This is a genomic window from Dactylosporangium sp. NPDC049140, assembly GCF_040648435.1.
In genome coordinates, this window is the sequence record NZ_JBEZDS010000033.1 from 55,816 (window position 1) to 111,877 (window position 56,062).

Genomic DNA, 56,062 nt, shown 5'->3' on the forward strand with positions numbered 1-56,062 from the left:
AGCACGGCGCCCTTGCGCCGGACCCCACGCTCCTCACGGTCCGCGGGAGCAACGCTCAGCCACGCCACACCGGCCATTGTCCGCCCCGCCCGCCCAACCTGAACAGGGCCGGACGACCGGGGGCCGCCCGCCTCGTCGCGCCGCGCGGTGTGTCAGGGCTGTTCGCGCGGGCACCACCACGTCGTGCGGCCACCCACCGTCGCTCGCTGCATCGGGGTTCCGCAGCGCGGGCACGCGCCGCCCCCGTGCCGGGCCGATACGACCGAGAGCGTGTGCACGCCGCCCTCCGCGACGGCCGACTCCACGGCCTTGCGCAGGGCGCGGTGCAGCCGGTCCAGGTCGGGCCGGGTCAGCTCGTCCACCGGCCGCGACGGGTTCACCTTGGCCAGCCAGAGGATCTGGTCGGCGAGCAGGTTGCCGACGCCGGCCAGTGCCTCCTGGTCGAGCAGCCGCGCCTTCACCGGGGCCGTTCCGCGGGCCAGGGCCGAGCGGAACTGCGACGGCGTGATGTCGCGCGCGTCCGGGCCGAGGTGCTCCACCGGCGGGTCGAGGCGGACGCGGCCGAGGCGGCGCGGGTCGACCAGCAGCAGGCGGGTGCCGTCGGCGAAGGAGAGCGAGAAGCGCGCGAACCGATGGTCGCCCGGGGCGCGGCCGCGCTGCCAGTAGTCGCCGCCGTCGGTCTCGCCGCCCGACTCGTCGATGGCCACGATCTTGCCCGACATGCCGAGGTGGATGCCCAGGACCGGGCCGGTGGAGTCGAGCCACATGCTCTTGCCGCGGCGGTTGGCGGCGGTCAGCGAGACGCCGAGCAGCGCGTCGCGGATCGCGCCGGGCGCGTGGGGGCGGCAGACCCACGTGTCGGTGTCGTCGACGTCGGTGATGGGGCGGTTCAGGGCGTGCCGCTGCAGGACGGCGCGCGCGGACTCGACCTCTGGCAGCTCGGGCACTCCGGCGACGGTACAAGATGAGCGTCGTGGAATCCCTGCCGGTCACCCGTGTGCTGGATCAAGTCGTCGCCCAGGTGCGGCGGGGGCCCACCGTGCTCGTGGCGCCGCCCGGGACCGGGAAGACGACGCTGGTGCCGCTCGCCTTCGAGGGCCGGGTGCTCGTCGCCGAGCCGCGGCGCATCGCGGCCCGCGCGGCCGCGCAGCGCATGGCCCAGCTGCGCGGGGAGCGGGTGGGGCAGAGCGTCGGGTACTCGGTGCGCGGCGACCGCCGGGTCAGCCGCGAGACGCGGATCGAGGTGGTCACGACCGGGCTGCTCGTCCAGCGGCTGCTCGCCGACCCCGAGCTGCCCGGCGTCGACGTGGTGATGCTCGACGAGTGCCACGAGCGGCACCTGGACACCGACCTCGCGACCGCGTTCCTGATCGAGGCGCGCGACACGATCCGGCCCGACCTCGGGCTGCTCGCCGCGACGGCGACCCCCGGCAAGACCCTTCCCGGCGCCGGGGTCATCGACGTCGAGAGCCCGCTCTTCCCGATCGAGATCCGGTGGGTACCGCCGAAGCGCCGGCCCCTCACGATGGACCACGTCGCGCAGGTGGTGCGGCAGGCCTGGCACGAGACCGGGCACGACATCCTCGTGTTCGTCCCCGGGGTCGCCGAGATCGAGCGGGTGCGCCGGGGGCTGGCCGGGATCCCGAGCGTGCCCCTGCACGGCCGGCTGCCCGCGGCCGAGCAGGACCGGGCGCTGCGGCGCGCGGAGCGGCGCGTGATCGTGGCGACCGCGGTGGCCGAGAGCAGCCTGACCGTGCCCGGCGTGCGGGTCGTCGTCGACTCGGGGCTCGCGCGCGTGCCGCGGATCGACCTGGCCCGCGGGCTGGGCGCGCTCGTGACCGTCCGGGCCGCCAAGGCCAGCACCGTCCAGCGGGCCGGGCGCGCCGCGCGGGAGGGGGCCGGCGTGGTGTACAAGTGCTGGTCCGAGGCCGACGACGAGCGGCTCCCGGCCCACCCCGAGCCGGAGGTGCGCACCGCCGAGCTCACCGGCTTCGCCCTCGCGCTCGCGTGCTGGGGCAGCCCCGGCGGGCGCGGGCTGGCGCTGCCCGACGAGCCGCCCGCGGCCGCGATGAGCGTGGCGACCCAGACGCTGCACGCCCTCGGGGCGATCGACGGGGACGGGCGCGCGACCGGGCGCGGGCGGCGCATCGCGCGGGTGGGCGCGCACCCGCGGCTGGCCCGGGCGCTGCTGGACGGGGCGCCGATCGTGGGCGCCCGCAACGCGGCCGAGGTGGTGGCGGTGCTCGCCGAGGACTCCAACCCGTCCGATGACGTGGCGGCGGTACGGCGGACGACTGATCGCTGGCGGCACGAGGCCTCGCTGTTGTACCGCATGATCGAGAACCCGGTCGAGCGCGCCACGGCTGCCGACCGCGCCGCGGGCGTCATCGCGGGCCTGGCGTACCCGGAGCGCATCGCCCGGCGCCGCCGCGACGCCTACCTCATGGCCAGCGGGACCGAGGCCGAGCTCGCGCCCGGGTCGCCGCTGCAGGGCCACCCGTGGCTGGCCATCGCCGCCGCCGACCGCCCGTCCGGACGGGTCAACGCGCGCATCCGGCTCGCCGCCGCGATCGACGAGGACATCGCCCGCGAGGTCGCGGCCGCGCTGCTGGTCACCGCGGACGAGGCGAGCGCGGCGGGCGTGAAGCGGGTCGAGCGGCTCGGCGCGATCGTGCTGTCGGAGAAGACGATCGGCGCGGCCCCGGCCGAGCTGGCCGCGGCCGCGCGGCGGGAGCGGCTGCGGCGCGAGGGCGTGCCGTGGACGCCGCTGCGGCACCGGCTCGCGTTCCTGCACCGCGCGGCCGGGGCGCCGTGGCCCGACGTGAGCGACGAGGCGCTCATCGAGGCGATGGCGGACGGCACCGACGTGCACACGGCGCTGCAGGCCCGGCTGCCGTGGCCGCAGGCGAAGGACCTCGACCGGCTCGCTCCCGAGCGGCTCACGGTGCCGAGCGGGTCGGCGGTGCGGCTGGACTACGGCGACCCCGAGGGGCCGGTGCTGGCGGTCAAGGTACAAGAGATGTTCGGGCTCGAAACAACCCCGGAGGTGCAGCACCGGCCCGTGCTGCTGCACCTGCTCTCGCCCGCGGGGCGCCCGCTGGCCGTGACCCGCGACCTCGCCTCGTTCTGGCGCAACGCCTATCCACAGGTACGCGGGGAAATGCGCGGCCGATACCCGCGCCACCCCTGGCCCGAGGATCCGACAACGGCCCCGCCGACGCGCCGGGCGAACCCGCGCCGCTGACTCACCCCGCGCGGACGCGCGGCGCCCGGGCGCGCCGGGCGAACCCCCGTCGCTGACTCACCCCCGCCCTCACCCGGCGCGGGCGCCCGGGCACCGGACGCTGGATGCAGGACGAGGGAGGCTGCGTATGAGAGACGACCTGCCCACGCTGGCCGCCGAGGCGTACGGCTACGGCTACCCCCTGCTCCAGGACCTGCGCGCCGTCGGCGCCGCGACCACCTTCAACGCGTTCGAACACCAGCGCACCGTGCCCGCCGAACCCAACGCCAATCCCGACCTGCTCAGCTCCACCGCCCAGCTCGACCTGTCCGGCGGCCCCCTGTGGCTGCGCGTGCCGGCGACCGGCGGCCGCTACCACGTGGTGCAGTTCGTCGACGCGTGGACCGACAACTTCGCGTACGTCGGCAGCCGCACCACCCCCGACGAGCCGCGCGAGTACCTGCTCGTGCCGCCCGGCTGGGCCGGCCGGGAGGCGCCCGCGGCCGAGGTGATCCGGGTGCCCACGATGATCGCGACGCTCATCGCCCGGTTCGCCGCGGGGCCGGGCGTCCACGAGCTGCAGGACGGGCTCTCGATCCAGCGGATGTACCCGCAGGTGCCCCTCGACGGCCTGCCCTCCCCCCAGCCCGGGGTGCCCGGCGACCTCCTCTTCCTCGAGGCGCTGCGCCGGGGTCTGGCCGCGTTCCCGCCGTCCCCGGCCGAGCGGCGCTACCAGCGGCGCTTCGCCCCGATCGGGCTGTTCGAGGACGGCAACTCGCCGTACCCGACCATCCCGCGGGAACACCGTCTCGCCCTGCGGGAGGGGCTCGACCGCGGCCGCGAGGCCCTGGAGGAGGCGGCCACGACCGAGCATGCCGCGCCGGTCAACGGCTGGACGAACGACCGGCACGCCTTCGACTACAACCTCGACTACTTCGAGGTCGGCACCGTCGACACTCCACAATGGACGCTCGCGGATCGCGAGGCGGCCCACCTCGCGCGCGCGGTCGCGGCCCGCACCCGGCTGTGGGGCAGCCACGCGTACGAGGCCGTCGCCCCCGCGGTGCACAAGGACCGCGAGGGCGCGCGGCTGACGGGCGCCCGGGCCTACGCCCTGAGCCCGCCGGCCGGAACCCTGGCCTCGTACGACGCGGCCGACGCGCGCCTGTTCCACTCGATCCCGACCGCCGGCGACGCGGTGCGCGTCCAGCCCGACCCGCCCGCCGACGGCGCGCCGTGGCTGCCCACCCCGCGGGGCGAATACCACCTGATCCTGCGCGTCTACAACCCCCCGGAGACCCTGCTGCGCGACGAGTTCGAGCTGCCGCCGGTCATTCCCGCGTAGGAAAGTCGCGCACCTTCCCGGCGGAGGTGGCGAGCAGCGGCAGCGGTGTGACGGCGTACAGCGCGGCGAGCACCCACAGGGCGGTGCGGGTGCCGAGGGTGGTCGCGAGGAAGCCGGCGGTCGCCGCGCCGAGCGGGACGCTGCCGAACACGAAGATCCGGGAGGCCGCGGTGACCCGGCCGAGCAGGTGGGCCGGGACGAACGTGCCCCGGAAGGTCATGGTCATCACGCTGGCCATGGTGCCTCCGCCGAGCGTGACGAACGAGCCCGCGGTGAAGAGCACCAGCCCCCAGCCCGGCCCGCCGAACGGGAGCAGGAGCGTGAACGGCGCGGTCGCGACGCTGGCCACGACGTAGGTGCGGGCGCTGCCGAAGCGGGTGGCGACTCGGGTGGCGAGCGCGGCGCCGAGGATGCCGCCGAGACTGCCCAGGCCGATCGCGATGCCGGCGGTACCCGGGGCAAGGCCACCGGTCCGGACGAGGAAGACGACGCGCAGCGCGGTGATGCCCAGCATCGCGAAGTTCGCCGCCGTGGCGACCACCAGCATGGCCTGGAGCAGGCGTCCGCGCACGATGAACCGGATCCCCTCGGCGATCTGGCCCAGCAGGCCGGCGGCGGCCCGCTCCCGGCGCGGTTCGGGGGCGGGCCGCAGGCCGAGCAGGCAGGCCGCCGAGAGCAGGAAGGTGAACGCGTCGATGAGGACACCGCTTACCGCCCCGGCGACCTGGGCCAGCAGCCCGCCCAGGGCCGGCCCGGCGACCAGGGCGACCGAGGCGCTGGTCTGGAGCTTGGCGATGCCCTCCATCAGGTCGCCCGCGGGGACGAGGTGCGGCAGGAACGCGTTGAACGCCACGCTGAAGAAGATGCCGGAGACGCCGGCGAGCAGCGCGGCGGCCAGCAGGATCGGCATGGTCAGCACGCCGGTCCAGGCGGCGACCGGGACCCCGATGAGGACCGTCGCCGACACCAGATCGGCGACCAGCAGGGTGGGCCGGCGCGGCCAACGGTCCACCCACACGCCGACCACGAGCCCGAACAGCAGCCAGGGCAGCCAGGTGAAGACGGTCAGCAGCGCGACCGCGCCCGGGCCGGCGTGCAGCACCGAGACCGCCACCAGCGGAAACGCCACCGACGTAACGGCCGAACCGACCGCGCTCGCGGACTCCCCGATCCACAACAGGGCGAAGTTCCGCGCCCGGAGGAGGCCGCCCGCCTTCGCGCTCATGTGGACCCCTTTACCCGATGGCCGGCCCCGGACGAAGGCCCCGGCTGGAGGGCCCGGAAAAAGGATCAAGCCGAGCGATGAACAGATAGCGTACAAAAGACATGCATTCTCGTCCGGTGCGGCGCGGTACCGCACCATGTGCGGCGTGAGAATCGCGCACTTCTGCGACAGCCACCCGGGCCGCTCCGACGGCGTCGCGACCTCGGTGGCCGCCACGGTGTCCCTGCTGCGCACCGCCGGCCACGAGGTCCAGGTGTACCAGCCCGCCCCCCTGCTGCGCTCCCGGCCGGAGCCGTGCGGGGTGCGGTCGGTGCCGGTGCCGCTGCGCAACATCCGGGTCGGCCTGCCGCACTTCGACGGCATGCGGCCCGTCCCGCGCATCGTGCACGTGCACACCCTGGGGCCGGTGGGCATCGGCGGGCTGCGGTACGCCCGGGCGCACGACCTGCCCGTGGTCATGACGTGGCACACGGACCTGCTCGCGTACTCGGCCCACTTCATGGAGATCCAGTTCGGCGCGGCGCACGCGGCGCAGCGGCTCGAGCTCGGCTGGACCATGCGCGACTACCTGCGCCTCGCGCGCTCCGGCACCGAGCGGCGCGCGCAGCTTGTGCGGCTCGGGCAGGAGTTCATGGACCGCACGTCGGTGGTCATCGCGCCCTCGGCCAAGACGGCGGCGGGGCTGGCCGAGTTCGAGCGGCTCCCCCCGGTGTGGACGGTCCCGACGTCGATCCAGCTCGCCGACTGCCCGCTGGGCCGGGCCGAGCTCCGGCGGTCGCTGCGGATCCCCGAAACCGCGCCGGTGGTACTCGCGGTAGGCCGGGCGACGAAGGAGAAGGACCCGGCGCTCCTGCTGGCCTCGTTCGCGCGGCTGCTCCGCCAGGTGCCCACCGCCAGGCTCGTGATGGTGGGCGTGAAGCAGAACCGGCTCAACGTGCTCCGCCTCGCCCGCCAGGCCGGCCTCGCCCACGCCCTGCGCCTGGTCCGGCCCGTGCCACACAACCGCATGGCCGCGTACTACCGCATGGCCGACGTCCTCGCGTTCGCCTCCACCACCGACACCCAGGGCCTCGTCATGATCGAGGCGGAGACGGCCGGGCTGCCGGTCGTCCTCGCCGACGCCGCCCTCGCCGAGCGCCCCGGCGGCGCCTCGGGCCGGCTGTCCACGGCGCCGGACGCGGACTCGTTCGCGGCCGCGCTCACGAAGATCCTCACCGACCCGGGCCTGCACCGCGAGGTGGCCGAGGCCGGGCGCGCCGCCGCGGACGCCTACTCCGCGGAGCGCTACCTCGGCCACCTCATGGCCGCTTACGAGTACGCCCACGCCCAGGGCACGGCCGCCTCGTCCGGGGCGGCCCGAGCGGGCCGCGCGGCGGGATAGCCACCCGGTCCTCAGGGCGCGGCCAGGGCCTCCGTCGGGGCCAGCCGGGCGGCCCGAATCGCCGGGTAGAGCCCCGCGATCGCCCCGATGACGAGCGTGGCGCCGACCCCACCGGCCGTCGCCCACGCCGGCACCACCGCCGGCCAGTCGCGGGTGGTGGCGTACAGGGCGGTCACCGCGATCCCCGTGGTGACCCCGCCGACGCCCCCGAGCGCGGACAACAGCAGCGACTCGGCGAGGAACTGCACGAGGACCTGCCCGCGGGTGGCGCCCAGGGCGCGCCGCAGCCCGATCTCCGCGCGGCGTTCCAGCACCGAGATGACCATCGTGTTGGCCACCCCGACGCCGCCGACGAGCAGCGCGACCGCGCCCAGGCCGAGCAGCAGGCCGGTGAAGGTCTTGTCGGTGGCCTGCCGGGCGGCGAGCGCGTCGGAGGGGCGCGACACCTTCACCTGGTTGGGCGCCGAGGGGTTGGCGGTGCGGGCGAGCACGCCCTGGACCGCCTCGACCTGGTCGTCCTGCGCCCGGGTGTAGACGGTCGTCGCGTGCCCGTCGAAGCCGGCGTACGTCTTGGCCGCCTCCCAGCCGATGAGCGCCGACGAGTCCAGCTCGGGCGCCAGCGGTACCGCCGCCAGAATCCCGACCACGGTGAACCACCGGGCGTGGATGTAGATCTGGACGCCGTCCCCGACGTCGTAGACGCCCAGCCGCCGGGCCGCCGCCGAGCCGAGGACGACCGTCGGGAACTGCGCGGTGGCCGCGTTCAGCCACGTCCCGGAGGCCAGCGTGGCGCCGACGGTCCGGGGCAGCTCCAGCTGGGCCGCCCGCAGCGTGATCGCGTTGGTCTGCCCGGCGGGGATCTGGTCGGTGCGGTACACGTGCACGTCCGCCACCTTCCCGACCGCCGACACCTCGGTCACCGGCCCGATCCGCCCGATCATCTCCACCGCCTCGTCCGGCAGCGTGGCGTTGTCGCCGAAGATGTCGTTGCCGGGCGCGACGGTGAGCAGGTTGGTCCCGAGCGCGGCGAGCTGCCGGTCGAGCTCGGCCCGGCTGGACGAGGAGATGCCGACGACGGAGACCATCGCGGCGATGCCGATCGCGATGCCCAGCGCCGACAGGAACGCCCGCATCGGCCGGGTCCGCAGGCCGGCCCCGCCGACCCGGACCACGTCAGCGGGCGCCAGCCGCGCCGGCGCCAACGACGTCGTCATCCGAGACCACCTCCCCGTCGCGCATGCTCACCTGGCGCGGCAGGCTCGCCGCGATCTGCTGGTCGTGCGTGATGACGAGGATCGTGGTGCCGGCGTGATGCAGCTCCCCGAGCAGCTGCATCACGCCGGCTCCCGACGCGGAGTCGAGGTTGCCGGTCGGCTCGTCGGCGAGCAGGATCGCCGGCTCGCCGACGACCGCCCGGGCGATCGCGACCCGCTGTTTCTCGCCGCCGGAGAGCTCGTGCGGCAGGTGGTCGAGCCGGTCGCCCAGCCCGACCCGCACGAGCGCCTCCTCGGCCCGGTGGCGCCGCTCGGCCCGCGACGGGCCCGCGTAGAGCAGCCCGTCGGCGACGTTGTCCAGCGCGGGCTGGCCCGGGGCCAGGTGGAACTGCTGGAACACGAAGCCGATGCGCCGCGCCCGCAGCGCGGACAGCTGGCGGTCGCGCAGCCGCGCGACCTCGTGGCCGTCGATGCGCACCGAGCCGGCCGACGGGCGGTCGAGGGTACCGATGAGGTGCAGCATGGTGCTCTTGCCCGAACCGGAGGGGCCCACGATGGCCACGAACTCCCCCGCGACGACGGTGAGACTGACGTCGCGGACGGCGACCACCCCGCCCGGGTACTCCTTGCGCACCGCTTCGAGCTCGACGACCGGGGTCATCCCGGCATCCCGACGACCGTGCCGGCCGAGATCCCGTCGCCGGTCACCTCGACCTTGCCCCCGGCGAACAGGCCGACCTTGACCGCCACGACCTTCGCGGCGCCGTTCTCCACGACCTGCACCCCGTAGCCGCCCTCGGCGAGCGCGAGCAGCGCCTGTACCGGCACGGCGAGCACGTTCTCGCGCTTGCCGGCGGTGAACGTGACAGTGACCGTCATCTGGTCCAGCCCGTCGAAGGCCTTCGTGTCGTCCGGGGTGATCGAGAGCCGGTACTTCGTCTCCGCCGGCGTGTTGCCCTGGGCCGGCTGGATGACCGTCTGCACCACCGCGATCTTCCCGGCGACGCTCTTGCCGTCGGGCAGCTTGACCGTGACCGCGGCGCCCGACTTGGCCAGCCGGTGGTCCTCGGGGTCGAGGTCGACGGACACGACCGGGACCGTGGAGGTGTATGCCAGGATCGCGCCTCCGGCCGGGTCGCCCGCCTCGGCCTTGTGCTCGTCGACGCGGACGGCGCCGGTGGCGTACACGATGCGCGCCGCCTCCACCGTGCCCGTCTTGGTGATGCCGAGGTCGCCCTGCCACTTCTTCACTGCGCTCGCCGTCGACGAGGAGTACTTGTCGTCGACGGTGAAGCCGGTGTACCCGAGCGCGGCGAGGTTCTCCTCGAGCTGCTTGACGTCGGCCCCCTCGTCGCCGACGGTGAGGTTGCGGTACGACGGCATCGAGCCGTACAGCAGAACGACCGGGGTGTTGTCGGCCCGGTAGAGGGCCTGGCCGCGCTGCACGACCGCGCCGACGGCGGGCACCTCGGTCAGCGTGCCCGCGCCGCGGCCGCTGAGGGTCCGGCTGTCGCCGTGGCCGAGCTTGCCGTCGTGGTTCTCGGTGTCGACAAGCGTCTGCTTGCTGACCTGCGCGGTCTTGGCCGGCAGGGTGCTCGTCGGGGTGCCGGCGCCGCTGCCGCGCTCGGGCAGCCCCAGCCCGGCCGCCGCCGCGGCGCCGACCGCGGCCACCGCCGCCACCCCGAAGATCACCCGTCCGGCGCGTCCGCGCCTGCGGCGGTTGCTCATGCCCCGCTCCCTGACTCGTGGTTCTCGGTCGACTTCTCGCCGCCGTCGTCGCCGCCGCCGCCCGCGCCGGTCCTGGGGCCCATGTCGTACTGCTCGCAGGCCTTCTCGGCCGCCTTCATCTGCTCGCCCCGGGGGTCGACGCCGAGCTTGTCGCCGTCGATCTGGAACCCGCCGTCCTCGTTCGGGTCCGGGAAGTTGGTGATCCCCTGGTCGCGCATGCACTGGGCGTACTTGCGCATCCGCTCCTGCTGCTCCGGGCTGAGCTTGGGCGGCTCGCCGCCGTTGGGCATGTACTGCTTGCACTCCGCCTGGGCCGCGTCGACCTTTGACTTGTCGGTGCCCTCCGGGATCATCAGGCTGATGCCGCCGCCGTCGAACTGCGGGTCGTCCATCGGCACGCCGTGGTCGCGCATGCACTGCGCGAACCTGAGGAACGCCTCCTGGTCGGCCTTCGGATCTCGGTTGCCCGTCCCGCTGCTGGCGGTCGCGGTCGGGCTCGCCTTGCCGTCGCCCGCGGTCGCCACGCCGTTGTCGCCGCCGGTGGCCTTGCCGCAACCGGCCGCGGTGAACAGGAGCAGCAGGCCGAGCGCGAGGCCGGTCCTGATGCGCATGGTGCCTCCTCCGTCGAAAAGGTGTAGGTGCACCAGCAGTCAAGGCCCGCGCGCGTCAACCGGCCGTAACCGCAAACGTTGACACCGCGGTGACACCGGGGCGGAGGACGATGGGGTCATGCGGATATTGGTGGTCGAGGACGAGCCGCTGCTGGCCGAGACGGTCGCGCAGGGCCTGCGGCGGGAGACCCACGCCGTCGACGTGGTCCACGACGGCGCGTCCGCGCTGGAGCGGCTCGACGTGAACGACTACGACGTCGTGGTGCTCGACCGTGATCTGCCGGTGCTGCACGGCGACGAGGTCTGCCGCGAGCTGGCCCGGCGCGAGTCGGCGGCGCGGGTGCTCATGCTGACCGCGGCCGCCGACGTCGACGACCGGGTCGCCGGGCTCGCCCTCGGGGCCGACGACTACCTGCCGAAGCCGTTCGCGTTCCGCGAGCTGGCCGCCCGCGTGGCGGCGCTCGGGCGGCGGGCCCGCCCGGCCGCGCCGCCGGTGCTGGAGCGCGCCGGGATCCGCCTCGACCCGCACCGCCGGGAGGTGTACCGCGACGGCCGCTACGTCCCGCTGTCGCGCAAGGAGTTCGCGGTCCTCGCCGAGCTGCTGCGGGCCGCGGGCGCCGCGGTCTCGGCCGAGCAGCTGCTGGAGAAGGCCTGGGACGAGCACGCCGACCCGTTCACGCACACCGTGCGGATGACGATCCTGAAGCTGCGGCGGAAGCTGGGCGAGCCCGCCGTGGTGCTGACCGAGCCGGGAGTGGGGTATCGCATTCCATGAAGAAGATGACCATCCGGACCCGGCTGACCCTGGTCGTCGGCGGGATGCTGCTGGTGGGTGGCCTGGTGCTGCTCGGCATCACCTACCTGCTCGTGTTCCAGCAGCTGGGCGACAAGGCGTACATCTCCAAGAGCTTCGACGGCCCCCCGCCCGGCGTCGCCGGGAACCTGATCACGAACATCCAGGGCGAGTTCCGCTCCGATGCGACCCAGGCGGTGCTCACCCAGGGCTCCATCGCCCTCGCCGTGGTGGTGGTGATCGGGCTCGCGTTCAGCTGGCTCGTCGCCGGCCGGCTGCTGCAGCCGCTGCACCGGGTCACCGAGACGGCGCGGCGCATCGCGGGCGCCCCGGACCGCGGCCTGCACGAGCGGATCGCGCTCACCGGGCCCTACGACGAGGTCAAGGAGCTGGCCGACACGTTCGACCTGATGATCGCCCGGCTCGACAAGTCCTTCGACGTCCAGCGGCGCTTCATCGCCAACGCCTCACACGAGCTGCGCACCCCGCTCACCCTCAACCGCACGCTGCTGGAGGTCTCCACCGACCACCCGGACGCCTCGACGGAGCTGCGCCAGCTGGGCCGCACGCTGCTGGCCGTCAACGACCGGCACGAGCGGCTCATCGACGGGCTGCTGCTGCTCGCCCGCTCCGAGCGCGCGGTCGCCGAGCGGTCCTATGTGGACCTCGCCGACGTCGTCGCCCACGTGGCCGCCCTGCAGCAGGACGAGGACGTGAAGGTGACGGCGGTCGCCGACGAGGCGCCGACGACCGGCAACGCGGTGCTGCTGGAGCGGCTGGTGCACAACCTCGTCGAGAACGGGGTCCGGCACAACGTGCCCGCCGGCGGCTGGGTGCGGGTGGAGAGCGGGACGCGGCCCGACGGGGCCTACGTGACCGTGAGCAACACCGGGCCGATCGTGCCGCGGTACGAGATCCCGAACCTCTTCGAGCCGTTCCGCCGCCTCGGCCCCGACCGGGCGGCGAGCTCCGGCGCGGGCCTCGGGCTCTCGATCGTCCGCGCGGTCGCGACGGCGCACGGCGGCCGGGTCTTCGCCGACCCCCGCGACGGCGGCGGCATGACGGTGACGGTGATCCTTCCCACCGCCGAGAGCAGCGAATATCCGACATGACAATTCGCGGTGATCGGGCACACTCGGGGTCATGTCCGCACCGCCCTCCTCCAACGAAGAGCTGCTCGGCCTGGTCAGGTCCGGGGCCCGCGTCAAGTACCTGTACTTCTGGGGCCACACGCCCCGCCCCGGCGGCGGGCTCGGCCCGAGCTGCCTGAGCCAGTGGTGGCCGGCGCGCTTCGAGGTGGACGGTGTCGGGTTCCCGTCGGCCGAGCACTACATGATGTGGCGCAAGGCCCGGCTCTTCGGCGACGAGCACACCGCGGCCCGGGTGCTGGGCGTGTCGCACCCGAACCAGGCCAAGAGCCTCGGCCGCACTGTGAAGGGCTTCGACGAGCCGACCTGGGAGCGCGAGCGGTTCGCGATCGTCGTGGCGGCCAGCCGGGCCAAGTTCGACGCCGACGACGACCTGCGCGCCTACCTGCTGGGCACCGGCGACCGGGTGCTGGTCGAGGCGAGCCCGCTGGACCGCGTGTGGGGGATCGGCCTGGCCGCCGACGACGAGGCCGCGGCGAACCCGGAGCGGTGGCGGGGGCTGAACCTGCTCGGCTACGCCCTCATGCACGCCCGGCACGAGCTGGCGGGGCGCTCATGACCGGTCCGGAGCGCGGCGGAGGGGCCGGTCATCGGCTGGCACATTTCGACGGTCAGGCCGCGGACGAGCGAAGCGAGGAGGCGGCATGAGCGCGCGCGACGAGGTGCAGCCGCTGCCGGGGTGGCTGGCCTGGCCGATCCGCGTCCTGGCGGTCATCTTCGTGGTGCCGTTCAAGCTGGCCTGGGACGCCTTCGCGTGGGTGATGCGGGTCCTGTGGAAGTACGTCGGGGCGCCGATCGCCGAGTACGTCCTGATCCCGTTCCTGCACTACGTCATCTGGATCCCGCTGCGCTGGATCACGGTGCACATCCTGTGGACCCCGCTGGTCTGGTTCGCCAAGTACGTGCTGGTGCCGGTGGCCCAGGGGATCTGGTGGCTGCTCAAGGCCACGGCCCCCTTCTGGAACCTGCTCGGCCGGGTCCTGCTGGAGGTGGGCCGGGCGGTCGCCTGGGCCATGGGCCTCGTCTACCGCTACCTGCTCACCCCGATCGGCAAGGCGATCGCGTTCGTGTGGCGCTGGGTGGTCGTGCCGATCGGCAAGGCGATCGCGTTCTTGTGGCGCTGGGTGGTCGTCCCGATCGGGATGGCGATCGCCTGGGCCTGGAACCACTCGGTGGTCCTGCTCTGGCGCTACCTGGTCGTCATCCCGCTCCGGTTCGTCTGGCGGTACGTCGTGGTCCCGCCGGCCCGCTGGGTGCACACCTGGGTGCTGCGCCCGGTCGCCGACACCACGCGCCGCGTGCTGGTTACCCTCGGCCTGCGGGAAGCGCCGAGGGTAACCAGGCGGGGCTCAGCCGACCGGCGCCGGCACCGGGGCCGGTGAGGCGGCCGGCCGCTCCACGTCCACGTGCGGCAGGAGCCGGTCCAGCCAGCGCGGCAGCCACCAGTTCGCCCGGCCGAGCAGCGCCATCGTCGCCGGCACCAGCACCAGCCGCACCAGCGTGGCGTCGACGAACACGGCGACCGCCATGCCGACGCCGATCATCTTCACCGTCACGTCGGGGTCGAGCGCGAAGCCGACGAACACCGCGACCATGATGGCGGCCGCGCTGCTGATCACCCGCCCGGTCGCGGACAGGCCGCGGACCACGCTGCCCTTGGCGTCGCCGGTCGCGAGCCAGTCCTCGCGGACCCGGCCGAGCAGGAACACCTCGTAGTCCATGGACAGTCCGAAGAGAACGGTGAACAGCAGGATCGGCACCCAGCTGGAGACCGGCACCGCGTGCGGCAGGCCGACCAGCCGCGCGCCGGCGTCGGTCTGGAAGACCGCGGTCATCACGCCGTAGGCCGCGGCGACCGACAGCAGGTTCATGATCGCCGCCTTCACCGCCACCACCGGCGCCCGGAACAGCACGGTGAGCAGCAGCAGCGACAGCGCCACCACGAACGCGACGACGATCCACAGCCGGTCGGCGAGCCGGTCGGAGATGTCGGCGAACACCGCGACGAGCCCGGTCACCAGCACCCCGGCCGGCAGGACCCCGCCGCGCAGGCGGTCGAGCAGCCGGGTCGTCGCCTCGTCCTGCGGGCCGGTCGTGGGCTCGACCACGATGACGGCCGCGGTGCCGTTGACCGCGGGCGGCGCGACGGCGGCGACGCCGGGCTCGGCGCGCAGCCGCGCCACCAGGCCGTCGACGTCGGGCACCGCGGTGGTGTCGACGGCCAGCAGCAGCGGGCCGTTCGCGCCCGGGCCGAACTCGGCCGAGACCAGGTCGTAGGCGAGCCGGGTGGTGTTCGACGTCGGCTGGCTGCCGGCGTCCTGGGGCCAGGTGCGCATGCCGAGCATGGGCGCGGCCAGCCCGGCGAGCACGACCAGCGAGGCGAGCGCGGCGATGACCGGGCGGCGCCCGACGGCGGCGGCCCAGCGCGCGGTGAGGCTCGTGCCCGGGGTCCGCTCGGGCCGGCCCTTGCGGGCCTTCCGGGGCAGGACACGGTGCCCGGCCAGCCCGCAGAGCGCGGGGACGAGCGTGAGCGCCGCGGCCATCACGGCGACGACGGCGGCGAAGGTGGCGTAGCCGAAGGAGGAGTACACCGGCAGCGTCGCGAGCTTGAGCCCGAACAGGGACACGAGGACGGTGAGCCCGGCCACGACGACCGAGGCGCCCGCGGTGGCGTTGGCCTCGGCGGCCGCCGCCCGCGGGGTGAGGCCGCGCCGGAGGCCCTCGACGTGCCGGGCCACGAGCAGCAGCGCGTAGTCGATGCCGACGCCGAGCCCGACCATGGTGGCGACCGTCGGCGCGGTGTTGCTGATGTCGGTGGCCCGTTCCAGCAGGGCGATGACCGCGGTCGCGATGCCCAGCCCGGCGACGGCCACGACGAGCGGGAGCCCGGCGGCGACGACCGAAGCGAGCGCGAACACCAGGATCAGCAGCGCGGCGACGATGCCGACCGCCTCCGCGGTGCCGCTCGGCGCCGAGATGTTCTCGGCGACCTGGCCGCCGAACTCGACCTGCACACCCTCGCGCTGCAGCGGCGCGGCCGCGGCGCGCAGGGCGTCCATCGCCGAGGTGCCCTGGAAGTCGGTGACCGGGATGTCGTACTGCACCCCGATGAGCGCCGTGTCCCCGTCGGACGAGCGCCGAGCCGGCGCGACGACCCCGGCCGAGGGCATCTTCGCGAGCCGCCCGCGCAGCGCCTCGAGCGCGGCCGGGTCGAGCTCGTGGTCGTCGTGCACGACGACGCGCGCGTCGGCGCCGGACATCTGCGGGAAGTGGGTGCGCAGGAACTCGGTGCCGGCCTGGGACTGGGTGCCGGGAACGTTGTAGTCGTCGTGCGGGGTGCCGCCGAACCCGGCCGACAGGGCGGTGAGGGCGACGAGCGCGATCAGCCACGCGCCGATCGTGCGCCAGGGGTGCGCGGCGGCCGCTCCACCGAGCCGGCCGAGAGAACGGGACAACATGATTCCTCCTCGGGTATGGGATCACCCTGCCGCACCCCGCTTTCAGCCCACTTGGAGCCGACTAAGGACGGCCGGGCCGTCGACTTTCGCAGCTAGGAGCCGCCCCCGGGTCCGGCTGCAGTCGACCAGTCCCTGTTCAACCCGTCATTCGAGGGCCACGCCTTCCAGGCCGTCACCCCGATCCCGGCCCTGGGCCTGTCCGCCGCGAGCACCCTGGCGTTCGTGGCCGGCCACGCGATCTGGAGCATCGCCGTGCCGATCGCCCTGGTGGAGCACCTGACGACCCGGCGCGGACCCTGGCTCGGCCGGCCCGGGCTCGTCGTCACCGCGCTCGTCTACCTCCTCGGGTGCCGGATCATCTACACGGAGATCCGCGACAGCGAGGGCTTCCTCGCGAGCCCGGCCCAGCGGATCGGGGCCGCCGCCGCGGCCCTGGCGCTCATCGGGCTCGCGTTCCTCGCGCGGGGTACCTTCCGGCCGGCCTGGCCGGCGCCGCGGGTCTGGCTCGCCGGGATCCTCGCGTTCGTCGCTGCCACGGTGTTCTTCGCGCGGCCGGAGTCGTGGGCCGGGTTCGCCTTCGGCGTCGCCTGGCTCGCGGCCGGGAGCGTGTGGCTGGCCCGGACCCGCTGGAGCGACAGGCACGTGATGGCGCTCGCGGCCGGGGCCTTGCTGACGTACGCCTGGGGCGGCTTCGCCCTCACCGCGCTGCTGGAGCCGGGCGACCCGGTGCGCTGGTGGGGCAACGCGGGCTTCGCCGCCGGGGCGGTCGCGCTCGTGGTCGCCGGCGCGGTCAGGAGTCCGAGAGCAGCGCCTTCGCCCGCGCCAGCCAGTGCGGGGAGTTCCAGCGGCTAGCCACGTCCGCGGCGAGCTGGAAGGCGGCGGTCGCCTCCTCCGGGCGGTCCTGCAGGCGGTACAGCTCGCCGAGGCTCAGCGCGACCGGCTGCATCGCGAGCGAGGTGCTCGCCACCCCGCCCAGCTGGTCGCGCACCGGCAGCAGGGCCTCGATGACCGGCGGGGCGAGGTCGGCGCGGCCCAGCGCGACGATCGCCTGGGCGCGCACGGTGTAGAAGGCGGAGCCTAAGTAGTCGGGGCGGATCGGGTACTCGGCGATGCGCACCGCCCGCGCCTCGTCGGTCCGCCCGGCCGCGGCCAGGACGAGCGCGTAGGCGTCGAAGCCGACCGCCCCGAGCTCCTGGCAGATCAGCCGGGTCGCGTCGACGAGCTCGGCGAGCCGCCCCTCGCTCTCCATGACGCTGAACGTGCCGATGAAGTGGAAGCTCTCGCCGTGCAGCGAGCCCTGGCGGCGCAACTGCTCGCGGGCCTCGTCGTAGAGGGCGCGCGCGCCGGCCAGGTCGCCCTCGATGTGGGCGAGGGTGGCGCGGGCGGCCAGGTTGATCGCGAGCGGCTCGGCGAGGTGGTAGGCCTCGGCGAGCGTGCCCTGCCGGACCACCGCCGCGCGCACGTCGTCCGGCTCGTTCGCCGCCGCGGCGCAGTTGCCCAGCTGCAGCTCGGCGAGCCACTGATAGGCCACCAGCCCGTGCTCGGCGGCGAGCGCCCGTAGCTCCAGCGCCACCGCGCGGCGGGCCGCCACGTCCCGGTCGAAGGACATGGTCCGGCCCCGCGCGGCCAGCCCGAGCGCGAGCAGCCCCGGGTCGCCGAGGCCGCGGGCGATCTCCAGCGCCGCCCGCCCGGCCGCGGCGCCGCGCTCGTCGATCTCGCCGTCGAGCTCGTTGCTGAGCGCGTCGAGCAGCCGGCAGCGGTCGGCCGGGGTGAGGTCGCCGCGGCGCAGCAGGCCGCTGAGCACGTCGACGATCCGCTCGTCGACCACGCCGTACTCGTGGATCTGCCACGGCGTCGCCACCGTCCACGCGGTGAAGGCCGCGACGAGCAGGTCGTCGCGGTTCGCGGCGGTGGCGACGTCGAGCGCCCGCTGGCGGGTCCGCCGCGCCGCCGCCACCGCGCCCGCGCTGGCCTGAGCCCGCAGCAGCCGCCCGAGCAGGTCGACGAGCAGCGCGTCGCGGTCCCCGGCCACGGTGCCGGCCGCCTCGAGCGCGGCCACCGCGGCGCCGAGCACCTCGGCCGCGGCGTCGTACGCGTAGCGCCGCTCGGCCAGCTCCGCCGCCCGCACCGCGTAGTCGACGGCCGCGGCCGCGGTCTCGGAGGACGCGGCGCGCGCGTAGTGGTAGGCCAGCGCCGGGTAGTCATCGGGCCGCAGCCGCCGGGTGCTGGCCGCGACCCGCCCGTGCATGCGGGCGCGGCGCAGGCGGGACAGGTCGGTGTACATGGTGTCGCGGACCAGCCCGTGCACGAACCGCACGCGTCCGGGCGCCGGCTCGGTGAGCAGGCCGGCGATGAGCCCGGCCTCGAGCGCGTCGAGCACCGTGCCCTCGTCGGCGTCGGCCGCCTCCACGAGCGTCTCGACGTCGGCCTCCCGCCCGACCACGGCGGCGAGGCGCAGCACCGCGACCGCCGCCGGGGGCAGCCGCGACAGCCGCCGCCGCAGCACGTCGCGCACCCCCTCGGGCACCTCGGACGTGGCCACCAGCGCGCCCTCGGAGGCGAGCAGCCGCGCGGACTCGCGCACGTAGAAGGGGTTGCCGCCGGTCCGCTCGGCGAGCGCGGCGAGGGTGCCGGCGTCCACGGCCGTGCCCGCGAACGCCTCGACCAGCCGTGCGACGTCGTCCTGGCCGAGGCCCGGCAGTGGTACCCGCACGGGCGAGCGCCGCGCGAGCGCCGCCATGGTCGCGGCGAGCCGTTCCCGGTTGTCGTTCGGGCGCAGCGCGGCGACGAGCAGCAGCGCCGGCCCGCCCGGCGCGACCAGCTCGGCCGCGCTCTCGAGCAGCATGAGGGTCTCACCGTCGGCCGCGTGCAGGTCGTCGAGGACCACAGCGAGGGGCCGCCCGGCCGCGACCGCGCCGAGCCAGCGCGTGACCGCCCGGTGCAGCCGGAACCGCCCGGCCGCGCCGTCCTCGCCCGGCCCGGCCCCGCCGTCCTCGTCGAGCAGCGGGCGCAGCTCGGGCGCGAGGTCCCCGGGCGGCGCGGTGCCGGCCAGCCCGCGCAGGGCCTCCACCCAGGCCCAGGCCGGCGGCGCGCCCTCGACCTCGGGGCAGCGCCCGACGACCACGAGCCAGCCCTGCCGGGCCAGCTCCTGGCGGTACCGGGCCAGCAGGCTGCTCTTGCCGACCCCCGCCTCCCCGCTGATCAGGACCACGCCCGGGGCGGCGACCGCCCGGAGCGCGGCGAGCTCGTCGGCGCGGCCCACGAACAGGTCATCGGTGTCGGCGGCGGCGCGGTCGGGCGCCGGCGGCGCGGACGGCCCGGCGTTCTCGTACATGCCGCCGGCCAGGATCGCCGTCTCCAGGTCGAGCAGCGCCCGGCCGGGGTCCAGGCCCAGCTCCTCGGCGAGGATCGCGCGCGCCCGGCGCAGGGCGGCCAGCGCGTCGGCCTGCCGCCCGCTGCCCCACAGCGCCAGGGCCAGCAGCCGCCAGCGCTCCTCGCGCAGCGGCGCCTGCCGGGTGAGCAGCTCGGCCTCGGCGACCGCCTCGGCCGCCCCGCCGGCCCGCAGGGTCGCGTCGAGCAGCAGCTCCTGGGCGGCGAGGCGCAGCTCCTCCAGGCGCACCGCCTCCGGCTGGGCCCAGGACTCGGCGGCGAACTCGGCGTAGGCGTCCCCGCGCCACAGCTGCAGCGACGCGCGCAGCAGCAGCCGGGCCCGGTCCGGCTCCGCCGGCAGGGCCGCGCGGGCGTCGGCGAGCAGGCGCTCGAACCGCCAGGCGTCGACGGCCTCCACCGGGAGCCGGATGGCGTAGCCGGGCGGGGCGCTGACCAGCAGACGGGCCGCGGCGCGGCGCTCGCGGTCGGGCTCGAGGAGGCGGCGGAGGTTGGAGACGTACGCCTGCAGCGACGCGATGGCCCGGGGCGGGGCCTCGCCGCGCCAGAGGTCCTCGATCATCCGGTCGACCGAGACGACGTCGCCGCGGGCGGAGAGCAGCAACGCGAGCACGGCGCGCTGACGGGGGCCGCCCAGGTCGGCGGTACCGCCCGCTTCCGTCTCGACCTCGAAGGGTCCCAGTACCCGCAGCAGCATGACGGCCGCCATCGTAATCGCCGCCAAGCGACCTCCAAGACCGCTACAAGACAGTACGGCGACGGTTATGGCCACGAAATCTGAACCGATCGCGGCGCCGGGCCGTCGAGCGGGCGAACCGCAAACGTGAGGAGTCACCCATAATGAGCGCCACCATCGCCACGGCCGAGCGTCCCTGGGTCCAGGAGATGATCGTCGTCCACCGCGTCTTCCGCCGGGAGTCGCAGAACCTGCACGACCTGATCGGCGCCGTCCGCCCGGGCGACACCGCGCGGGCCGCGCGGCTGGCCGGGCTCGCCCGGGAGTACATCGAGGGCCTGCACGGCCACCACACCAGCGAGGACGAGCTGCTCTGGCCCAAGCTGCTGGCCCGCGTCGACCTCGACGCCGAGCTCGTGCTGCGCATGGAGCAGCAGCACCAGACCGTGGACGCCGGGCTGCAAGAGGTCCAGCGCGGGCTCGACGCCTGGGAGCGCAGCCCCGCCGAGCCGGAGCGCGACGCCCTCGTCGCCGCGCTCGCCCGGCACCGCCGCGACCTGCTCCTGCACCTCGACGAGGAGGAGCGGCAGGTCCTGCCGCTCATCCACGAGCACATCACGGCGGCGGAGTGGGCCGAGCTGGGCGAGCACGCGCGCACGAAGACGCCGAAGGACAAGCTGCTGTTCATGCTGGGCGCGCTGCTGGAGGACGCCACGCCGGAGGAGCGCACCCGGTTCCTGGCGCTGCTGCCCCTCCCGGCGCGGGTGCTGTGGAAGCTGATCGGCAAGCGCTCCTACGACAAGCAGATGCGCGAGATCCGCAACCCCTAGTTCGAGGCGTACCCGGGCAGCTCGCCGGTCCCGTCGGCCGACTCCACCCGGTCGACGTGGCCGTCGAAGTCGTCGTCGTGGTAGATCAGGTCGATCTTGCCGTCGTGGTCCTGGTCGTACGCCACCTGGTCGACCAGGCCGTCGTGGCTGGTGTCCCACATCGCCACGTCGGTCCGGCCGTCGCCGTCGGTGTCGGCCAGAAGCATGTCGACCCGGCCGTCGCCGTCGGAGTCGTAGCCGACCGTCTCCGCGTCCCCGCCCATCTCCCCGGCCGACAGCCCGGGGTCGCCGGCGCCGGACCCGGGGTCGGCCGAGGAAAGCCCGGCCGTGCCGTAGGACTCGGCCGTCAGCGGACCGTGGCCGAACACCGCCTCGGGGTCGGCCACGTCGTCCGGGCCGAGGTCCAGGTGGTAGTCATCGGACGACAGGCCCCAATCGGTCATGCCCCCACATTAGGTCGATTCGACCGGGGCCGCCTCGCCGCGCTCCGCCGACAGCTTGGCCCGGCGCATGCCGTAGCCGAAGTACACGACCAGCCCGACCGCCATCCAGATGAGGAACCGCACCCAGGTGACCACGGGCAGGTTCAGCATCAGCCACAGGCTCGCCAGCACGCTGACGATGGGCAGCACCGGCACCAGCGGCGCCTTGAAGCCGCGCGGCAGGTCGGGCCGGGTGCGGCGCAGCACGACCACGCCGATCGACACCACGATGAACGCGAACAGGGTGCCGATGCTGGTCAGCTCGGACAGTTCGGACAGCGGCACGAACGCGGCCAGCACGAGCACGACCGCGCCGGTGATCGCCGACATCACCCACGGGGTACCGAAGCGCGGGTGGACCTTGGCCAGCACCGGCGGCAGCAGGCCGTCGCGGGCCATCGCGAAGGAGACCCGGGCCTGGCCCACCAGCAGGACCAGGATCACCGAGGTGATGCCGCAGACCGCGCCCAGGGAGATCAGGTTGGCCGCCCAGCCCTGCCCGGCCAGGTCGAACGCCTTGGCCAGCGGGGCCGCCGTGTTCAGGTCGCCGTAGTGCGCCATGCCGGTGACCACGAACGACACCGCCATGTAGAGCACCCCACAGATGATCAGCGAGCCGATGATGCCGCGGGGCACGTCGCGCTGCGGGCGGGCGGTCTCCTCGGCGGTCGTCGCCACCACGTCGAAGCCGATGTACGCGAAGAACACGATCGACGCCGCGGCCACGACGCCGAACCAGCCGAAGTGCTGGGGCGTGATCCCGGCGAGCACCTGCAGCAGCGGCGCGTCGCCGCCCGAGGACTTGGCGGAGGGCTCGGCGGCGGGGATGAACGGCTTGTAGTTGGCCGCCTTGATGAAGAACAGGCCCAGGCCGATGACGAAGATGACGACGGCCAGCTTGATGATCACCAGGACGCCGGTGATGCGCCCGGAGAGCTTGGCCCCGACGATCGCCACGATCGAGAGGACCAGCACGATGAACGCGGCGCCGAAGTCGGGGCGGGCCACGTCGCCGGCGAGCCACGAGGGCAGGTCGAAGAGCTCCTGGAGGTACGCCGACCAGCCCCGCGACACCACGGCGGCGCCCAGCGCCAGCTCCAGGCACAGGTCCCAGCCGATCACCCAGGCGACGAACTGGCCCAGGGTGGCGTAGGAGAAGGTGTACGCCGACCCGGCGACCGGCACCGTGGAGGCGAACTCCGCGTAGCAGAGGGCGGCCAGCGCGCACACGATGCCGGCCAGGGCGAACGACAGCACGATCGCGGGCCCGGCGTTGCGGGCCGCCTGCTGTCCGGTCAGCACGAAGATGCCCGTGCCGATGATGACCCCCACGCCGAAGACGGTCAGGTCGAAGGCGGAGAGATTCTTGCGCAGCTTGTGGCCGGGCTCGTCGGTGTCCCGCATCGACTGCTCGATCGACTTGGTGCGAAAGAGGGACGACATGGGACACGACATGCCCGATTGCCGACAGCTCTACACGTCGGGCCTTCGAGGAGTACTATAAAGCCTATCGGTTGAATAGGAATTCACGAGGGGGCGCAATGGGGCGCACGGGCACCACGGTCATCGTGGGCGGCGGCTGTAGCGGCGCGCTGGCGGCGATCCACCTGAGCCGGGACCCGTTCCACCAGGTCGTGATCGTCGATCCGGCGCCGCCGGCCGAGCTCGGGCGCGGGGTGGCGTACCGCACCCGCCACCCGGCTCACCTGCTCAACTCGCGCGCGGCCGCGATGAGTGCCCTCGCCGACCAGCCCGACGACTTCGTGCGCTGGTGCCGCGACCAGGACCTGGGCATCGGCCCGGCCGAGTTCGCCCCGCGGGGGGTGTTCGGCGACTACCTGCACGACCGGCTGCGGGCCGCCACCTTCACGCACGTGCGCGCCACGGCGACCCGGGTGCGCGGCGACGGCACGGTCGAGCTGCGCGGCGGCGGCACTCTGCGCGGCGACCGGGTGCTCCTCGCGCTCGGGCACGGCGCGCCGGCCGTTCCGCCCGGGCTGGCGCGGCTGCGGGAGCACCCGCGGTACGTGGCCAATCCGTGGGATTCGGGGGTCCTGGACGGGATCGCGGGCGATCGGCCGGTCCTGCTGATCGGCACCGGGCTGACGGCCGTGGACGTGGCCGTGGCGCTCGAGGGGCGCGCGCCCGTCGTGGCGGTCTCGCGCCGCGGCCTGCTCCCCCGCACGCACGCGGACGTACTGCCGGCCGATCGCTCGTTCGAGTACCACGGAAGCGACCTGGCCGGTCTGATGCGCGCGGTGCGGAAGTTCGCCGCGACCCAGCCGGACTGGCGCAGCGCCGTCGACGCTCTCCGGCCCCGGACCGACGAGCTGTGGCGGCGGCTCTCCCCCGACGCCCGTCAGCGGTTCCTGCGCCACGTCGCCGTGTGGTGGGAGGTGCACCGCCACCGGATGCCCCCCGCGTCGGCCGCGCGCGTCGACCGGACCCTGCGCGTCGTCCGCGGTCCGGTCGAGGGCGAGTGGACGGCCGTGGTCAACTGCACCGGCCCCCAGGGCATCGCCGCCACCGAGGTCGGGCGCGCGCTGCTGCGCGACGGCCTGGCCCGGCGCGACGACACCGGCCGCGGCCTCGACGTCGACGAGTGCGGCCGGCTCGTCGGACCGTCCGAGCGGCTGTTCACGATCGGCCCGGCCCGCCGGGGCGCCTGGTGGGAGACGACCGCCGTGCCGGAGATCCGCCGGCAGGCCGAGCGGCTAGGCCGCGACCTGCTTGAGCGTCATGACGTGCTCGACCAGCGCGATCAGCACATCCTTGACCGAGCGCCGATCCCGCGCATCGCAGAGCACGACCGGCACGTCCGGGTCGAGGTCCAGCGCCTTGGCGATCTGCGCCGCACTGTGCTTCTGCACGCCGTCGAAGCAGTTCACCGCGACCAGGAACGGGGTGGAGCGGCGCTCGAAGTAGTCCACCGACGGGAAACAGTCGGTCAACCGGCGGGTGTCGGCCAGCACCACCGCCCCGAGCGCGCCCAGCGCCAGCTCGTCCCACAGGAACCAGAACCGGTCCTGGCCCGGCGTGCCGAACAGGTACAGCACGATGTCCTGGTTGATGCTGATCCGGCCGAAGTCCATGGCCACGGTCGTCGTGCGCTTGCCCTCGACGCCGTGCACGTCGTCGATGCCGACGCCGGCGTTGGTGAGCACCTCCTCCGTCTGGAGGGGGCGGATCTCGCTCACCGCGCTGACCAGCGTGGTCTTGCCGACGCCGAACCCACCCGCGATGAGGATCTTCACCGCGAGGGGAACGTGACCGTCAGAGCGCTCGGAGGCCATTGACAACCGCCTTGAGGATGCGATCGTCGGGCCGCTGCGGCCCGACGGACTGGTCGTACTCCGGTTCGTACATCTCGATCAGCTCCTGCTGCAGCAGATCGCCGAGCAGGACGCGCACAACGCCGAGCGCGAGGTCGAGATGGGAGGCGAGCTCGGCGACCGACACCGGCTCACTGGTGCGCGCCAGTATCGCGCGCTGCTCGGGCAGGAGGTTCTGCTCGCCCGAGCCGTCGGCCCGGCTCACCACGAAGGCGACGAGGTCGAAGGCGCCGACCGCCGGACGGGCACGGCCGCCCGTCACGGCGTACGGCCGGACTACCGGGCCGGCGTCGGAGTCCATCCAGGCGTGATCACGCTCACCCCGCGGCATCGTGCGCGGGGCCCGGTCGTGACGGTGCGGTGAGGTACTGCCCGACCCTGGTCACCAGCATCGCCATCTCGTAGGCGATCACGCCGATGTCCGAGTCGGCGGCGCTGAGCACCGCCAGGCAGGCCCCCTGCCCGGCGGCGGTGACGAACAGGAACGAGTTGTCCATCTCCACGATGGTCTGGCGGACCGAGCCGCCGTTGAACTGCCGCCCGGCGCTGCGGGCGAGGCTCTGGAAACCGGACGCGACGGCCGAGAGGTGCTCGGCGTCGTCGCGCCCGAGTCCGCTGGACGCGCCCATGAGCAGCCCGTCGGCGGAGAGCACCACGGCGTGCTGCGCCGACTCGACCCGCTCGACGAGATCGTCGAGGAGCCAGTCGAGCTTGCCGGTGCGGCTCGTCGAGTGCGTCACTTATGCGTCCCTTTCCGGTGCGTTCGGGTCGTCGCCGGGCGGGATCTGCCCGGCGTCGCGGCGGCCCTTGGTGAAGCCGGCCTGCAGCGACGTCATCATCGCGCGGGTCTGCTCGGGCGAGCGCCCGCCGACCGAGGTGGTCGCGAACTGGGCCGCGGGGATGCCGTCGACGGTGCGCTCCTCCTCCGGCCGCTCGCGCAGCTGCGGCGCGAGGCTGGCCTGCCGCCGGCGGCGCGGCAGCCCGTCGTCGGTGAGCTCGGCGTCCTCGGGCTCGGATTCGGGTTCGGGTCGGCGGTTCTCGACGGACACCCGCGGGAGCGGTACCGCCGGCGCCGGTACCGCCGGGGCCGGCGCGGCCGGCGGGGGCACGAAGTACTCGACCGGCTGCTCGGCCGACGGCGCGGAGGCCGACGGCGGGACCAGCTCGATCGTCGGGCGCACCACGTCGGCGGCCTCCAGCTCCAGCACCGCCTCCTCGGCCGCCTGGCGCTCCTCGGCCGGCGTCGGCGCGGTCAGCTCGTGCGTGGCCCCGGTGATCAGGTGCGGCGGGATCAGCACGACCGCGGTGATGCCCCCGTACGCCGAGGCGCGCAGGGTGACCCGCACCCCGTGCCGCGCGGCGAGCAGCGCCACCACGAACAGGCCGAGCCGGGCGGAGTTGCCCGGGTCGAACTCCGGCGGCTGGGCCAGCCGGTGGTTGGCCTCCTCGATCGCCTCCGGCGCCATGCCCAGGCCGCGGTCCTCGACCTCGATCGCGTACCCGTTCGGCACCAGCTGCCCGCTGATCTGCACCCGGGTGTGCGGCGGCGAGTACGCGGTGGCGTTCTCGATCACCTCCGCGAGCAGGTGGATGACGTCGGCGACGGCCCGGCCGACCAGCGACGCCTCCGGCAGGGCCAGGAACCCGACCCGCGCGTAGTCCTCGACCTCGGAGACCGCGCCGCGGATCACGTCGACCATCGGCACCGGGTTGCGCCAGCCGCGGCCGGGCGCGGCGCCGGCCAGGATGACCAGGTCCTCGGCGTGGCGGCGCATGCGGGTGGCGAGGTGGTCGACGCGGAAGAGGTCCTCGAGCTCCTCGGGGTCGGTCGTGCGCCGCTCCATGCGGTCGAGCAGGCCGAGCTGGCGGTGCAGCAGGGTCTGGCTGCGCCGGGCGATGTTGAGGAAGACCTCGTTGAGGCCCTGCCGCACCTGGGCCTCCTGTACCGCGGACTGCACGGCGGTGCGCTGCACGGCGCTGAACGCGTTGCCCACCTTGCCGATCTCGTCGGCGCCGTACTCCAGCGGCGGCGCCGCCGTCACCACGTCGATCTTCTCCCCGCGGCGCAGCTGGGCCACCAGCGCCGGCAGGCGCACGTCGGCGAGGTCCTGAGCGTCCTGGCGCAGGCCGACCAGGCGGCGGATGATCGAGCGGCCGATGCGGATCGACAGCAGGATCGACAGGACGACGGCGAGGAGGCCGAGCACGCCGGCGCCGACGACGCGCAGCAGGATGCCTGTCGCGACCGGGCCGGCGTCGGCCACGATGACGTCGCCGAAGCGCAGGTCGAAGTTGCGCAGCTGGGCGAAGAGCTTGTCGTAGGCGTCCCGCCAGGCGGCGATGTCGATCGGCAGCCCCGCGCCCGGCCGCGCGTCGGACAGGATCTTGTTCTCCAGGTCCTGGACGCGCTTGTAGGAGTCGCTGGTGACGATCGGGTCCCAGATCTCCTGGCCGCTGCTGGGCAGGTCGTAGGTCGCGTCGGCGTAGACGTTGCGCTTGGCCCCGATGGTCGCGATCAGGTCGGAGCTCTCGGTGTTCTGGAACCGCCCGGCCGCGGCCACCCCGTTGATCATCGCGTCCTCGCGGGCGAGCTGCTCGCGGCCGCGGCTGGTGGCGATGACGATGCGGGCGTTGCGGGTGAGCTGGGCGTCGCTGACGCCCGGCAGCGAGTCGTACCAGTGGTAGATCGCGTCGATCGGCCAGTTGTAGACGTCCATCGCCTCGGCCCGCGCGATCTGGCCCGAGGTGATCCGGGCCCGGTCGGCCGCGAGCTGGTCGAACTGGTTGATGACCTCACGCAGGCGGGCCCGGGACACCTCGGGGATCGCGTCCTGGAGGTTGCTGTCGTCGGCCCGGTGGCGGAAGTCGGTGAGCACCTCGTCGACCTTGGCGCGCTGCTCGTTGAGCGCCTTGGTCTCGGGCCGGCCCTCCTGGCGCCCGGTGGCCAGGAACACCTGGGTGAGCATCCGCTCACGCTGCAGCGCGACGATCACGTTCTCGGACGGCTTGCTCGACAGCTCGGAGTACGTCTGGCTGTTGAGCAGCTCGGCCGCGGCCCCGGTGGTGAGCGACGTCGCGAACACCCACATCACCACGAGCGATGCCAGCGGGGGCAGCAGCAGCGTGATGATCTTGGCGCGGATCGACCAGGTACGGATTCTCCACGAAGGGCTTCTCATGCGGTCGGTTCCTCGCTGGGGTCGCGGGGCAGAGGGGTGGCGCCTCGGGCATGATACGGACAGGTTGGGCCGGAAGTCACCAGCAAGGTTGTCAGGGGTACGAAGTGGTCTAGCCCCTTTTTCCGCCCTTCGACCGGTGTACGGCGGGCGCCGCGGGGCAGCCCGGCGACATGCGACGTGGACGCTGGGTGGTGGCCATCCTGGCCTGGGTGCTGTGCGCGGGCGGGCTGGCCGCCCTGGCGCTCAACGCGAGCGTCCAGGGGCGAAAGGCCCTGCTCAAGGCGGCCCGACCGGCCCCGGGCGCGCCCGCGACGCCGTCGCCCTCCCCCTCGCCGGACGCGCCGCGGATCCTGCGCACGCCGGGCGGGAACGTCGTCGCCGGCTGCGACGGAAGTCAGGTGCGGGTTCGTTACCTCAGCCCCGCCGCCGGATTCCACATCGTGAGCGCCGACCGTGCGCCGGGGCCGCAGTCCCGCGTCACGTTCAAGTCCGACGGCCGCGAGGTCCGGGTGGTCGTGCGCTGCGCCGGGGACGGCCCGCACGCGGACGTCGAGGGTTAGGTCGCACATCGACCACAATTTATCTCATCCGGACCGAAAGGTCATATCGCCCGTTCCAGCAGCCCGAGCCGGTCCGGCACCACCGCGGTACCGACGCCACGGATCGCCATCGAGGCGCAACGCTGTGCGACATCCGCGGCCTCGGCCAGCCCCGCCCCGGCCAGCCGCCCGAGCACGAACCCGGCCAGGTAGGCCCCGCCCGCCCCGGCCGCGTGGGCGACGGGCGCCGGGGGTGCGGCGGTCCCGACCGTCTCCCCGTCGAGGCTGAGCACCGCCGAGCCCTCGGCGTCAAGCGTCACCGCGACGACGGCGGCCCCGGTACGGCGCAGCAGCTGGCCCCGGTCGCGCTCCCGGTCGAACTCCCCCGCCTCCCGGCCCAGCACGCGGGCGGCCTCGCCCCGGTTCGGGGTGACCAGGTCGGGCCCGGTCGGCGCCCACACCGCCAGGTCGTGCGCGTCGACGGCGAAGAGCGGCAGGTCGAGGCGGCGGGCCGCGAGCAGCGCCCGGACCTCGGGCCCGAGCGTGCCGGCGCCGTGGTCGCAGACGACGACCGCGTCCTGGCGCGGCTCGGCGCTCAGGGCCTCGCCGAGCCGGCGCAGGAGCGTCTCGGTCGCGACCGGGCTGAGCGCGCCGGTGTCGCCGTCGTCGAAGCGGACGAGGATGTACCCGTCGGCGACCACCCGCCGCTTGGTGACCGTACGGCGGCCGACCGCGGTCACGAGCCGGTCGGCCACGCCGGCGTCCCACACGCACGTGCGTAGCCGGGCCCCGGCGTCGTCGTCGCCCACGGCGCCGACGAGCGTGGTCCGCGCGCCGAGCGCGGCGAAGTTGGCCGCGGTGTTGGCCGCGCCGCCACACACCTCGCGGGTGGCGTCCAGGGCGATCACGGGCACGGGGGCCTCCCGGCTCAGCCGGGCCGGGGTGCCGCACAGCCAGCCGTCGAGCAGCGCGTCGCCCACGACCAGCACCGCGGCGTCGCGCCAGCCTTCGGCCAGCGCCGCAAAATTGCCTGAGGTCTGCACCGGCGGCCGCTACCCGGCTGAGCGCGCTTCATTCCCTGCGATATCGGGCCCGGCCCTGCAATGATTGGACAATCGAACGCGCAGACGTGGCGATCATCGGCGGGGGCGTCGCCGGCCTGTCCCTCGCCGCCGAGCTCGCCGAGCTGGATGGCCGGATGGTGGAGCGCTCGGGCGGCCTGCGCCCGGAGCTGCGCATCGTGCTGCTCGAACGGGAGAACCAGTTCGCGTACCACTCGACCGGACGCTCGATCGCGGCCTTCTCGGAGAGCCTCGGCTCCCCGGAGCAGCGCGCCCTCGCCCGGGCCGCGCACGCCATCCTCGACGCGCTCGGGGCCGAGTCCGGCACTCCGCTGCTGCGGGCCCGGCCGCTCGTCTGGGTCGCCGGCCCCGACCACCTCGGCGCGCTCAACGACCTGCTGACCGCGAACCCCTCCCTGCGCGTCGTCGACCCGGCGGCCGCCCAGACCCTCTGCCCCGCGCTGCGCCTCGAGGCCACGGCCCGCGCCGCGGTGGAGCGCACCGCCCAGGACGTCGACGTGGACGCGCTGCAGCAGCAGTACCGCGACCGCGCGACCGCCGCCGGCGCCGTCCTGCGCACCGCGGTCGGCCTGGAGTCCGGCGTCTGGAACCCGGCCCGCGCGGAGTGGACGGTCACCACCGACCGCGGCGAGCTGACCGTCGCGCGGATCGTCAACGCCGCCGGTGCCTGGGCCGACGCCGTCGCGGCCCGCCTGGAGGTGCCCGTCGCCGGCCTGACCAGCTACCGCCGCACGGTCGCGATCGCGGCCGCGGACGGCATCGGCCCGGGCTGGCCCCTGGTCGTGGACGTGGCGAACCGCTACTACTTCCGCCCGGAGCGCGGCGGCCTGCTGATCTGTGCGGCCGACGAGACCCCGAGCCCGCCCACCGACGCGGTCGCCGCGCCCCAGGACGTGAGCGTGGCCCTGGAGCGCGTGACGGCCGCGACGACGCTGCGGCTCGAGCGGGTGCGCACGAGCTGGGCGGGGCTGCGCACGTTCGCCCCCGACCGCAACCCGATCCTGGGCCCCGACCCGAAGCAGGACGGCTTCTACTGGTTCGCGGGCCTCGGCGGCACCGGCATCCAGACCGCCCCGGCCCTCGCGCGCCTGGCCGCGGCCCAGCTGCTGGGCGAGCCGTTCGAGATTCCCGGCCTGCGCGCCGAGAAGCTGCTACCCCGCTGATCGCAGGCGCTCGGCCGCGTCGGCATCGGGGACCGGCGGGGCGGCGGGGAGGGCGCCCGGGGTGCGCAGCAGGGCGCGGTCGGCGTCGTCGACGAAGGACAGGTCCGCCTCCACGTGGCGGGTGGCCGCCGAGAGCAGCAGCGCCACCACCGGGTCCTCCGCCTTGCGCCGCAGGCCGTCGAGGTTGCGCAGCTCGCGCATGAGATAGGTGCGCTGCTGGGTCAGCACCGTCTTCACCGTGTCGGCGTCGCCGGAGCGGGCCGCCGCCGTCACCTTGAGGAAGAAGTCGTCGCGGAACCCGCCGCTGCGCGGGGACGCCTCGCCCAGCCAGCGCCGCAGCTCGCCGCGGCCGGCGTCGGTGATCTCGTAGACCACGCGGTCCGGCTTGATCGCCTGGGCGTGCCGCTGCGACACCACCATCCCGTCGCGGGAGAGCCGGTCCAGGATCTGGTACAGGTGGCCGATGTTCAGCGGGCCCCACTGGGGGCCGACCGCCGTCTCGAAGGCGCCCTTGAGCTCGTAGCCGTAGCTCGGCCCGTGCGACAGCAGCGACAGCACCGCGTGATGGATCGGCATGCCCCGAGATTCTACCCCCTTGCATTGTCACAATGCAGTAGTCCAGAGTAGGGCGCGTGATCCCATTCATCTGGGCGCATCTACGGGGACGCGGCGGCCGGTCGGTGGCGCTCCTGCTCGGCGTGCTCGTGGCCACCACCGGCTTCACCGTGCTCACCGGCGCCACCGACACCGCCCGGCTACAGGTGACCGGCGAGGTCGACCGCAGCGCCGACGCCGCGTACCAGGTGCTGGTGCGCCCCAAGGGCACCCGCACGCACCTGGAGGACGATCGGCAGAAGGTGCGCCCGAACTCCCTCAGCGGCATCTACGGCGGGATCACCGCCGACGAGGCGGCCCGGATCGCCGCCCTCGACGGCGTCGACGTGGCCGCGCCGATCGCCATGGTCGGCTACGCCAACCAGACCCGCTTCGCCTCCGTGGACGTCACCGCCCTGGTCGACCGCTCGCTGGACCGCCAGCTCATCCGCGTCGACCGCACGTTCCTGGCCGACCACGGGCTGAGCAGCGCGCAGGGCCGGGCCGAGTTCCTGTACGTCACCAAGCACCGGCTCGCCTGGCCGAAGCTCAACGGGGCCAGCTCGTCGGGCATCCAGTTCAGCGACGGCTCGGTCCGCCCGGGCGCGGAGCTCTGCGACGATTCGATCGCCGTGCTCGAGGACGGCGCGCCGGTCTGCCAGTGGATCGACGTGGGCGAGATGAGCAACCTGATGAGCGACCTGCAGGGCGCCCAGCTCACCATCCTGCAGCTCCTGCCGGACGGCCGGTTCCAGCAGGGCTCGATGGGCGACCTCGCCGACCAGGTCGTGACCACGGACACGGCCTCGGTGACGCTGACCTGGAAGACGCCGATGCTGCTCGCCGCCGTCGACCCCGCGGCCGAGGCGCGGCTGGTCGGCCTGGACCGGACGCTCACGGCCGGGCACTACCTCGGCCCCACCGACTCCCTCGGCCGGGCGCCCGCGCCGGTCAACGAGCCGATCGTGCCGGTGCTCTCGGTCGAGCGGCCCTACCCGGACAACAGCCTGCGCATCGGCCTGAGCCGGGTGCCCCTGAGCGCCCCGCCGCCCGGCGACACGCCCCCGCACGCCCTGGCCGCGCTCGACGCGATGACGGGCCCGAACCTGGAGACCCGGGCGGTGCAGTCACGCCCGCAGGCCGTCGGGGACGAGATCTTCCTCGACCCGTTCATGCGCGTCGGCGGCGTCGACTACGTCGAGGCGCCGGACGGCTCGCTCAGCGCGGTGCCCGTCGCGACCAACCCGGAGGCGTGGCGGGTGAAGGACATCGAGGGCGTCCACCTGCCGTGGCAGCTCTACGACACCTCGTACCGCACCGTCGCGCAGTCCAGCAAGCTCGGCTACGCCCAGGTCTCGGGCGTCTACGACCCGAGCCGGGTGCAGACGTTCGACCCGCTGAGCAAGGTACCGATGGAGACCTATCAGGCCCCCGAGGCCACCGGAGGCGACCAGCGCACCCGTGACCTGCTCGGCGGCGGCGCGCTGCGGCCCGGCGGCAACCCGGCCGGCTACCTGGCCACCCCGCCGACCCTGCTGACCAGCCTCGCCCTGCTCGACCAGCTCTACGAGACGCTCGGGCTGAGCACCGCGCGCAAGGCCCCAGTCTCCGCGGTGCGCGTGCGGGTGGCCGGGGTGCACGGCTTCGACGCGGCCGCGCGGGAGCGGGTGCGGGTCGTCGCCGAGCGCATCGCCGCCGCGACCGGGCTCGACGTCGACATCACGTACGGCTCGTCGCCCCAGCCGCAGGCCGTGGACATCTCGGCGGGCAAGTTCGGCCGCCCGGCGCTGCGGCTGTCGGAGCTGTGGACCCGCAAGGGGGTCGCCGCGGCGATCGTCAGCGCCGTGGACCGCAAGAGCGTCGTGCTGTTCGTCCTGGTACTCGTGGTCTGCGCGCTGTTCCTCACCAACGCGGTCGCGGCCGGGGTCCGCGACCGGCGCACCGAGCTGGCGACGCTCACCGCGCTCGGCTGGCCGGCCCGGCGCGTGTTCGGCGCCGTGCTCGGCGAGGTCGCCGCGATCGGGCTGGTCGCGGGGGCCGGGACGATGCTGCTCGCGGCGCCGCTCGGGTACCTGCTCGACGTGCGCGTGCCGTGGGGGCGGGCGCTGCTGGCGGTACCGATAGCGCTGCTTCTGGCTCTTCTGGCCGGGCTGCTGCCGGCGCTTTCCGCCGCCCGGGCGCGTCCGGCGAAGGGGCTGCGGCCCGTCGCGTCCCGGCCGCGGCGGGCCGGGCGTCCGCGCGGGCCGATCGGGCTGGGCCTGCGCAACCTGCTGCGGGTGCCCGGGCGGACCCTGCTCGGCGCGTGCGCGCTGGCGATCGGGATCACCGCGGCCACGGTGCTGGGCGCGATCACCTTCGCCTTCCACGGCGCCATCGTCGGCACGCTGCTGGGCGACGCGGTGTCGCTGCAGGTGCGCTCGGTCGACGCGGTCGCGGTGGCGGCCACGGTACTGCTGGGCGCCCTCGCCGTCGCCGACGTGCTGTACCTCAACATCCGCGACCGCTCGGCCGAGCTCGCGACGCTGCGTGCCACCGGCTGGACCTCCGGCGCCCTGGGCCGCCTGGTCGCCGCCGAGGGCCTCGGCATCGGCGTGCTCGGCGGCCTGCTCGGGGCCGGGCTCGGCCTCGGCGGCGCGGCCTGGCTGGTCGGCACCGTGACCGCCGGCCTGGTCTGGACCGCGCTCGCCGCGCTCGGGGCCGGGCTCGGCCTCGGCGGCGCGGCCTGGCTGGTCGGCACCGTGACCGCCGGCCTGGTCTGGACCGCGCTCGCCGCGCTCGCGGCCGGCGCGCTGGTGGCCACCGCGGCCGCGATCGTCCCCGCGCTGCTGCTCCAGCGCCTGCCCACCGCCCGCCTGCTCGCCGAGGAGTGACCATGCCCGCCGACAATGCCGGAGCCACGCTCGCTGTCACGGGGCTCACCAAGCGCTTCTCGACCGGCGGGCCGGACATCGTCGCCGCCGACGAGTTGACGCTGGAGGTGGCCGCGGGCAGCTTCACCGCCGTCACCGGGCCGAGCGGCTCGGGCAAGTCGACCCTGCTGCACCTGGTCGGGGCGATCGAGTCGGCCGACGCGGGGACGATCGTCGTGGACGGGGTGGACGTGACGGCGCTGCGGCGGCGCCGTCTGAGCGAGTACCGCCGGACGGTCGGCTTCGTGTTTCAGCGGTACCACCTGTTGCCCGCCCTCACCGCCCTGGACAACGTGATCGCCCCGGTCCTGCCGTTCAAGGTCGGGTTCGACAAACGCGCCCGCGCCCGGGAACTGCTCGACGCGGTCGGGCTCGCCGGCCGGGAACGGTCGCTGCCGGCCCAGCTCTCCGGCGGCCAGCAGCAGCGGGTGGCGATCGCCCGGGCGCTCATCGGCTCGCCCCGGCTGCTGCTGGCCGACGAGCCGACGGGCAACCTCGACTCGGCCAACGGCACGCAGATCCTCGACCTGCTGCTGGACCTGCGCGACGAGCGCGGCATGACCGTCCTGCTGGCCACCCACGAGCAGCACATCGCGGCCCGCTGCGACCGGCTGATCCGCCTCGGCGACGGCCGGATCGAGGAGGACATCGACCTGACGTCGGGCGAGCCCCCGGAGTCGACCCTGGCGCGCGCCACCCAGCTGCGGCTTTAAGTCGGTTTTTACCCCTTTTCGCGGTACGGTCGAATTTACGTGCCTGCGGGTCGGGGGTGGTATGGCCGCAGCTTGATACCGGCGTGCTCACGCAGCCCGAACGCCTGCGTGCCCTGCACCGCGCCTGCCTTCTGCTGAGCTCCTCGTCGGCCCCGGTCGACGGCCTCGTGCGGCTCGCCGCCCGCTCCGGGCACCACCTTCGTCGTCCGCCTGCCGGCCTACTGCCCCTGAGCGTCCGCCCGGCGCGTTCGCGGCTTTGTGCGCATCGGGCAGGCTGGGGATCGCCACACCGGCCGAAGGGGCGAGGAACGTCTCGACCGCCCTGGACCTCGTCTTCGATGCCCCGGCGCCCGACGGCGTGCATTGGGTGCCGGACAAACGCGGCCCGTTTTGGCTGGCTGCGAGGTGACCTGGTAGCCTGATTCATCGCGCTAGGTGACGCGCCGTCGTGCCGTGCGCTCAAGGAATCCAACCCGAGCTATCAAGACGAGGCTGTCGCGTGGCGAACATCAAGTCCCAGATCAAGCGCAACCGGCAGAACGAGAAGCGCCGCCTGCGCAACAAGTCGGTGAAGTCGTCGCTGAAGACGGCCATCCGCAAGTTCCACGAGGCGAGCGCCGCGGGCGACAACGAGACCGCCGCCGCGCTGCTGCGTGACGCTTCCCGCAAGCTGGACAAGGCCGCCAGCAAGGGCGTGATCCACAAGAACCAGGCCGCCAACCGCAAGTCGGCGATCACCAAGAAGCTGCACGACCTGACGTCCGCCTGACCTTCGCGGACCGCAGTTTCAGCCCTGCGAAAAGCGCCGCCCACAGCCGTGGAGCGGCGCTTTCGCCGTGCCCTGATGCGAACGCCCAGCTCGGTCGTCAGCCCGGCACGTGCCCATGCGCGCGACCGGCCTCCGGATTCCCCACCTGACCTGTTCGCCGGGCAGACGACCCCGCTGCATGGCCACGGCCCCACACCGCGCACGCCGGCCTCCCTCCGCGGCACTCCCCTGGCGGCCCCCGATCGCGGCAGCAAAAAAGTGGCCTTGGAACAGCGGGAGACGAATCTCGCCGGCCCTCCAAGGCCACATCCACCGGCACTCACGCGCCGGATAAATCGGATTTACCGGTTACCTGCCGACCCTCGAGACGCGCCGGCGGCACAAAGCTCCGGACTCTGGCGAACCGCCCCTGGTTGATCCCACCGGTACGCTGCCGCGCCATCTCGTCCTCCGACCGTCAGCCCCGATCGGCCATGCCGCCCGGTCGCGAAGTGCCCCGGCGTGACATTGCCGTCGGTGTCCTCCGACCGCCGCCGCCTCGGTGGCTGCTGCCGCGCATGCCGCCCGGTCGTCTCCCGGTTCAGCGGCTGCGTGTCGTCCCGCGAGTGCGCCCCGGTCTCCGGCTCCTCGTCGTACCGCCGGTGCTCCCCAGAGCCGCTGTCGTACCCCGCGCCGTTGTCATACCCGGCGCGGTAGGCCTCCCCGCGCGCTGCCAGGTCGCGACCCCGGTCGAGACGTCGGCCCCGGCGGAGGCGTGCGCCCCGGCCGTGGCGTCGGCCCCGGCCCGCGCCCCCGAAGCGGTCCCAGCCTGAGCCGCGGTAACAGCCCCGGCCCGCGCCCCGGTAACGGCGCCGGCCCCAGCCCGGGCCCCGGCGGAGACGTCGGTCCCAGCCCCGGAGCGGGTCGCGGTCCGAGCCCGGGTCATCTCGGCCCGATCGAGCGCGGTCGTGGTACGCCGGGGAACCGAGGCCGTCTCGTCGGTGCGGTCATCCGATTCACCCGGGTGGATGACGCCCGATCGAATGAACCCCGATCACCTCCGCGCGCCATGGCCCGGGCGCGCTCGGACCCGCCGATGACCATGTCGTTGACCTTCACCATGATCGCCACGACGGTAGGCAGTACCGGCACCGCCCACCAGCTGACCAGTTCCGCCAGCGCCAGCAGCACCCCCGGCGGCGATCATGCACTCGAACAGCAGGAAACTCACGAACCCGCCCACGTGCAGGTGCCGAAGTCGCAGCGCACGTACGTAGAGCGGTGCCTGTTACGCGAACCCGTTGCTCGTCGTCATCGTCCTATACCTCCACCGCGCGCAGCGACCACTGCGAACACCGCCCGCTCGAGCGCATAGCCGCGGTCATCAGATCCACCCTTCACGGCGGCGTTGCACTCTGCAGCCGCTCGCATGGCATCAACGAGCGCCTCGGCCGTCCAGCCACGGGCTTGGCGCTGCGCGCGTTCGACCTTCCACGGAGGCATTCCCAAACTTCCGGCGAGTTGATATGCGTTGCCCTTGCCGGCGGCGGCCACCCGGGCGACGGTCCGGACCCCGTCGGCGATGGCGTCGGCGATCGGCACGGGGTCGACGCCGACGTGCAGCGCCCACCGCAGCGCCTCCAGCGCCGCGGCCGTGTCGCCGACCATCACGGCGTCGGCGACGGTGAAGCCGGACACCTCGGCACGGCCCTTGTAGTACTGCGCGACGGTCTTCACGTCGATGCGCCCGCCGGTGTCGGCGACGAGCTGCGAGCAGGCCGCGACGATCTCGCGCAGGTCGTTGCCGACCGCCGCGAGCAGCGCCTCGGCCACATCGTCGCCGATCTTGCCGCCCTGCCGCCGGATCTCGTTGCGCACGAAGTCGACCCGCTCGCGGTGCTTGCCGATCTTCGGGGCGGGCACGACGTCGGCGCCGGCCGCCTTCATCGCGTCGGCGAGCGCCTTGCCCTTGGCCCCGCCGGCGTGGGTGACCACCAGCACCACGTCGTCCTCGGGCGCCTTCGCGTACGCCGTCAGCGCCGCCACCACGTCCTTCTTCGCGTCCTGCCCGTCGACCACGACGATGACCCGCCGCCCGCCGAACAGCGACGGGCTCAGCATCTCGGCCAGCTCCCCGGCGACGAGCTCCCCGCCGGGCCGCTGCCGCACCTCGGTGTCGGGCTCCTCGGCCTTGGCGGCGGCGATGGTCTCGGCGACGGCGCGGGAGACGAGCAGCTCCTCGTCGCCGATCACCAGGCGAAGGTGCGGAAGATTCGACACGCGGCCCATCGTGTCACGCACGGCGGCCCACCACGGCGAGCCGCCCTGAGCCGTCGCGCACCACGGCCAGGTCCCCCTGCTGATCGGTACGCATGACCCGGGCCCCGCCGCGCGCCAGCCGCGCCAGCACGACCGGGCTCGGATGCCCGTAGTCGTTGCCGACCCCGACACTGACCAGCGCGACCCGCGGCCGCACCGCCGCCAGGAACTCCTCGGACTGGTACGCGGACCCGTGGTGCGCGACCTTGAGCACGTCGGCCCGCAGGTCCGCCGGCAGCAGGCTGAGCTGCTCCTCCGTCTCCGCGTCCCCGGTCAGCAGGATGCGGAACCCGGCGGACGTCACCGCCAGCACGAGCGAGTTGTTGTTCGGGTCCGACCGGGTGCCGGTCAGCGGCCGCACCGGCCCGAGCACCTCGATCCGCAGCGAACCCACGGCCAGCGCGGAGCCGGGCGCCCCCGCCGTCGCCCGGATGCCGTGCGCCAGCACCGCCGAGCGGGCCGCGGCCGGCTCGGCGAAGCCCGGGGCCAGCAGGCCGTCGACCGCCCGGCCGCGCAGCACCCCGTCGAGGCCGCCGACGTGGTCGGCGTGGAAGTGGCTGATGACGAGCAGCGGTACCCGCCGAACGCCCAGCCGCCGCAGGCACGCGTCGACCGGGTCGGGCTCCGGGCCGGCGTCGACGACCACGGCCGCGCCGGGCCCGGCCGCCACCGCGAGCGCGTCGCCCTGCCCGACGTCGCAGGCCACGACGAGCCACCCGCGCGGCGGCCAGGCGGCGGCGAGGAAGCGCACGGGCACGGCCCCGAGGACGGCGGCGACCGCCGCGACGAGCACCCAGCGCCGCACGACGGGCCACCGGAACCCGACGAGCAGGGCGGCGAGCAGCGCCCCGAGCAGCAGTCCGCCGGCCGCCCCGCCGGGCCACGGCAGCAGCCCGTTGGGCACGCCGGCGCCGCGATGGGCGACCGCCACGAGCCAGCGGGCCGGCCAGGAGGCGACCCAGGCCGCGAACGCGGCCACGGACGGCAGGACGGGCGACAGTACCGCGGCCAGAATCCCGGCGATCGTGGCCGGCGCGACCGCGGGCGCCGCGAGCAGGTTGGCCGGGATCGCGGTCAGGCTGACGCTCGCCGAGATCGCCGCGATCACGGGTGCGCACGCCGCCTGGGCCGCGGCCGGCACGGCGAGCGCCTCGGCCGCCACCCGCGGCCATCCCCGTCGCCGCAGCGCCTCGGTCCAGCGGGGCGCGATGAGGACCAGCCCGCCGGTGGCCAGCACCGACAGGGCGAACCCGGCGTCCACGGCCAGCTCCGGGTCGAACACGACCAGCCCGAGCACCCCGGCCGCGAGGGCCGGCACCGCCGCCCGCGGCCGGCCCAGCGCGAGCGCGACGAGCGCCAGCCCGCCCATGGCCGCGGCCCGCAGCACGCTGGGCGAGGGCCGCACGAGCACCACGAACCCGGCCAGCGCCAGCACGCACACGAGCGCCGCCACCCGCGGCCCGGCCCGGCACCACCGCACGAGGGCGAGCACCAGCCCGACGACGATCGCGAGGTTGGCCCCGGACACGGCGGTCAGGTGGGTGAGCCCGGTCGTCTTGAAGTCGTCGGCCAGCGCCGGATCGAGCCGGCTGGTGTCGCCGACCACGAGCCCGGGCAGCAGCCCGCCCGGCTCGGCCGGCAGCCCCCGGCAGGCCCGCTGCAGCCCCGCCCGCAGGACGCCGGCCCCCCGCTGCACCCAGGGCGCGGCCCCGACCAGCTGCGGCCCGGAGTCCACGGACAGCAGCGCGGCCCGCAGGTCCCCGCCGTCGGGCAGCGACACCCGGGCCGGCGCGACGGCGTGCTGCCCCGGCAGGAGCCCGAGCCACCCCCGATCGCGGGCGAGTACCAGCACCCGGGCCGAGATCGCGATCCGCCGGTCGTCGACGACGACCCAGTCGAGCCGCGCGGGCACCACGACGGTGGACCTCCGCCCGAGCCGCGGGTCATCGGTGATCTCCAGCCCGACCCGCACGGTCGCGTGCCGTGCGGCGAGCCCCCGCAGCGGCTCGGCGTCGCGCTCCCCCACCCGGGCCGCGGTGGCCGCCGCGCCGCACGCCACCCCGGCCGCCACCGCGGCGACGATCCACCGCGAGCCGCGGAACATCGCGGCCACCACCAGCAGCGCGACCAGAGCCAGCGCCCAGCCGCCCCGTGCGGGCAGGAAGAGGGAGCCGATCGCCGCGCACCAGCACCCCAGCGCCGCCCCGACCAGGCGCAGGTCGGCGCTCATACCGTGACCTTGTCCTTGAGCTGCGCGAACTTGGCGTCGCCGATGCCCTCGACCTGCCGCAGGTCGGTGACCGCCCGGAAGCCGCCGTGCGCCTCCCGGTACTCCACGATCCGCTCCGCCAGCACCTCCCCGATCCCGGGCAGCTTCTGCAGGTCGGCGACCGAGGCGTTGTTGAGGTTCACCAGGCCGGACCCGGGGCCGGCGGCAACGGCCGGCACCCCGACGGCGATCATCTCCCCGTCGACGACCTTGCGCGCCAGGTTGAGGCCCGTGATGTCCGTCCCCGGCAGGATCCCGCCCGCCGCCTCGACGGCATCCGCGACCCGCGACCCCGCGGGCAGCCGCACGAGCCCGGGGCGCCGGACCTTCCCGGCGACGGACACGACGAGCAGGGCCGGCGCCGAGGGCTGGCCGGAGACCTCGACGGCGGCGGAAGGGGCCGCGGTCACGTGCGGCCGCGAGAACCAGACCAGCCCGGCCGAGACGCACACCACGACCCCGGCCACGACCAGCAGCACCCGCACCCCGCGCCGCCCCGGATCGAAGGCGGCGATGGGTCTTCGGCGCTCCCGGAAGGTTTCGTCCCAGGGATATTCGTCGTCTGGAGGGAGCTCGGTAACCATGCCACGGAGGCTAGGCCGGCCCGGAGCGGCCTGCGGACCCCCTGTGGATAACTCAGGAGACCCTGTGGATAACCGCCGCGACCATGCCCGGCCCGACGTGGGCCCCGACGACGGCGCCGACCTCGGTGAGGTACGCCCCGCGCAGCCGCTCCCCGAGGCGCTCCTTGAGCGTCGTGAGCAGCGCGTCGGCCCGGTCCGGGGCGGCGAGGTGGTGCACCGCGACGTCGACGTCGGACGTGCCGGCCGACTCCACGGCGATGTCGGCCAGCCGGGCCAGGGCGCGGCTCGCCGTGCGTACCTTCTCGCGCACCACGACGCCCTGGTCGGTGGTGTGCAGGATCGGCTTCACCGACAGCGCGGTGCCCAGCAGCGCGGCCGCCGCGCCGATCCGGCCGCCGCGACGCAGGAACTCCAGCGTATCGACGTAGAAGAGGGTGGTGGTACGCGCCGCCGCCCCCTCCGTCGCCGCGCGCACCTCGGCGAGCGTGCCCCCGGCCGCGGCCGCGTCGGCGGCGGCGAGCGCGGGGAAGCCGAGGCCCATCCCGGTCGACTCGGTGTCGATGACCTCGACCCGGCCGTCGAAGTCCGCGGCGGCCAGGGTGGCGGCGTCGTACGTGCCCGAGAGCCGCGCCGACAGGTGCACGGACAGCACGGCCTGGGCGCCGTCGTCGAACAGCTTGCGGTACACCTGGGCAAATGCCTCCGGCGACGGCCGTGACGTGGTGACGGCGACCCGCCGGGCGCTCAGCGCCTCGGCGACCGTGGCGGAGTCGATGTCGACGGTCTCGAGGCCCGGCACGCCGTTGACGACCACGGCGAGCGGCACGACGGTGAGCGCGCCGGCGGTGGCCGGCAGCGGCGGCAGGTATGCGGTCGAGTCGGTGACCACGGCGACGGCGGGGTGCGGGCGGGTCATGACCGCACGGTAGCGGATCGCCCCACCGGCCTGGAATCCGTCAGTTCTCCACCCTGCTCACGCGGAACGGCGTGCCCTGCTGACAGGTGCTCATGAGCTCGGGCTCGGGCGTGCCGTAGACGGTAAGCGTCGCACCACTCTTCAGCGCCGCCCGGTCGCCGCCGACGAGCAGGTAGGTCTGCTTGTCGGTGGTCAGCAGCATGCACCCGGGCTCGATGCCGTCCTTCACGGTGCCGCGCACCGAGATGAGCGGCTGGGAGGAGCCGAGGGTCAGCGACGGGTGCGCGGACGGGACGACGGCCGAGGGCGCCGGCGGCACGATGGACGGCGGCGGCGCCGTGACCGGCTCCGCCGTCGAAGCACACCCGGCGAGCCCGGCCACGGCCAGCCCCGCCCCGACGATCAGCGTTACGAACCTCATGACACCTTCGACGCTAGACCCAGCCCGACGGTTCCGAGCCGGTTACGGCAGGTTGTGGGCGCCTACGGCAGGTTGTGGGCGTCCAGCATCCAGCCACGCACCGGATCGTGCCGCAGATGGGTGCGGTGGCAGTTGTGCAGCGCCCCGAGCATCGGCGCGTACAGCAGCGGCCAGCCCAGCAGCGCCACGGTCGCGAACCGCGCCGCCGCCCCGTGCGTCGCGACCACGATCACCGCGTCGGGCCCGGCCGCGTCGGCCGTCTCCTGGATCGCGGCGGCCATCCGCTTCGCCACCGCGTCGATCTCCTCGACGCCGGCGTCGTCGACCTCCTCGCCGCGCCGCCACCGGGCGAACGCCTCCGGCCAACGCGTGGTCGCCTCGGGGTGCGTGAGCCCCTCCCACTCCCCGAACCCGCGCTCGCGCAGCCGCGGGTCGTAGGCCGGGGTCAGCCCGGTGATCGCGGCCAGCGCGCCGGCCGTGGTCGAGGCCCGCTGCAGGTCACTGGAGACGAGCACGGTCGGCCGCAGCCCGGCCAGCCGCGGTGCGCTCTCGGCGGCCTGCTCGACCCCGACCGCGGACAGCGGCGTGTCGGTCTGCCCCTGAATCCGCCGGGCCGCGTTCCACTCGGTCTGGCCGTGCCGCCACAGGACGAGCAGCGTCATGCGGTCGCGGGAAGATCGCGATCGACGAACTCGATCTGCGGGCAGTCCTTCCACAGCCGGTCCAGGGCGTAGAACTCGCGCTCCTCGGTGTGCTGCACGTGCACCACGATGTCGATGTAGTCCAGCAGCACCCACCGCCCTCCGCGCTCCCCTTCGCGCCGCACCGGCTTGGCCTTCTCCGGCAGCAGCGCGAGCTGCTCCTCGATGGCGTCGACGATCGACAGGACCTGTCGCTCGTTCGGCGCGGAGGCCAGCAGGAACGCGTCGGTGATCACCAGCTGGTCGGCCACGTCGAGGATCACGATGTCCTCGGCCTTCTTGTCGGCCGCCGCCTGCGCGGCGGTGAGCGCCAGCTCGCGGGCACGGTCAGTGGCAGGCACCGGTCTCCCTTCGTAGAACCATGTTGACTACGCCTCCTTCGTCGGAGGACCGGCCAGTTTCACCGGGCTTGTTCCAGCCTCTCACGCGGGTATGACATTCCGCCCCTCAGATGTTTCCGACTTTTCGGTACAAACCCCGCTTTGCGATGTACTGCACCACCCCGTCGGGCACCAGATACCAGACGGGCTTGCCGTCCTCGACCCGCCGGCGGCAGTCCGTGGAGGAGATCGCCATCGCCGGTACCTGCACCAGGCTGACCCGGTCGGCCGGCAGGTGGGAGGCGTTCAGCTCGAACCCGGGCCGGGTCACCCCCACGAAGTGCGCCAGCTCGAACAGGTCGGCGGCGTCCTTCCACGACAGGATCTTGCCGAGCGCGTCCGCGCCGGTGATGAAGAACAGCTCGGCCTCGGCACCGTACGCGGCGCTCAGGTCACGCAGCGTGTCCACGGTGTAGGTCGGGCCGGCCCGGTCGATGTCCACGCGGCTGACCATGAACCGCGGGTTGGAGGCGGTGGCGATGACGGTCATGAGGTACCGGTCCTCGGCCGGACTGACCGCGAACTCGCTCTTCTGCCAGGGCTGCCCGGTCGGTACGAACACCACCTCGTCGAGCCCGAACCGGTCGGCCACCTCGCTGGCCGCCACCAGGTGACCGTGGTGGATCGGATCGAAGGTGCCGCCCATGATGCCAACACGCATCACCGCATCGTAATGATCGAAAGTGCGAACGGGGGACGTGCGCAGCGTCACCCCGGGACGAAGCGGTACGGTGACGCGCATGACGATGTCCCACCCCAAGGGCGACTTCGACAACAGCCGCGCCGTGTGGCGCTCGGCCCCCGGCGACAGCCACGGCAGCCGCGTCGAGGTGGCGTTCGTCGACGACCTGATCGGCCTGCGCAACGGCGCCGACCCCGGCAGCCCGATCCTGGTCTTCACCCAGGACGAGTGGGACGCCTTCGTGGCGGGCGCCAAAGACGGCGAGTTCGACGTCTAGGCGGCCCGCCACGTCGAGCAAAATCAGAGCAACGACCGAATCGCCGCCATCCGCTCCAGCCGCGGCGCGAGCCCCCGCAGCCGCAGCGCGAGCGACACGGCCTCCAGCGCCGCCTCCTCGTCAACCAATGACGCGAAGCCGGACCCGGACTCCAGCACCTCCCCCCAGTCGAACACCGGCCGCCGCGGATGCGCCCCCACCGGCGCCGGCAACCGGTCGCGCACCGCCTCCACGGCCCACCCGACCCGCTCCGCCACGACCTCGGCGGTGACCAGCGAGTCGTCGGGAAGAGCCGCCGCGATCCCCAGCCCCGCCGCGTCCAGATCGCGCACCCCGGACACCACCGCGTCGATGAACGTGGGCGCGGCCCGGTCGAACGCCACCCACGAAACCCAGGCCGCGACCGACCCGTCGCCGGGCGGCAGGCTCGGCACGACCGGCAGCGACCCGCCCACCGGCAGCGTCTCCACGCACAGGTCGTCCGCCCGCCCGAACAGCGCGTCCGCCGCCGCCTCGGCCATCTCCCCGGCCACGAGCAGCCGGAACTGCCGCATCCGCATCACGGCCGCCGCCCGCATGCGCGGTGCCGGTGGGTGAACGCGTCGATCCGCCGCGCCACCCGTTCGGCCGCTGGTCCTCGCGGCACGGTCGCCGGAACGCCGAGCCACCCCCGGCATCCCGGGCACTCCAGCCGCAGCCAGGCCCGATCCTCAGAAAATTCAAAATTCCGCATTGGTACCTCCCCCGCTGACGCCATCCCCGCCACCCCTCAGCGAACACCAGAAAACGCCGCTTGGGAGGGGCCAGCAGCGCCCCCTTGACACCCGCCACGCCGCGTGCTATCGGCCGCCAAAACGCCTGCTATGCTCGTCGGCATGTCGCAGCGCACCGTCCGCACGAACAGCTGGCGCGCCCCCTAGGGGCGGCCAGGACTCGCGCATCGCGACAACCCCGAACAGACCACCAGGGCCGCCCGGAATCCGGGCGGCCTCTTTGGTGCATTCGACACCGCCCGGGACCCGGCGGCTCCCCAGCCCAGGAGGAACGAGTCCCATGTCCGATCGCCGCATCTCCGGCTTCAAGCCGACCGGCCCGCTCCAGCTCGGCAACTACGTCGGGGCGATCCGCCCGGTCGTCGAGGGCCAGGACCGGCCCACGACCGTCTTCGTGGCCGACCTGCACGCCCTGACCGTCCCGCACGATCCGCGGCGCCTGCGCGAGCTCTCGCTGCAGGTCGCCGGCCTGCTGCTGGCCGCCGGGGTGGACCCGGCACGCACGGTCCTCTACCGCCAGTCCGACCTGCCCGCGCACGCGGAGCTGCACTATCTGCTCGAGTGCGTCGCGAGCTACGGCGAGGTGCACCGGATGATCCAGTTCAAGGAGAAGGGCGGCGGCAGCGGTACCCGTCTGTCGCTGCTGACCTACCCGGTGCTCATGGCCGCGGACATCCTCCTGCACGACATCGCCGAGGTGCCGGTCGGCCGCGACCAGCGCCAGCACGTCGAGCTCACCCGCGACCTCGCCCTGCGCTTCAACGAGCGCCACGGCCCCGTCTTCACCGTGCCGCGGGCCACGCACCCGGCCGTGGCCGCGCGCCTGGCGGACCTGGCCGACCCGACGGCCAAGATGGGCAAGACGAACACCTCCGCCAACGGGGTGCTGTTCCTGCTCGACCCGCCGGACGTGCTCCGCCGCAAGATCATGCGCGCGGTCACCGACACGGGCGGCGAGGTCGCCTACGACCCGGACACCAAGCCGGGCGTGTCCAACCTGCTGGAGATTCTCGCCGTGGCCACCGGCGGCGATCCGGTCCGGATCGCGCGGGACTACCCCAACTACGGCACCCTCAAGAGCGGCGTCGCCGACGCCGTGATCGCCCTGCTGGAGCCGCTCCAGCGGCGCTACTACGCGCTCACGGGGGACGACATCGAGGAGGCGCTGGCCCTGGGGGCCGAGCGGGCCGCCGAGCGCGCGGACGCGACGGTGCGGCGGGTCCGCGAGGCCATGGGACTCACCAGCGGACGGCGCGCTCCCGCAGGTACCCGAGCGACGCCGGAGACGGCGTCGGCACCACGCTGAAGCGCGAGGGCCGGTAGTCGATCTCCTCGAGCACCAGATCGGCCTCGACCAGCAGCGCCCACGGCACGTGGAACACCTTCTCGCCCGGCACGGACACGCCCACCAGATCCACGGCGGGCAGCAGCGCCGGCGTCCCGACCGCCCACTGGGCGGACGTGAACGCCGACCCGTCCGGCCGGGCGGCGAGGGTGGCCTCGGCCAGCCGCGGATCGCCCAGGGTGCGCCGCTGGTGCTCGGCGACGTCCACGGCGAGCCGCCGGGCGGACCGGGCGGCGGCCGGGTACGCCGGGTGGCCCCGATCGGGCAGGAACGGCACCACGCGCCCGTCGTCGTCGGTCGTGTACGCCATCGGCGACAGCGGCCTCGGCGTGCGCACGTACTCGTCGGCGGCGAGCTCGTACAACTGCTCGACCAGGCGCGGCTCGTCGGCGCACACGAGCAGCATCAGCGTGCTCGGCAGGAACGCCACGGCCCGGCCCCCGACCTGCTCGTCGAGCTCGGCCAGCCAGCCCTCCAGCAGCACCCACGAGACCAGCTGCTCGCCGCCGTAGTCGGGCACGTGCAGTACCGACGGCCCGAAGAACCCCGCCGACGCGGGCAGGTCCGCGCGCGCGAGGGTGCGGTGGTGGGCCGCGGCGAAGATCTCCTCCGCGCTCACCCCCCAGCGCGCCGGGCTCTCGATGTCCAGCGGCACGTCCCCGGCCAGCACGACCTCGTCGAGGTGCGGCAAGGCGGGGCGGCGCAGCGTGCGGGTGCCGCGGGCGGCATGGCGCAGGGCGAGCCGCAGCTCGGGCAGGGCGTCGGCGAAGCTCGCCGGCTGCACGGGCGGGGCGAGGCTGTGCGCCACGAACTCCCGCACGAACTGTTTCCGGTCCCCGTGACTGCGCTGGTACTGCGAGAAGGCCTTCGACAGGAAAAGTGTGCTGTACGCGTCCTGGCCGCATTCGCAGACGATGGCGAACTGGGTCGGGCGGAATTCTGCGTCGGTGAACCCGAGTCTGCGCAGCTCGGCCAGCACCTGGCCGGCGAAGCGCTCCCGTGGTGATCGGGCCGGTCGGGTCAGCCGCTCGAGGATGCCCACCGAAGCGACACTAGCCCCAGCCGAGCCCCTACGCGATGGCCTCGGGGTCAATCACGAGTTTTTCGTAACACAGGCTGAGCTGGGTGTGTACGGACGGCCCATACGACGGAATCGGTCGATAACCGGCCGATTCGTACAATCGGCTCGACTCCCGCCACCGTCCAGATGTTTCCCGGAACCGCACCACCCGGTGCCCCCGCGCGGCGGCGAGGTCCTCGAGCGCGGCGAGCATCCGGCGCCCGAGGCCGCGGCCCCGGTACGCCGGCCGGACGTACAGCCCGGTCACCTCGGCCGCGTCGACGTCGACCGGGAGCAGCGCACCGCAGGCCACGGCGCTGCCGCCGGTGACCACCACCAGGTAGCGGGCGGCCGGGTCGACGATGATCGCCTGGCCCTCGGGGCCACCGTCGCGCGCCTGCAGCTCGACCTGATGGTCGACGACGAGCGCGCTCACCTCCGAGTCGTCCGATGGACGTTGCTCGATCAACATGCATCGACCGTACGCAACCCCGATTTCCCCGATGTTTCACTCAACGGGCAATTCGCGTTGCGGGCGACGCTAAAAGTCGTCGTCGTCATCCTCGACGACGGTTGCCCCCGGCGAATCCTCGTATCGCTTGCGCCGCGCGGCCCGCAACGCCTTGCGCTCGGCCGCCCCGATTCGCTTGTTCGGGTCCTCGACGCGGTAGTCGGTGCCCCGGTTGCCGGGCACGAACTCCTCCTCGCCGAACACGTTCGGCTGCCAATCGAATTCGCGGACGCCAATGCGAACCGGGTCTCCGGGCGCCGCGCCGGCCTTTTTGAGCGCGGCCTCGACCCCGAGCCGGGCGAGGCGGTCGGCGAGGTAACCGACGGCCTCGTCGTTGTCGAAGTTGGTCTGGCGCACCCAGCGCTCGGGCGCGCCGCCCTGGACCACGTACACGCCCTCGGCGTCGCGGTCGATGGTGAACCCGGTGTCGTCGACGGCGACCGGGCGCAGCACGATCCGCGTGCGCTCCGGCGGCGGCGCGGCCAGCCGGTGCTGCTTGACCAGCTCGGCCACGGCGAACGTCAGCTCCCGCAGCCCCTCGTGGGTGACGGCGCTGATCGCGTGCACGGCGAACCCGCGCCCCTCCAGCTCGGGCCGCACGATGTCGGCGAGGTCCCGCCCGTCGGGCACGTCGATCTTGTTGAGCACGACGAGCCGGGGCCGGTCCTCCAGGCCGCCGTACGCGGTCAGCTCGGCCTCGATCGCGTCGATGTCCGACACCGGGTCGCGCTCGGTCTCCAGCGCCGCGGTGTCGACCACGTGCACGAGGACCGCGGTGCGCTCGATGTGCCGCAGGAACTCCAGGCCCAGCCCCTTGCCGGTGGCCGCGCCGGGGATGAGCCCGGGGACGTCGGCGACGGTGTAGGTCTGCTCGCCGGCCTGCACGACGCCGAGGTTGGGCACGAGCGTGGTGAACGGGTAGTCGGCGATCTTGGGCCGGGCCGCGGACATCGCCGCGATGAGCGACGACTTGCCGGCCGAGGGGAACCCGACGAGCCCGACGTCGGCGACGCTCTTGAGCTCGAGCACGACGTCGAGCTGCTCGCCGGGCTCGCCGAGCTCGGCGAAGCCGGGGGCCTTGCGCCGGGTGCTGGCCAGCGAGGCGTTGCCGCGCCCGCCCCGGCCGCCCCGGGCCAGCTCGAACTTGGTGCCGACGCCCACGAGGTCGGCGATCACCTCGCCGTCGAGGCTCTGCACGACGGTGCCGTCGGGCACCCGCAGTTCGAGCGTCTCGCCGTTGGCCCCGTCGCGGTCGTTGCCGGCCCCGCCGTTGCCGTTACGGGCCTTCTGGTGCGGGTGGAAGTGGAAGTCGAGCAGGGTGTGCACGCCGGGGTCGACGATCAGCGTGACGCTGCCGCCGTGGCCGCCGTCACCGCCATCGGGGCCGCCGAACGGCTTGAACTTCTCCCGGTGGATGGACACGCAGCCGTGACCGCCGTCGCCGGCCTTCACGTGCAGCACGGCCCGGTCAACGAACGAGGTCACCGCGGAACACCTTTCACAAAGAAGCAACAACGGCGGGCAAGGGACAAATATGCCCCTGCCCGCCGTGAGGTCACCCAGTCCGATTCAGTGCCGCTTCGCGCGGACGAATCGGACCGGGGCCCGACAAACGACGAAATCAGACCGCAGCCGGAGTGATGCTGACCGTCTTGCGGCCGCGCTTGGTGCCGAAGGTCACGTGACCCGGGGCGAGCGCGAACAGCGTGTCGTCGCCACCGCGGCCGACGAGGTCGCCCGGGTGGAACTTGGTGCCGCGCTGGCGGATGATGATCTCACCCGCGTTGACCAGCTGGCCACCGAACCGCTTCACGCCGAGCCGCTGGGCGGCGGAGTCGCGCCCGTTCCGCGAGCTGGACGCACCCTTTTTGTGTGCCATCGCGCTTGCCCTACTTCCCGGTGGAGATGCCGGTGACCTTCACCTGGGTCAGCGGCTGACGGTGACCCTGGCGCTTGTGGTAGCCGGTCTTGTTCTTGAACTTGTGGATCCGGATCTTCGGACCCTTGGTGTGCGCAACGACCTCGGCGGTAACCGCCGCGCTGGCAAGCTTGGCCGCATCGGTGATGAGATCTTCCCCATCGACAAGCAGGACAGCGGAGAGCGTCAGCGCATCGCCCGGCTCGCCCGCGAGCTTCTCGACCTCGATCACATCGCCCTCGGCGACCTTGTACTGCTTGCCGCCGGTCTTGACGATCGCGTACATGGGACGCGGACTCCTGTCGTAGAGCTCTGGCGGGCTGGTCGGGTGTGTGCCGCAACAGGCACGCAAAAGACCCCGCGCACGAAAGTGCGCTCTGGAGAGAGTACGCCACTCAGGGCGTACTCCCCAAATCAGGGGCGGGTCCGGCGCCGGACGCCACCCCGGCGAGTGCGACGGCGGGCGCCGTTGCCCGACGCCTCGTCCTCGTCCTCGTCCACGTTGTCGGGATCGTCGTCGGAGGCGATCGGCGTGTACTCCGCATCCTCCGGCGCGTCCGCCCCGGCCTGCGCGGTCTCCTCCTCCGCCGGCGCCTCCTCGGCGACGGCGGTGGACCCGCGGCGACCCCGGCGGCGGCTGCGCGGCGCGGGCGCGTCGGCCTCCTCGACCCCGGTGGTCACGCCGGGCGAGGCGGCGGCCGAGGCGACCTTGGACACCGCGTGGCCGTGGCCGTTGCCACCACCGCCGCCGCCCTGGCCGCCGCTGCGCTTCTCCGGGATCGGCTCGGTGTGGATGATGAGGCCCCGGCCCTTGCAGACCTCACAGGTCTCGCTGAAGGCCTCCAGCAGGCCCTGGCCGACCCGCTTGCGGGTCATCTGCACCAGGCCGAGCGAGGTGATCTCGGTGACCTGGTGCTTGGTCCGGTCCCGGCCCAGGCACTCGGTCAGCCGGCGCAGGACCAGCTCGCGGTTGGACTCCAGGACCATGTCGATGAAGTCGATGACGATGATGCCGCCGAGGTCGCGCAGCCGCAGCTGGTGCACGATCTCCTCGGCCGCCTCCAGGTTGTTGCGGGTGACCGTCTCCTCGAGGTTGCCCCCGGCGCCGGTGTACTTGCCGGTGTTGACGTCGATGACGGTCATCGCCTCGGTGCGGTCGATGACCAGGCTGCCGCCGGAGGGCAGGAACACCCGCCGGTCCAGCGCCTTGATCAGCTGCTCGTCGATGCGCAGGTCGGCGAAGACGTCGTTGGTGCCGGTGTAGCGGCGCACCCGGTCGACGAGGTCGGGCGAGACGTGCGACAGGTAGGGCGCGACCGACTCGTAGGCGTCGGTGCCCTGGATGACGAGGTCGCGGAAGTCCTCGTTGAACAGGTCGCGCACGACCCGCACGACGAGCTCGGGCTCCTCGTACAGCAGGGCCGGCGCGCTGCTGCCGGTGGACTTCTCCTGGATGGCCTCCCACTGCGCCTGCAGCCGCTTCACGTCACGCTCGAGGTCGTCCTCGGAGGCGCCCTCGGCCGCGGTGCGCACGATCACGCCGGCGCCGTCGGGCACGAGGTTCTTGAGCACGTCGCGCAGCCGCTTGCGCTCCACGTCGGAGAGCTTGCGGCTGATGCCGGAGGCGTTGCCGTGCGGCACGTAGACCAGGTGCCGGCCGGACAGCGCGATGTGGCTGGTGAGGCGGGCGCCCTTGGTGCCGATGGGGTCCTTGGTGACCTGCACGAGCACCGAGTCGCCCGACTTCAGCGCCTGCTCGATGGTGCGGGTGCGGCCCTCGAGGCCGGTGACGTCCCAGTTGACCTCGCCGGCGTAGAGCACCGCGTTGCGGCCCCGGCCGATGTCGACGAACGCGGCCTCCATGCTGGGCAGCACGTTCTGCACGCGGCCGAGGTACACGTTGCCGACCATCGAGCTCGACGAGGCCCGCGTGACGTAGTGCTCGACGAGCACCTTGTCCTCGAGCACGGCGATCTGCGTGCGGTCGTTCTTCTGCCGGATGACCATGGTGCGGTCGACGGCCTCGCGGCGGGCCAGGAACTCCGACTCGCTGAGGATCGGCGGGCGGGTGCGGCGCTGCTCGCGGCCGTCCCGGCGGCGCTGGCGCTTGGCCTCCAGCCGGGTCGAGCCGGAGACGCCCTGCACCTCGTCGCGGACGGCGGTGCGCGGCTCGCGGATCTTGACGACCACGTGCGGGTCGTCGGCGGCCTCGGTGTCGGCGGCGCCCTTGCGCCGGCGGCGGCGCCGGCGCCGGGTCAGGCCCTCGCCGTCGTCGTCGCCCTCGTCGTCGGCGGACGCCTCCGCCTCTTCCTCGCCGGCGCCTTCCTCGGCTTCCGCCTCGGCACCCTCTTCGCCCTCGTCGAACTCGTCGCCGCCGTTGCCGCGGCCCCGGCCGCGCCCGCGGCGGCCCCGCCGGCGCCGGCGCCGGCCGCTGCCCTCGAAGCCCTCTTCGTCCTCGTCCTCGTCCTCGTCGCCCTCGACCTCGTCGGTCTCGACCGGCGCCTCGACCGCCTCGACCGGCGCCTCGTCGGCGGCCCGGCCCCGGCGGCGCCGGCGGCCGCGGCCGACCGGCTCCTCGTCGGCGATGTCCTCGACCACGTCCTCGGCCACGGCGGCGGCCCGGGCGGGCGTGCGCCGGCGGCCCCGCGTGACGGGCTCCTCGTCGGCGACCTCGTCCACCGGCTCCTCGACGGCGGCGGCCCGGGCGGGCGTGCGCCGGCGGCCGCGGCCGACCGGCTCCTCGTCGGCGGCCTCCTCGGCGAAGCCGTGGGCCGGCACGGCCTGCTCGCTGGGCGGCATGAACAGCAGCTGCACCGGCGGGGCGGCGCGGCGGCCGCGGCGGGCCGGCGGCTCCTCCACGACCAGGGGCTCGAGCTCCTCGGGCGTGTCGGCGTCCTGCTCGGCCTCCTCGGCCGCGAACTCGTCGCCGAGCGGCTCCTCGTCGTTCTCGGCCGAGATCTCCTCGACGACGGGCAGCGGCTCGGGCTCCGGCTCGGGCTCCGGCTCGGGCTCCGGCTCGGGCTCCGGCTCGACGACCTTGGCCCGGGTGCGCCGGGTCCGCGTCGCCTTCACCGGCACGGGCGGTTCGTCCAGCGGCAGCGCCTGCTGTCCGGACTCGCCGGATTCGCCCGTTTCGTCGGCCTCGGCGGCCGGGGCGACCTTGCGCCGCCGGCGCGTGGTCCGGGGCGCGGGCTCCTCCTCGGCCGCAGCGGAGGGTTCCGGCTCTACGGCCGGGGTGTCGGCCGCCGGTTCGGCGGCCGCCTTGGTGGTCCGGCGACGCGTGCGCCGGACCGGGGCGGTGGTCTCGTCTTCGCTGGCTGCGGCAGCAGCCACCGGCTCATCGCCGGTGGTCTCGCCGCTCGCCGACTCGTTGTCGAACATGCGGACGTTCTCCAGTTCTGGCACACCCGGGCGCGTAGCACGCAGCCACACGGGGGCGCCGAATATATGTTGTGCCGGCGGAGGTATCCGCTCACACGGACGATCCGCCGAAAGTCTGCCAACCTCGCGCACGGCGACCGGCGGCCCGCCACCTGGCGGTTCACCCGTCGTCTACTGCAACGAAGTCCCAACGAAGGCCGCCGGCCGATCCACGTCGCCCGACAGGGCGAGCGGATCGACGAGCTCACCCTGCTCGGTCAGCACTCCCTGAGCCAGTCGGGTCGCACGGGGCGGAACCGGCGGCTCCAGGTCGGCCACAACGCGCAGACCGGACAGCACATCGTCGGGTCGCACGGTCGGGGTCACCTGCCGCACGACAAGGTCGAGTATCGCACACGGTATGTCGGTGACCTCGGAAGGTAGGTCACCGTTGGCGGAATCCGACAGAATTTCAAGATCAGAAGCGTCGAGCCGGACCACCGCGGAGCGCGTGTCGAAGGTCCGGCGGCCCTGCTTGGTGAGGCGATCCACCAGCACCTCGGGCGCGTCGAGGAAGGCGCGCACGGCCGGCGCGACGTCGTGGCCCGAGATCCCCGGCAGCTCGATGCGCCAGCTCGACGCGTCGATGCGGTCGGCGAGGCTGCCCCCGCCGTTGAGTTGCGACTCGACCGCCGCCAGCACGTCGAGGCCGGGCGAGAGGGCCGCGTCGAGGGCCCGGCGCAGCTCCTCCGGGTCGACCGCGGCCCGCAGGCCGATCTCGAGGTACTCCGCCTCGCTGGCCACCCCGGTGGGCGCCGCGGAGGCGTAGGAGACCTTCGGGTGCGGGGTGAAGCCCTGGGAGTACGCGATGGGCACGTTGGCCCGCAGCAGCGCCCGCTCGAAGGCGCGGGCGAAGTCGCGGTGCGAGGTGAAGCGCAGCGGGCCCCGCTTGGCGTACCGGAGCCGGATGCGCTGCACGACGGGGTCCTGGTTGGACTCCGGCTGGCGCTTAGCCATGCCCGACCCCCGAACCGGGCACCCGCAGCCCGCCGACCGGCGTGAGCGGCAGCAGCTTGCGGCCCGTCGGGCCGATCTGGATCTCGGTGTCCTGGCTGGGGCACACGCCGCAGTCGAAGCACGGGGTCCAGCGGCAGTCGTCCTGCTCGTAGCCGGTCATGGCGTCCTGCCAGTCCTGCCAGAGCCAGTCCTTGTCCAGGCCGGAGTCGAGGTGGTCCCACGGCAGGACCTCGTGCTGCTCGCGCTCGCGGGTGGTGTACCAGCCCAGGTCCACGCCGTACCCGGGCAGGACCTCGGCCGCCGCGTCGACCCAGCGCTGGTAGGAGAAGTGCTCCGACCAGCCGTCGAAGCGCCCGCCGGACTCCCAGACCCGCCGGATGACCGCCCCGACGCGCCGGTCGCCCCGGCTGAGCAGCCCCTCGACCTGCGAGGGCTCGCCGTCGTGGTACCGGTAGCCGATCGCCCGGCCGAGCGAGCGGTCCGAGTTGATGGCCTCCTTGAGCGCCTTCAGCCGCCGGTCGATGACCTCCGGCTCCGCCATCGACGCCCACTGGAACGGCGTGTGCGCCTTGGGCACGAACCCGCCGATCGACACCGTGCAGCGGATGTCCCGCGAGCCGGTCGCCGCGCGCCCGGCCCGGATGACCTCGTGCGCGAGCTTGGCGATCTGCAGCACGTCGTCGTCGGTCTCGGTGGGCAGACCGCACATGAAGTACAACTTCACCTGCCGCCACCCGTTGGTGTACGCGGTGACGACGGTCCGGATCAGGTCCTCCTCGGTGACCATCTTGTTGATCACCTGGCGGATCCGCTCCGAGCCGCCCTCGGGGGCGAAGGTGAGGCCGGTGCGCCGCCCGTTGCGGGAGAGCTCCTGGGCGAGCGTCACGTTGAACGCGTCCACGCGCGTGGAGGGCAGCGACAGCGACACGTTGGTGCCCTCGTACTGCTGCGCGAGCCCCGAGCACATGTCGCCGATCTCGGAGTGGTCGGCCGAGGAGAGCGAGAGCAGGCCGACCTCGTGGAAGCCGGAGAACTCCAGCCCCTCCTTGACCATCTGCCCCACGGTGGTGATGCTGCGCTCGCGCACCGGCCGCGTGATCATGCCGGCCTGGCAGAAGCGGCACCCGCGCGTGCAGCCGCGGAAGATCTCCACCGCGTAGCGCTCGTGCACCGTCTCGGCCAGCGGGACCAGGGGCTTCTTCGGGTACGGCCAGGCGTCGAGGTCCATCGTGGTGCGCTTGTGCACCCGGAAGGGCACGTCGGCGCGGTTGGGCACGACCCGCTGGATGCGCCCGTCGGGCAGGTAGTCCACGTCGTAGAAGCGCGGCACGTACACCGACTCGGTGCGGGCCAGCCGCAGCAGCAGCTCGTCGCGGCCGCCGGGCTCGCCCTCGGCCTTCCACGCGCGCACGATCGCGGTGATCTCGAGCACCGCCTCCTCGCCGTCGCCGAGCACGGCGGCGTCGATGAAGTCGGCGATCGGCTCCGGGTTGAACGCCGCGTGGCCGCCGGCGACCACGATCGGGTGCCGGGCATCCCGCTCGCGCGCGTCGAACGGGATGCCGGCCAGGTCGAGCATGGTGAGCAGGTTGGTGTAGCCCAGCTCGGTGGAGAACGAGACGCCGAACAGGTCGAACGCGGTGACGGGCCGGTGCGCGTCCACGGTGAACTGCGGCACGCCCTCCTCACGCATGAGCTTCTCGAGGTCGGGCCACACCGCGTAGGTGCGCTCGGCGAGCACGTCGGGCTGCTCGTTGAGCACCTCGTAG

Annotated in this window: 50 protein-coding genes and 1 pseudogene (2 of these 51 running past the window's edge); 17 read left to right on the forward strand and 34 right to left on the reverse strand. The window is 74.0% G+C overall.

Annotated elements, in window-relative coordinates:
- Both AB0B76_RS38530 and AB0B76_RS38535 read right to left on the reverse strand, forming a co-directional pair.
- A protein-coding gene (locus AB0B76_RS38530; protein WP_360384959.1) for a hypothetical protein crosses the window boundary here: on the reverse strand, window positions 1-68 show its start. It extends 388 nt beyond the left edge of the window; 68 of the gene's 456 nt are visible here — the first part of the coding sequence; its start codon is at window positions 66-68; the stop codon falls past the left edge of the window.
- Window positions 69-152: 84 nt separating this feature from the next.
- Complete coding sequence (locus AB0B76_RS38535; RefSeq protein WP_360384961.1) at window positions 153-947, reverse strand: DNA-formamidopyrimidine glycosylase family protein; 795 nt, start codon at window positions 945-947, stop codon at window positions 153-155.
- A 17-nt stretch (window positions 948-964) separates the two neighbouring features.
- Here AB0B76_RS38535 and hrpB point away from each other — a divergent pair, with 17 nt between their 5' ends.
- Window positions 965-3,244 (forward strand): ATP-dependent helicase HrpB, encoded by a 2,280-nt coding sequence (gene hrpB, locus AB0B76_RS38540; RefSeq protein ID WP_360384963.1) that lies wholly within the window; start codon window positions 965-967, stop codon window positions 3,242-3,244.
- A 127-nt stretch (window positions 3,245-3,371) separates the two neighbouring features.
- Window positions 3,372-4,568: a DUF1254 domain-containing protein gene (locus tag AB0B76_RS38545; RefSeq protein ID WP_360384965.1), complete on the forward strand. Its 1,197-nt coding sequence runs from the start codon at window positions 3,372-3,374 to the stop codon at window positions 4,566-4,568.
- On the opposite strand, the gene AB0B76_RS38550 is transcribed toward AB0B76_RS38545, so the two are convergent.
- Window positions 4,555-5,793, reverse strand: coding sequence for an MFS transporter (locus AB0B76_RS38550; protein ID WP_360384967.1), 1,239 nt, complete (start codon window positions 5,791-5,793; stop codon window positions 4,555-4,557). The genes AB0B76_RS38545 and AB0B76_RS38550 overlap by 14 nt on opposite strands.
- Before the next feature lie 145 nt (window positions 5,794-5,938).
- Here AB0B76_RS38550 and AB0B76_RS38555 point away from each other — a divergent pair, with 145 nt between their 5' ends.
- Window positions 5,939-7,174, forward strand: a complete 1,236-nt coding sequence (locus AB0B76_RS38555; protein ID WP_360384969.1) for a glycosyltransferase — start codon at window positions 5,939-5,941, stop codon at window positions 7,172-7,174.
- Between the two features lie 11 nt (window positions 7,175-7,185).
- On the opposite strand, the gene AB0B76_RS38560 is transcribed toward AB0B76_RS38555, so the two are convergent.
- The 4 genes from AB0B76_RS38560 to AB0B76_RS38575 are packed head-to-tail and all read right to left on the reverse strand — an operon-like array spanning window position 7,186 to window position 10,727.
- Window positions 7,186-8,388, reverse strand: coding sequence for an ABC transporter permease (locus AB0B76_RS38560; protein WP_360384971.1), 1,203 nt, complete (start codon window positions 8,386-8,388; stop codon window positions 7,186-7,188).
- Window positions 8,348-9,049: an ABC transporter ATP-binding protein gene (locus tag AB0B76_RS38565; protein ID WP_360384973.1), complete on the reverse strand. Its 702-nt coding sequence runs from the start codon at window positions 9,047-9,049 to the stop codon at window positions 8,348-8,350. Before AB0B76_RS38565 ends, AB0B76_RS38560 begins: the two co-directional genes overlap by 41 nt.
- Window positions 9,046-10,116 (reverse strand): peptidoglycan-binding protein, encoded by a 1,071-nt coding sequence (locus AB0B76_RS38570; RefSeq protein WP_360384975.1) that lies wholly within the window; start codon window positions 10,114-10,116, stop codon window positions 9,046-9,048. The genes AB0B76_RS38565 and AB0B76_RS38570 overlap by 4 nt, the downstream gene beginning before the upstream one ends.
- Complete coding sequence (locus AB0B76_RS38575) at window positions 10,113-10,727, reverse strand: hypothetical protein (protein ID WP_360384977.1); 615 nt, start codon at window positions 10,725-10,727, stop codon at window positions 10,113-10,115. Before AB0B76_RS38575 ends, AB0B76_RS38570 begins: the two co-directional genes overlap by 4 nt.
- A 118-nt stretch (window positions 10,728-10,845) precedes the next feature.
- Between AB0B76_RS38575 and AB0B76_RS38580 the strand changes: the two genes are divergently transcribed.
- The 4 genes from AB0B76_RS38580 (at window position 10,846) to AB0B76_RS38595 (ending at window position 14,050) form a co-directional block, all read left to right on the forward strand.
- Window positions 10,846-11,502: a response regulator transcription factor gene (locus AB0B76_RS38580; protein WP_360384979.1), complete on the forward strand. Its 657-nt coding sequence runs from the start codon at window positions 10,846-10,848 to the stop codon at window positions 11,500-11,502.
- Window positions 11,503-11,507: 5 nt separating this feature from the next.
- The gene (locus AB0B76_RS38585; RefSeq protein WP_360384981.1) at window positions 11,508-12,632 is read left to right on the forward strand and encodes a HAMP domain-containing sensor histidine kinase; all 1,125 of its coding nucleotides are present in this window, start codon (window positions 11,508-11,510) and stop codon (window positions 12,630-12,632) included.
- A gap of 31 nt (window positions 12,633-12,663) precedes the next feature.
- Complete coding sequence (locus AB0B76_RS38590) at window positions 12,664-13,227, forward strand: NADAR family protein (RefSeq protein WP_360384983.1); 564 nt, start codon at window positions 12,664-12,666, stop codon at window positions 13,225-13,227.
- An 85-nt stretch (window positions 13,228-13,312) separates the two neighbouring features.
- On the forward strand, window positions 13,313-14,050 hold the full coding sequence (locus AB0B76_RS38595) for a hypothetical protein (protein ID WP_360384985.1): 738 nt from the start codon (window positions 13,313-13,315) through the stop codon (window positions 14,048-14,050).
- On the opposite strand, the gene AB0B76_RS38600 is transcribed toward AB0B76_RS38595, so the two are convergent.
- Window positions 14,018-16,126 (reverse strand): MMPL family transporter, encoded by a 2,109-nt coding sequence (locus AB0B76_RS38600; protein WP_360384987.1) that lies wholly within the window; start codon window positions 16,124-16,126, stop codon window positions 14,018-14,020. The genes AB0B76_RS38595 and AB0B76_RS38600 overlap by 33 nt on opposite strands.
- 222 nt (window positions 16,127-16,348) lie before the next feature.
- Here AB0B76_RS38600 and AB0B76_RS38605 point away from each other — a divergent pair, with 222 nt between their 5' ends.
- Window positions 16,349-16,978, forward strand: coding sequence for a hypothetical protein (locus AB0B76_RS38605; RefSeq protein ID WP_360384989.1), 630 nt, complete (start codon window positions 16,349-16,351; stop codon window positions 16,976-16,978).
- Here the strand turns inward: AB0B76_RS38605 and AB0B76_RS38610 are convergent.
- Entirely contained in the window at window positions 16,917-20,210 is a 3,294-nt protein-coding gene (locus AB0B76_RS38610) for a BTAD domain-containing putative transcriptional regulator (protein ID WP_360384991.1), read from the reverse strand. The genes AB0B76_RS38605 and AB0B76_RS38610 overlap by 62 nt on opposite strands.
- A gap of 143 nt (window positions 20,211-20,353) precedes the next feature.
- Here AB0B76_RS38610 and AB0B76_RS38615 point away from each other — a divergent pair, with 143 nt between their 5' ends.
- Window positions 20,354-21,019, forward strand: coding sequence for a hemerythrin domain-containing protein (locus AB0B76_RS38615; protein WP_360384993.1), 666 nt, complete (start codon window positions 20,354-20,356; stop codon window positions 21,017-21,019).
- Here the strand turns inward: AB0B76_RS38615 and AB0B76_RS38620 are convergent.
- Window positions 21,016-21,462 carry a hypothetical protein gene (locus AB0B76_RS38620; RefSeq protein WP_360384995.1) on the reverse strand — a complete coding sequence of 149 codons (447 nt, stop codon included), beginning with the start codon at window positions 21,460-21,462 and terminating at the stop codon, window positions 21,016-21,018. The two genes, AB0B76_RS38615 and AB0B76_RS38620, sit on opposite strands and share 4 nt — an antisense overlap.
- A 9-nt stretch (window positions 21,463-21,471) precedes the next feature.
- On the reverse strand, window positions 21,472-22,944 hold the full coding sequence (locus tag AB0B76_RS38625) for an amino acid permease (RefSeq protein ID WP_360384997.1): 1,473 nt from the start codon (window positions 22,942-22,944) through the stop codon (window positions 21,472-21,474).
- A gap of 98 nt (window positions 22,945-23,042) precedes the next feature.
- On the opposite strand from AB0B76_RS38625, the pseudogene AB0B76_RS38630 reads away from it, so the two are divergent.
- Window positions 23,043-23,630: pseudogene (locus AB0B76_RS38630) on the forward strand (FAD/NAD(P)-binding protein); the annotation flags it as partial.
- 585 nt (window positions 23,631-24,215) lie between these two features.
- Here AB0B76_RS38630 and AB0B76_RS38635 read toward each other — a convergent pair.
- From AB0B76_RS38635 to AB0B76_RS38650, 4 genes are read right to left on the reverse strand one after another with little or no spacing between them, the layout of a single operon-like run.
- Window positions 24,216-24,794, reverse strand: coding sequence for an ATP/GTP-binding protein (locus AB0B76_RS38635; protein WP_360385083.1), 579 nt, complete (start codon window positions 24,792-24,794; stop codon window positions 24,216-24,218).
- Window positions 24,775-25,134, reverse strand: a complete 360-nt coding sequence (locus AB0B76_RS38640; RefSeq protein WP_360384999.1) for a DUF742 domain-containing protein — start codon at window positions 25,132-25,134, stop codon at window positions 24,775-24,777. The genes AB0B76_RS38635 and AB0B76_RS38640 overlap by 20 nt, the downstream gene beginning before the upstream one ends.
- A 16-nt stretch (window positions 25,135-25,150) precedes the next feature.
- Complete coding sequence (locus AB0B76_RS38645) at window positions 25,151-25,573, reverse strand: roadblock/LC7 domain-containing protein (RefSeq protein WP_360385001.1); 423 nt, start codon at window positions 25,571-25,573, stop codon at window positions 25,151-25,153.
- Window positions 25,574-28,012 (reverse strand): nitrate- and nitrite sensing domain-containing protein, encoded by a 2,439-nt coding sequence (locus AB0B76_RS38650; protein ID WP_360385002.1) that lies wholly within the window; start codon window positions 28,010-28,012, stop codon window positions 25,574-25,576.
- A gap of 170 nt (window positions 28,013-28,182) precedes the next feature.
- Here AB0B76_RS38650 and AB0B76_RS38655 point away from each other — a divergent pair, with 170 nt between their 5' ends.
- Window positions 28,183-28,572: a hypothetical protein gene (locus AB0B76_RS38655; RefSeq protein ID WP_360385003.1), complete on the forward strand. Its 390-nt coding sequence runs from the start codon at window positions 28,183-28,185 to the stop codon at window positions 28,570-28,572.
- A 41-nt stretch (window positions 28,573-28,613) separates the two neighbouring features.
- On the opposite strand, the gene AB0B76_RS38660 is transcribed toward AB0B76_RS38655, so the two are convergent.
- On the reverse strand, window positions 28,614-29,594 hold the full coding sequence (locus AB0B76_RS38660; RefSeq protein WP_360385004.1) for a PfkB family carbohydrate kinase: 981 nt from the start codon (window positions 29,592-29,594) through the stop codon (window positions 28,614-28,616).
- Window positions 29,595-29,680: 86 nt separating this feature from the next.
- On the opposite strand from AB0B76_RS38660, the gene AB0B76_RS38665 reads away from it, so the two are divergent.
- On the forward strand, window positions 29,681-30,796 hold the full coding sequence (locus tag AB0B76_RS38665; RefSeq protein WP_360385005.1) for an FAD-dependent oxidoreductase: 1,116 nt from the start codon (window positions 29,681-29,683) through the stop codon (window positions 30,794-30,796).
- On the opposite strand, the gene AB0B76_RS38670 is transcribed toward AB0B76_RS38665, so the two are convergent.
- Complete coding sequence (locus AB0B76_RS38670; protein ID WP_360385007.1) at window positions 30,785-31,372, reverse strand: PadR family transcriptional regulator; 588 nt, start codon at window positions 31,370-31,372, stop codon at window positions 30,785-30,787. The two genes, AB0B76_RS38665 and AB0B76_RS38670, sit on opposite strands and share 12 nt — an antisense overlap.
- 56 nt (window positions 31,373-31,428) lie before the next feature.
- On the opposite strand from AB0B76_RS38670, the gene AB0B76_RS38675 reads away from it, so the two are divergent.
- The 3 genes from AB0B76_RS38675 to rpsT all read left to right on the forward strand — a co-directional run bounded on the left by AB0B76_RS38675 (window position 31,429) and on the right by rpsT (window position 35,781).
- Window positions 31,429-34,260, forward strand: coding sequence for an FtsX-like permease family protein (locus AB0B76_RS38675; RefSeq protein WP_360385009.1), 2,832 nt, complete (start codon window positions 31,429-31,431; stop codon window positions 34,258-34,260).
- 2 nt (window positions 34,261-34,262) lie between these two features.
- Complete coding sequence (locus AB0B76_RS38680) at window positions 34,263-35,012, forward strand: ABC transporter ATP-binding protein (protein WP_360385011.1); 750 nt, start codon at window positions 34,263-34,265, stop codon at window positions 35,010-35,012.
- Window positions 35,013-35,511: 499 nt separating this feature from the next.
- Entirely contained in the window at window positions 35,512-35,781 is a 270-nt protein-coding gene (rpsT, locus tag AB0B76_RS38685; RefSeq protein ID WP_360385013.1) for a 30S ribosomal protein S20, read from the forward strand.
- A 1,290-nt stretch (window positions 35,782-37,071) separates the two neighbouring features.
- Here rpsT and holA read toward each other — a convergent pair.
- The 8 genes from holA to nadD form a co-directional block, all read right to left on the reverse strand.
- Window positions 37,072-38,049: a DNA polymerase III subunit delta gene (gene holA, locus AB0B76_RS38690; RefSeq protein ID WP_360385085.1), complete on the reverse strand. Its 978-nt coding sequence runs from the start codon at window positions 38,047-38,049 to the stop codon at window positions 37,072-37,074.
- Between the two features lie 4 nt (window positions 38,050-38,053).
- Window positions 38,054-40,309, reverse strand: a complete 2,256-nt coding sequence (locus tag AB0B76_RS38695) for a ComEC/Rec2 family competence protein (RefSeq protein WP_360385015.1) — start codon at window positions 40,307-40,309, stop codon at window positions 38,054-38,056.
- Window positions 40,306-40,932, reverse strand: a complete 627-nt coding sequence (locus AB0B76_RS38700) for a ComEA family DNA-binding protein (RefSeq protein WP_360385017.1) — start codon at window positions 40,930-40,932, stop codon at window positions 40,306-40,308. The genes AB0B76_RS38695 and AB0B76_RS38700 overlap by 4 nt, the downstream gene beginning before the upstream one ends.
- A 52-nt stretch (window positions 40,933-40,984) precedes the next feature.
- Entirely contained in the window at window positions 40,985-41,848 is an 864-nt protein-coding gene (locus tag AB0B76_RS38705) for a DegV family protein (protein ID WP_360385019.1), read from the reverse strand.
- Window positions 41,849-41,888: 40 nt separating this feature from the next.
- Window positions 41,889-42,269, reverse strand: a complete 381-nt coding sequence (locus AB0B76_RS38710) for a hypothetical protein (protein ID WP_360385021.1) — start codon at window positions 42,267-42,269, stop codon at window positions 41,889-41,891.
- Between the two features lie 62 nt (window positions 42,270-42,331).
- A complete protein-coding gene (locus AB0B76_RS38715) occupies window positions 42,332-42,931 on the reverse strand; it encodes a histidine phosphatase family protein (protein WP_360385023.1) in 600 nt (199 codons plus the stop codon).
- Window positions 42,928-43,311 carry a ribosome silencing factor gene (gene rsfS, locus AB0B76_RS38720; protein ID WP_360385025.1) on the reverse strand — a complete coding sequence of 128 codons (384 nt, stop codon included), beginning with the start codon at window positions 43,309-43,311 and terminating at the stop codon, window positions 42,928-42,930. The genes AB0B76_RS38715 and rsfS overlap by 4 nt, the downstream gene beginning before the upstream one ends.
- A 106-nt stretch (window positions 43,312-43,417) precedes the next feature.
- Window positions 43,418-44,011 carry a nicotinate-nucleotide adenylyltransferase gene (gene nadD, locus AB0B76_RS38725; protein ID WP_360385027.1) on the reverse strand — a complete coding sequence of 198 codons (594 nt, stop codon included), beginning with the start codon at window positions 44,009-44,011 and terminating at the stop codon, window positions 43,418-43,420.
- Between the two features lie 79 nt (window positions 44,012-44,090).
- Between nadD and AB0B76_RS38730 the strand changes: the two genes are divergently transcribed.
- Window positions 44,091-44,309, forward strand: coding sequence for a DUF397 domain-containing protein (locus tag AB0B76_RS38730; protein ID WP_360385029.1), 219 nt, complete (start codon window positions 44,091-44,093; stop codon window positions 44,307-44,309).
- 23 nt (window positions 44,310-44,332) lie between these two features.
- Here AB0B76_RS38730 and AB0B76_RS38735 read toward each other — a convergent pair whose 3' ends face one another.
- Window positions 44,333-44,863 carry a hypothetical protein gene (locus AB0B76_RS38735; RefSeq protein WP_360385030.1) on the reverse strand — a complete coding sequence of 177 codons (531 nt, stop codon included), beginning with the start codon at window positions 44,861-44,863 and terminating at the stop codon, window positions 44,333-44,335.
- Between the two features lie 499 nt (window positions 44,864-45,362).
- Here AB0B76_RS38735 and trpS point away from each other — a divergent pair, with 499 nt between their 5' ends.
- Window positions 45,363-46,388, forward strand: coding sequence for a tryptophan--tRNA ligase (trpS, locus tag AB0B76_RS38740; protein ID WP_360385032.1), 1,026 nt, complete (start codon window positions 45,363-45,365; stop codon window positions 46,386-46,388).
- Here the strand turns inward: trpS and AB0B76_RS38745 are convergent.
- The 8 genes from AB0B76_RS38745 to AB0B76_RS38780 form a co-directional block, all read right to left on the reverse strand.
- A complete protein-coding gene (locus tag AB0B76_RS38745) occupies window positions 46,321-47,469 on the reverse strand; it encodes a hypothetical protein (RefSeq protein WP_360385034.1) in 1,149 nt (382 codons plus the stop codon). The genes trpS and AB0B76_RS38745 overlap by 68 nt on opposite strands.
- 28 nt (window positions 47,470-47,497) lie before the next feature.
- Window positions 47,498-47,959, reverse strand: a complete 462-nt coding sequence (locus tag AB0B76_RS38750; protein WP_360385036.1) for a GNAT family N-acetyltransferase — start codon at window positions 47,957-47,959, stop codon at window positions 47,498-47,500.
- A gap of 69 nt (window positions 47,960-48,028) precedes the next feature.
- Window positions 48,029-49,483 carry a GTPase ObgE gene (gene obgE, locus AB0B76_RS38755; protein WP_360385038.1) on the reverse strand — a complete coding sequence of 485 codons (1,455 nt, stop codon included), beginning with the start codon at window positions 49,481-49,483 and terminating at the stop codon, window positions 48,029-48,031.
- Window positions 49,484-49,619: 136 nt separating this feature from the next.
- Window positions 49,620-49,877 (reverse strand): 50S ribosomal protein L27, encoded by a 258-nt coding sequence (gene rpmA, locus AB0B76_RS38760; protein WP_360385040.1) that lies wholly within the window; start codon window positions 49,875-49,877, stop codon window positions 49,620-49,622.
- 10 nt (window positions 49,878-49,887) lie between these two features.
- The gene (gene rplU / locus AB0B76_RS38765) at window positions 49,888-50,202 is read right to left on the reverse strand and encodes a 50S ribosomal protein L21 (protein WP_345136130.1); all 315 of its coding nucleotides are present in this window, start codon (window positions 50,200-50,202) and stop codon (window positions 49,888-49,890) included.
- A gap of 128 nt (window positions 50,203-50,330) precedes the next feature.
- Window positions 50,331-53,297 (reverse strand): Rne/Rng family ribonuclease, encoded by a 2,967-nt coding sequence (locus tag AB0B76_RS38770; protein WP_360385087.1) that lies wholly within the window; start codon window positions 53,295-53,297, stop codon window positions 50,331-50,333.
- 171 nt (window positions 53,298-53,468) lie between these two features.
- A complete protein-coding gene (locus AB0B76_RS38775; protein ID WP_360385042.1) occupies window positions 53,469-54,293 on the reverse strand; it encodes a TIGR03936 family radical SAM-associated protein in 825 nt (274 codons plus the stop codon).
- Window positions 54,286-56,062: the 3' portion of a TIGR03960 family B12-binding radical SAM protein gene (locus AB0B76_RS38780; RefSeq protein WP_360385044.1), read on the reverse strand. Its footprint extends 185 nt past the window's final position; only the last 1,777 of its 1,962 coding nucleotides appear in the window; its start codon lies beyond the right edge, outside the window — the gene reads right to left on this strand; it ends in the stop codon at window positions 54,286-54,288. The genes AB0B76_RS38775 and AB0B76_RS38780 overlap by 8 nt, the downstream gene beginning before the upstream one ends.

What these genes read in the sequence shown, in the direction of transcription:
- trpS (WP_360385032.1), top strand. Translation starts at nt 45,363, where the DNA reads ATGTCCGATCGCCGCATCTCCGGCTTCAAGCCGACCGGCCCGCTCCAG.
- AB0B76_RS38590 (WP_360384983.1), top strand. Translation starts at nt 12,664, where the DNA reads ATGTCCGCACCGCCCTCCTCCAACGAAGAGCTGCTCGGCCTGGTCAGG.
- hrpB (WP_360384963.1), top strand. Translation starts at nt 965, where the DNA reads ATGAGCGTCGTGGAATCCCTGCCGGTCACCCGTGTGCTGGATCAAGTC.
- AB0B76_RS38640 (WP_360384999.1), bottom strand. Translation starts at nt 25,134, where the DNA reads ATGGACTCCGACGCCGGCCCGGTAGTCCGGCCGTACGCCGTGACGGGC.
- rpmA (WP_360385040.1), bottom strand. Translation starts at nt 49,877, where the DNA reads ATGGCACACAAAAAGGGTGCGTCCAGCTCGCGGAACGGGCGCGACTCC.
- AB0B76_RS38705 (WP_360385019.1), bottom strand. Translation starts at nt 41,848, where the DNA reads ATGACCCGCCCGCACCCCGCCGTCGCCGTGGTCACCGACTCGACCGCA.
- AB0B76_RS38670 (WP_360385007.1), bottom strand. Translation starts at nt 31,372, where the DNA reads ATGCCGATCCATCACGCGGTGCTGTCGCTGCTGTCGCACGGGCCGAGC.
- AB0B76_RS38730 (WP_360385029.1), top strand. Translation starts at nt 44,091, where the DNA reads ATGACGATGTCCCACCCCAAGGGCGACTTCGACAACAGCCGCGCCGTG.
- AB0B76_RS38600 (WP_360384987.1), bottom strand. Translation starts at nt 16,126, where the DNA reads ATGTTGTCCCGTTCTCTCGGCCGGCTCGGTGGAGCGGCCGCCGCGCAC.
- AB0B76_RS38545 (WP_360384965.1), top strand. Translation starts at nt 3,372, where the DNA reads ATGAGAGACGACCTGCCCACGCTGGCCGCCGAGGCGTACGGCTACGGC.
- AB0B76_RS38750 (WP_360385036.1), bottom strand. Translation starts at nt 47,959, where the DNA reads ATGTTGATCGAGCAACGTCCATCGGACGACTCGGAGGTGAGCGCGCTC.
- AB0B76_RS38710 (WP_360385021.1), bottom strand. Translation starts at nt 42,269, where the DNA reads ATGAGGTTCGTAACGCTGATCGTCGGGGCGGGGCTGGCCGTGGCCGGG.
- AB0B76_RS38775 (WP_360385042.1), bottom strand. Translation starts at nt 54,293, where the DNA reads ATGGCTAAGCGCCAGCCGGAGTCCAACCAGGACCCCGTCGTGCAGCGC.
- nadD (WP_360385027.1), bottom strand. Translation starts at nt 44,011, where the DNA reads ATGCGTGTTGGCATCATGGGCGGCACCTTCGATCCGATCCACCACGGT.
- AB0B76_RS38735 (WP_360385030.1), bottom strand. Translation starts at nt 44,863, where the DNA reads ATGCGGCAGTTCCGGCTGCTCGTGGCCGGGGAGATGGCCGAGGCGGCG.
- AB0B76_RS38565 (WP_360384973.1), bottom strand. Translation starts at nt 9,049, where the DNA reads ATGACCCCGGTCGTCGAGCTCGAAGCGGTGCGCAAGGAGTACCCGGGC.
- AB0B76_RS38550 (WP_360384967.1), bottom strand. Translation starts at nt 5,793, where the DNA reads ATGAGCGCGAAGGCGGGCGGCCTCCTCCGGGCGCGGAACTTCGCCCTG.
- AB0B76_RS38570 (WP_360384975.1), bottom strand. Translation starts at nt 10,116, where the DNA reads ATGAGCAACCGCCGCAGGCGCGGACGCGCCGGACGGGTGATCTTCGGG.
- AB0B76_RS38560 (WP_360384971.1), bottom strand. Translation starts at nt 8,388, where the DNA reads ATGACGACGTCGTTGGCGCCGGCGCGGCTGGCGCCCGCTGACGTGGTC.
- AB0B76_RS38585 (WP_360384981.1), top strand. Translation starts at nt 11,508, where the DNA reads ATGACCATCCGGACCCGGCTGACCCTGGTCGTCGGCGGGATGCTGCTG.
- AB0B76_RS38635 (WP_360385083.1), bottom strand. Translation starts at nt 24,794, where the DNA reads ATGGCCTCCGAGCGCTCTGACGGTCACGTTCCCCTCGCGGTGAAGATC.
- AB0B76_RS38610 (WP_360384991.1), bottom strand. Translation starts at nt 20,210, where the DNA reads ATGCTGCTGCGGGTACTGGGACCCTTCGAGGTCGAGACGGAAGCGGGC.
- AB0B76_RS38620 (WP_360384995.1), bottom strand. Translation starts at nt 21,462, where the DNA reads ATGACCGATTGGGGCCTGTCGTCCGATGACTACCACCTGGACCTCGGC.
- AB0B76_RS38680 (WP_360385011.1), top strand. Translation starts at nt 34,263, where the DNA reads ATGCCCGCCGACAATGCCGGAGCCACGCTCGCTGTCACGGGGCTCACC.
- rplU (WP_345136130.1), bottom strand. Translation starts at nt 50,202, where the DNA reads ATGTACGCGATCGTCAAGACCGGCGGCAAGCAGTACAAGGTCGCCGAG.
- AB0B76_RS38650 (WP_360385002.1), bottom strand. Translation starts at nt 28,012, where the DNA reads ATGAGAAGCCCTTCGTGGAGAATCCGTACCTGGTCGATCCGCGCCAAG.
- AB0B76_RS38695 (WP_360385015.1), bottom strand. Translation starts at nt 40,309, where the DNA reads ATGAGCGCCGACCTGCGCCTGGTCGGGGCGGCGCTGGGGTGCTGGTGC.
- AB0B76_RS38575 (WP_360384977.1), bottom strand. Translation starts at nt 10,727, where the DNA reads ATGCGCATCAGGACCGGCCTCGCGCTCGGCCTGCTGCTCCTGTTCACC.
- AB0B76_RS38615 (WP_360384993.1), top strand. Translation starts at nt 20,354, where the DNA reads ATGAGCGCCACCATCGCCACGGCCGAGCGTCCCTGGGTCCAGGAGATG.
- AB0B76_RS38655 (WP_360385003.1), top strand. Translation starts at nt 28,183, where the DNA reads ATGCGACGTGGACGCTGGGTGGTGGCCATCCTGGCCTGGGTGCTGTGC.
- holA (WP_360385085.1), bottom strand. Translation starts at nt 38,049, where the DNA reads ATGGGCCGCGTGTCGAATCTTCCGCACCTTCGCCTGGTGATCGGCGAC.
- AB0B76_RS38580 (WP_360384979.1), top strand. Translation starts at nt 10,846, where the DNA reads ATGCGGATATTGGTGGTCGAGGACGAGCCGCTGCTGGCCGAGACGGTC.
- AB0B76_RS38770 (WP_360385087.1), bottom strand. Translation starts at nt 53,297, where the DNA reads ATGTTCGACAACGAGTCGGCGAGCGGCGAGACCACCGGCGATGAGCCG.
- AB0B76_RS38700 (WP_360385017.1), bottom strand. Translation starts at nt 40,932, where the DNA reads ATGGTTACCGAGCTCCCTCCAGACGACGAATATCCCTGGGACGAAACC.
- AB0B76_RS38595 (WP_360384985.1), top strand. Translation starts at nt 13,313, where the DNA reads ATGAGCGCGCGCGACGAGGTGCAGCCGCTGCCGGGGTGGCTGGCCTGG.
- AB0B76_RS38715 (WP_360385023.1), bottom strand. Translation starts at nt 42,931, where the DNA reads ATGACGCTGCTCGTCCTGTGGCGGCACGGCCAGACCGAGTGGAACGCG.
- AB0B76_RS38625 (WP_360384997.1), bottom strand. Translation starts at nt 22,944, where the DNA reads ATGTCGTCCCTCTTTCGCACCAAGTCGATCGAGCAGTCGATGCGGGAC.